This is a genomic window from Chryseobacterium sp., from assembly GCF_022712095.1.
GTDB lineage: Bacteria > Bacteroidota > Bacteroidia > Flavobacteriales > Weeksellaceae > Chryseobacterium.
In genome coordinates, this window is record NZ_JALAHD010000133.1 from 1 (window position 1) to 49,917 (window position 49,917).

Annotated in this window: 40 protein-coding genes; 28 read left to right on the top strand and 12 right to left on the bottom strand. The window is 35.9% G+C overall.

Annotated elements, in window-relative coordinates; translation table 11 throughout:
• Positions 1–29: 29 nt before the first annotated feature.
• The 5 genes from Q0A18_RS06690 to mfd all read right to left on the bottom strand — a co-directional run bounded on the left by Q0A18_RS06690 (position 30) and on the right by mfd (position 6,947).
• The gene (locus Q0A18_RS06690) at positions 30–911 is read right to left on the bottom strand and encodes a hypothetical protein (protein WP_292009372.1); all 882 of its coding nucleotides are present in this window, start codon (positions 909–911) and stop codon (positions 30–32) included.
• Positions 912–1,059: 148 nt separating this feature from the next.
• The gene (locus tag Q0A18_RS06695) at positions 1,060–1,806 is read right to left on the bottom strand and encodes a hypothetical protein (protein ID WP_292009373.1); all 747 of its coding nucleotides are present in this window, start codon (positions 1,804–1,806) and stop codon (positions 1,060–1,062) included.
• A 2-nt stretch (positions 1,807–1,808) separates the two neighbouring features.
• Complete coding sequence (locus Q0A18_RS06700; protein WP_292009374.1) at positions 1,809–2,624, bottom strand: hypothetical protein; 816 nt, start codon at positions 2,622–2,624, stop codon at positions 1,809–1,811.
• Between the two features lie 10 nt (positions 2,625–2,634).
• Positions 2,635–3,456, bottom strand: coding sequence for a hypothetical protein (locus Q0A18_RS06705; RefSeq protein WP_292009375.1), 822 nt, complete (start codon positions 3,454–3,456; stop codon positions 2,635–2,637).
• Positions 3,457–3,584: 128 nt separating this feature from the next.
• Positions 3,585–6,947 (bottom strand): transcription-repair coupling factor, encoded by a 3,363-nt coding sequence (mfd, locus tag Q0A18_RS06710; RefSeq protein WP_292009376.1) that lies wholly within the window; start codon positions 6,945–6,947, stop codon positions 3,585–3,587.
• A 250-nt stretch (positions 6,948–7,197) separates the two neighbouring features.
• On the opposite strand from mfd, the gene Q0A18_RS06715 reads away from it, so the two are divergent.
• From Q0A18_RS06715 to Q0A18_RS06800, 18 genes are all read left to right on the top strand, one after another.
• On the top strand, positions 7,198–7,593 hold the full coding sequence (locus tag Q0A18_RS06715; protein ID WP_292009377.1) for a hypothetical protein: 396 nt from the start codon (positions 7,198–7,200) through the stop codon (positions 7,591–7,593).
• 174 nt (positions 7,594–7,767) lie between these two features.
• A complete protein-coding gene (locus Q0A18_RS06720; RefSeq protein WP_292009378.1) occupies positions 7,768–8,034 on the top strand; it encodes a hypothetical protein in 267 nt (88 codons plus the stop codon).
• A gap of 128 nt (positions 8,035–8,162) precedes the next feature.
• Positions 8,163–9,662 carry a GH3 auxin-responsive promoter family protein gene (locus tag Q0A18_RS06725; protein ID WP_292009379.1) on the top strand — a complete coding sequence of 500 codons (1,500 nt, stop codon included), beginning with the start codon at positions 8,163–8,165 and terminating at the stop codon, positions 9,660–9,662.
• A 68-nt stretch (positions 9,663–9,730) separates the two neighbouring features.
• Positions 9,731–10,093: a hypothetical protein gene (locus Q0A18_RS06730; RefSeq protein ID WP_292009380.1), complete on the top strand. Its 363-nt coding sequence runs from the start codon at positions 9,731–9,733 to the stop codon at positions 10,091–10,093.
• Between the two features lie 92 nt (positions 10,094–10,185).
• Positions 10,186–11,421: an MFS transporter gene (locus Q0A18_RS06735; RefSeq protein WP_292009381.1), complete on the top strand. Its 1,236-nt coding sequence runs from the start codon at positions 10,186–10,188 to the stop codon at positions 11,419–11,421.
• A gap of 90 nt (positions 11,422–11,511) precedes the next feature.
• Positions 11,512–13,587 (top strand): T9SS type B sorting domain-containing protein, encoded by a 2,076-nt coding sequence (locus tag Q0A18_RS06740; protein ID WP_292009382.1) that lies wholly within the window; start codon positions 11,512–11,514, stop codon positions 13,585–13,587.
• Between the two features lie 99 nt (positions 13,588–13,686).
• Positions 13,687–15,747 carry a T9SS type B sorting domain-containing protein gene (locus tag Q0A18_RS06745; RefSeq protein ID WP_292009383.1) on the top strand — a complete coding sequence of 687 codons (2,061 nt, stop codon included), beginning with the start codon at positions 13,687–13,689 and terminating at the stop codon, positions 15,745–15,747.
• A 155-nt stretch (positions 15,748–15,902) separates the two neighbouring features.
• Complete coding sequence (dnaB, locus tag Q0A18_RS06750) at positions 15,903–17,495, top strand: replicative DNA helicase (protein ID WP_292009384.1); 1,593 nt, start codon at positions 15,903–15,905, stop codon at positions 17,493–17,495.
• A gap of 26 nt (positions 17,496–17,521) precedes the next feature.
• Positions 17,522–17,998 (top strand): ribonuclease HI, encoded by a 477-nt coding sequence (gene rnhA / locus Q0A18_RS06755; protein ID WP_292009385.1) that lies wholly within the window; start codon positions 17,522–17,524, stop codon positions 17,996–17,998.
• Between the two features lie 158 nt (positions 17,999–18,156).
• On the top strand, positions 18,157–20,409 hold the full coding sequence (locus tag Q0A18_RS06760; RefSeq protein ID WP_292009386.1) for a T9SS type B sorting domain-containing protein: 2,253 nt from the start codon (positions 18,157–18,159) through the stop codon (positions 20,407–20,409).
• An 80-nt stretch (positions 20,410–20,489) separates the two neighbouring features.
• On the top strand, positions 20,490–22,751 hold the full coding sequence (locus Q0A18_RS06765; protein ID WP_292009387.1) for a T9SS type B sorting domain-containing protein: 2,262 nt from the start codon (positions 20,490–20,492) through the stop codon (positions 22,749–22,751).
• A 102-nt stretch (positions 22,752–22,853) separates the two neighbouring features.
• A complete protein-coding gene (locus Q0A18_RS06770; protein ID WP_292009388.1) occupies positions 22,854–23,480 on the top strand; it encodes an NAD(P)H-dependent oxidoreductase in 627 nt (208 codons plus the stop codon).
• A 27-nt stretch (positions 23,481–23,507) separates the two neighbouring features.
• Positions 23,508–25,079, top strand: coding sequence for an L-aspartate oxidase (gene nadB, locus Q0A18_RS06775; RefSeq protein WP_292009389.1), 1,572 nt, complete (start codon positions 23,508–23,510; stop codon positions 25,077–25,079).
• 10 nt (positions 25,080–25,089) lie between these two features.
• On the top strand, positions 25,090–25,950 hold the full coding sequence (gene nadC / locus Q0A18_RS06780) for a carboxylating nicotinate-nucleotide diphosphorylase (protein WP_292009390.1): 861 nt from the start codon (positions 25,090–25,092) through the stop codon (positions 25,948–25,950).
• Positions 25,951–26,160: 210 nt separating this feature from the next.
• Entirely contained in the window at positions 26,161–28,746 is a 2,586-nt protein-coding gene (locus tag Q0A18_RS06785; RefSeq protein WP_292009391.1) for a TonB-dependent receptor plug domain-containing protein, read from the top strand.
• Positions 28,747–28,833: 87 nt separating this feature from the next.
• Entirely contained in the window at positions 28,834–29,265 is a 432-nt protein-coding gene (locus Q0A18_RS06790; protein ID WP_292009392.1) for a hypothetical protein, read from the top strand.
• 30 nt (positions 29,266–29,295) lie between these two features.
• Complete coding sequence (locus tag Q0A18_RS06795; protein ID WP_292009393.1) at positions 29,296–30,288, top strand: aspartate-semialdehyde dehydrogenase; 993 nt, start codon at positions 29,296–29,298, stop codon at positions 30,286–30,288.
• 53 nt (positions 30,289–30,341) lie between these two features.
• Positions 30,342–31,343, top strand: a complete 1,002-nt coding sequence (locus Q0A18_RS06800; RefSeq protein WP_292009394.1) for a cation diffusion facilitator family transporter — start codon at positions 30,342–30,344, stop codon at positions 31,341–31,343.
• On the opposite strand, the gene Q0A18_RS06805 is transcribed toward Q0A18_RS06800, so the two are convergent.
• Both Q0A18_RS06805 and xrtF read right to left on the bottom strand, forming a co-directional pair.
• The gene (locus tag Q0A18_RS06805; RefSeq protein ID WP_292009395.1) at positions 31,340–31,777 is read right to left on the bottom strand and encodes an exosortase F system-associated protein; all 438 of its coding nucleotides are present in this window, start codon (positions 31,775–31,777) and stop codon (positions 31,340–31,342) included. The two genes, Q0A18_RS06800 and Q0A18_RS06805, sit on opposite strands and share 4 nt — an antisense overlap.
• A complete protein-coding gene (gene xrtF, locus Q0A18_RS06810) occupies positions 31,764–32,294 on the bottom strand; it encodes an exosortase family protein XrtF (RefSeq protein WP_292009396.1) in 531 nt (176 codons plus the stop codon). The genes Q0A18_RS06805 and xrtF overlap by 14 nt, the downstream gene beginning before the upstream one ends.
• Before the next feature lie 49 nt (positions 32,295–32,343).
• On the opposite strand from xrtF, the gene Q0A18_RS06815 reads away from it, so the two are divergent.
• Genes Q0A18_RS06815 through Q0A18_RS06835 form a run of 5 tightly spaced genes read left to right on the top strand, consistent with a single transcriptional unit; the run spans position 32,344 to position 35,794 of the window.
• Positions 32,344–33,363: a phosphotransferase gene (locus Q0A18_RS06815; RefSeq protein WP_292009397.1), complete on the top strand. Its 1,020-nt coding sequence runs from the start codon at positions 32,344–32,346 to the stop codon at positions 33,361–33,363.
• Positions 33,364–33,382: 19 nt separating this feature from the next.
• On the top strand, positions 33,383–33,787 hold the full coding sequence (locus Q0A18_RS06820; RefSeq protein ID WP_292009398.1) for an RNase adapter RapZ: 405 nt from the start codon (positions 33,383–33,385) through the stop codon (positions 33,785–33,787).
• 3 nt (positions 33,788–33,790) lie between these two features.
• A complete protein-coding gene (locus Q0A18_RS06825; protein WP_292009399.1) occupies positions 33,791–34,504 on the top strand; it encodes a sugar phosphate nucleotidyltransferase in 714 nt (237 codons plus the stop codon).
• A gap of 21 nt (positions 34,505–34,525) precedes the next feature.
• Entirely contained in the window at positions 34,526–35,263 is a 738-nt protein-coding gene (locus Q0A18_RS06830) for a TIGR00730 family Rossman fold protein (RefSeq protein ID WP_292009411.1), read from the top strand.
• A 60-nt stretch (positions 35,264–35,323) separates the two neighbouring features.
• Positions 35,324–35,794, top strand: a complete 471-nt coding sequence (locus Q0A18_RS06835) for a DUF6702 family protein (RefSeq protein ID WP_292009400.1) — start codon at positions 35,324–35,326, stop codon at positions 35,792–35,794.
• A 111-nt stretch (positions 35,795–35,905) separates the two neighbouring features.
• On the opposite strand, the gene Q0A18_RS06840 is transcribed toward Q0A18_RS06835, so the two are convergent.
• Together Q0A18_RS06840 and Q0A18_RS06845 are read right to left on the bottom strand one after the other, a co-directional pair.
• Positions 35,906–37,525 carry a DUF5689 domain-containing protein gene (locus tag Q0A18_RS06840; protein ID WP_292009401.1) on the bottom strand — a complete coding sequence of 540 codons (1,620 nt, stop codon included), beginning with the start codon at positions 37,523–37,525 and terminating at the stop codon, positions 35,906–35,908.
• Positions 37,526–37,527: 2 nt separating this feature from the next.
• Positions 37,528–40,269 carry a carboxypeptidase regulatory-like domain-containing protein gene (locus Q0A18_RS06845; protein ID WP_292009402.1) on the bottom strand — a complete coding sequence of 914 codons (2,742 nt, stop codon included), beginning with the start codon at positions 40,267–40,269 and terminating at the stop codon, positions 37,528–37,530.
• Positions 40,270–40,481: 212 nt separating this feature from the next.
• On the opposite strand from Q0A18_RS06845, the gene Q0A18_RS06850 reads away from it, so the two are divergent.
• Together Q0A18_RS06850 and Q0A18_RS06855 are read left to right on the top strand one after the other, a co-directional pair.
• Positions 40,482–41,681 (top strand): endonuclease, encoded by a 1,200-nt coding sequence (locus tag Q0A18_RS06850; RefSeq protein WP_292009403.1) that lies wholly within the window; start codon positions 40,482–40,484, stop codon positions 41,679–41,681.
• 41 nt (positions 41,682–41,722) lie between these two features.
• A complete protein-coding gene (locus Q0A18_RS06855) occupies positions 41,723–42,148 on the top strand; it encodes a DUF6146 family protein (protein WP_292009404.1) in 426 nt (141 codons plus the stop codon).
• Positions 42,149–42,198: 50 nt separating this feature from the next.
• Here the strand turns inward: Q0A18_RS06855 and Q0A18_RS06860 are convergent, their stop codons facing one another.
• A complete protein-coding gene (locus tag Q0A18_RS06860) occupies positions 42,199–42,795 on the bottom strand; it encodes a superoxide dismutase (RefSeq protein ID WP_292009405.1) in 597 nt (198 codons plus the stop codon).
• A gap of 179 nt (positions 42,796–42,974) precedes the next feature.
• The gene (gene rho, locus Q0A18_RS06865; RefSeq protein WP_292009406.1) at positions 42,975–44,762 is read right to left on the bottom strand and encodes a transcription termination factor Rho; all 1,788 of its coding nucleotides are present in this window, start codon (positions 44,760–44,762) and stop codon (positions 42,975–42,977) included.
• A 143-nt stretch (positions 44,763–44,905) separates the two neighbouring features.
• On the opposite strand from rho, the gene Q0A18_RS06870 reads away from it, so the two are divergent.
• The 3 genes from Q0A18_RS06870 (at position 44,906) to Q0A18_RS06880 (ending at position 47,703) form a co-directional block, all read left to right on the top strand.
• The gene (locus Q0A18_RS06870; RefSeq protein WP_292009407.1) at positions 44,906–45,295 is read left to right on the top strand and encodes a DUF4293 family protein; all 390 of its coding nucleotides are present in this window, start codon (positions 44,906–44,908) and stop codon (positions 45,293–45,295) included.
• Between the two features lie 209 nt (positions 45,296–45,504).
• The gene (locus Q0A18_RS06875; protein ID WP_292009408.1) at positions 45,505–47,343 is read left to right on the top strand and encodes an ABC transporter ATP-binding protein; all 1,839 of its coding nucleotides are present in this window, start codon (positions 45,505–45,507) and stop codon (positions 47,341–47,343) included.
• A 12-nt stretch (positions 47,344–47,355) separates the two neighbouring features.
• The gene (locus tag Q0A18_RS06880; protein ID WP_292009409.1) at positions 47,356–47,703 is read left to right on the top strand and encodes a DUF1801 domain-containing protein; all 348 of its coding nucleotides are present in this window, start codon (positions 47,356–47,358) and stop codon (positions 47,701–47,703) included.
• A 56-nt stretch (positions 47,704–47,759) separates the two neighbouring features.
• On the opposite strand, the gene Q0A18_RS06885 is transcribed toward Q0A18_RS06880, so the two are convergent.
• Positions 47,760–49,535, bottom strand: coding sequence for a hypothetical protein (locus Q0A18_RS06885; protein ID WP_292009410.1), 1,776 nt, complete (start codon positions 49,533–49,535; stop codon positions 47,760–47,762).
• Positions 49,536–49,917: the final 382 nt, after the last annotated feature.

Here is a 49,917-nt window from a genome sequence, read left to right on the forward strand (position 1 = left end):
TAACAAAACTATCAACAAATTATATTTTTTTATAATGCTTTATAAACATATTTAATGGCCTGGGTCTGATCTGAAACCGGATAATTTTGAGAATCATACAGATAAGTCTTAGGAGCAGTAACAGAGGGGGCAGGAGAAGGGAAGACAAAATTAAAAGCTCCCACATTATTAGCTGATAAAGTATAAAAATTAGCAGGATGAATTAAACTCCACATTATAAAGAAAGTTTTGGGAAGAGTGGTATAAGGATTTATTTTAGAATCATAACTCTGATAATTATAGGTCGTTGAAGTTCCTGAAGACATATCCGGAATTCCATTGGAATCCATTGTTCCCATAGTCCAAACTACCTTAGATATATTGTCTCCCGAATAGGTAAGTGCATTTTCCACAAAACCTATATAATTAGAAGTTCCCGGCATTTTTCTTTTCTCAAGAATTTTCGAGATCTTTCCTGCGGAATCATAAGTATATACATAATCATTAGAGCCAACAGTTACGGTGCCTAATGAATTTATCGCTGTAGTTCCTGAAATCCTTCCATTAGAATCATAAGTAATATTAAAATCATAAGTAAGGCTTCCGCTAGCAGTGCTTACAAACTTTACCCTTGAAATTTTATTATTTACATAGGTAACATTTCCTGTAAAATAAGTATTGGGAGCACTTTCATCCTTAAAGCTTCCTTTCTCCAGAAAACCGGCATCTGTAACATATTCTTCCTGAATTATATTGTTTACTACAATCTTCTCAAGAATTCTTGGGCCTGTGATCGTAGTCCCACCATTATTTCCGGAGCCGCCATTATTACTTTTATTCTGATTAAGAGGATCTGCTGTTGTATTATCACATGAAAATAAGATTCCGAAACCAAGCCCTAAAAAGACTTTAAAGAAAATAGATTTGTTCATAGTTTATTAAGTTTTTATTGGCTCCAAATATAAATTATTTTACATCATATTCAATACATAGGAAAAAATATTTTAAAAAGACTTTGGTAAATGAAAAATCCGGAAGCTTTGGTTTCCGGATTCAGATTTATTTTCTGTTCAGAAAGATTTAATAAGGCTGCAACACTGAAATGGTCAAAACTGATTGTGACATATCAGCATTCAGATAAGTAGTATTTACTGCCCTACCGATTCCCAAGGTCCCCGAATTCATATTTCTCTTTGTACACGCCACTTTTACATTATAATTATTTTTAGGAGTAAGGTTCATTAATGTAGCATTCAGATTGAATATCCTATTAGTTCCCTCTCCTCCTGTCAATACCTCTGTTCGCACTGCCCGTAAAGAATTGTCTACAAAAATTCCACATGCAAAACTTACAGAAGAATTGTTATTATTCGTTTTCTGTGCTGTAGTTTGGAAAGTGAAGGCCACTTTATTATCAGCATTCGTTATTGAGAACGTACTTATCGTTCCCTGCAAAACAGTCCATGTAGAATTAAAAGCCGCACCTTCCGCATAAGGAGATGTTGCCCCGTTATCCCCACTGAAAACCGCCCCGGTTTTATCAGCAAGAGTATTTATTGAAAACAGCGACATACTCCCTTCTCCATCAGCTACCTTAATACTTTTCCAGTCATTCGTATTCATCTCACTGTTATTATGGAAAATCTCTTCTGCTTTTCCTGCGGATCCTTTGACCGTATTTGTCCCTCCTACCCGAAATTCTTTTCTAAGGTTAAGATCTCCATTAATATCTAATGTACTCGCCGGAGACGGAGTATTGATTCCTACTTGTGAATAAAGTATATTACCAATCCACAAAGCAATTATTACGAATATATTTTTTTTCATGACTAATCTATAATGGTATTAAAAACTTGTGGCACCTCATATACATCCACTTTGATAGAAGACTGGGTAATAAAGGAATTGATATTATTTCCCACATTTATTCCAATTCCAAGTAAGGAATCAGTTGCTGTATTATAAGATTTCATTCTTGCACAAGCTACACTTACAGCATGCTGCCCTTTCGAAAGGTTTTCTACTATTCCTACCTGGTTATGAGTAATAAAAGATGAAGCACCGCTGGTAGCCTTTAAATTCCTCTGTCTTAAACTTATAAGACGATCATCAATAAAAATTCCACAAGCATAGTCAATAGAAGTATCTGTAGAGCCTGCTGCATCAAAATTAGCCTGCACCACAGTTTCAAACTGAATATATGTTTTACTTTCCGTACTGTAAATATTAATAGGCTGGGATAATGAAGGTATTTTCTTGAATCTACTGAAGTTACTGAATGTATTCCCTTTGGTAAACAAGGCTGTTCTTGAGGTCGTTATTGACTCTTCTCTGTTATTAAATGTAATTCCTGTCTTATCAGAAAAAGAATTGTTATAAATTAAATAAAATTTATTGGGTTCATATTCCGGAATGCGAAGAGTTCTCCAAACCGGTGGATAACCTTCTCCCTGAGAAACCAATATCTGATCATTGGTTCCCTCTGAAAGCCCCCCATCTGAATAATTCAAAACCATCAGTTTCCCCCGAAGATTAAGATCTCCATTCACATCCAGCCAAGCTTTCGGCGAACCTGTTTTTATTCCTACTTGAGCAAAGAGAGATAACCCCATTCCCAAGGACAGGATAGAAATAACTTTTTTCATTATATGTTTATTAATTGGTTGTATATGTTACGTATTCGATAACATCAAGTTTTAAAATGGATTCTAAAGTAAATGAGTTAGATACTGTATTAGCATCGGAAATATTCCGGCCTATAACAAACTGATTGTTCAGATTGGATGTGTCTATTTTTCTGCAGGCTACCTCCACATTATGTGCTCCTGCAGGGACATCCTGTTCAGTATAATTAAGGGTAAAGATATAATCTTGAATACCTGCTCTATCAGAATTATTAGTGGAAGATATATTATCCGGACGTAAAGCAACCAGTTTTCCGTTTCTGAATATTCCACAGGTGAAACTGACATTCTGAGAAGCTGTGGATGTAGAAGCTTTCATTTCAATACCGGTCTGAAATTGGTAACTCAATCTGTTCCGCCCATTTTTAATAGTAAAATTATTATTAAGCCCACCAATTTTCACCCATTTTCCTTTACTGGTATCAGAAATATCGTCTCCCACATTATTTTTATAAACCTTATCTCCTGAAATACCATTAGAAAGGTTAGTAATTCCTGATTGATCTGAGGACAAATATGAATTGATCAATTTATATTGCCCTTCCTCCACAAAGGAAACATTAAGCGATTTCCAAACTGGAGGCAAACCTTCTCCCTGCGAGACCAGAACCTGACCGTTCAGTCCGGCATTTCCCACCTCGGAAGAAGTACCGCCTACTCTTAATTCTTTTCTTAAGGTGGTCTTCCCGTTTACATCGAGAATAGAATTAGGCACACCCAATCCAATACCCACCTGCGCGTAAGATTGCATACAACATAATCCCACTACGCAAAAACACATAATTTTTTTCATAATAAGCCATCAAAAGTATAAAAATTTACACATATAGACTTATTACATGAATAATATCATACATATTTTACTATTCATAGAATATATAAAAATCCTGAAAAAAGTAGAATTATCTTAATCCGTTTCGACTAGGATCCAATAATAGACTTTAATAGCGTATTTACCTCATCTACACTTTTAACTTTTTCCTTTCGCATCATAAGATTATTTCCATCTTTTCCCACTTTTTCTTTAAGTTGGGCTTCCAAAGGATTTTGTGTTAAATAAGTAATAATATGTCTGAAACGTTCGGTCTGATAAAATTTATCTTGAGGATTACTTGGAAAATACCCTAAAAAAACACCATTCTTCATTACAATTTTCTCGAATCCTATATCAGCAGCCAGCCATTTCAGAGCAACACTCTTTAAGAGATTGACAACCTCCCCTGGAAGCTCTCCAAAACGGTCAATTAATTCAAGCTCGAATGTATGGAGATCTTTTTCATTATTAATTTCAGCAATTTTCTGGTATAGTAACAGCCTTTCTTCTATATTTGAAATATAAGTATCCGGAAGCATCAGCTCTAAATCCGTATCTATATTAACGTCCTTCACCGATTTAAATAACTTTTGCCTGTCCTCTTCATTTTCAAACAGATTTTCAAAATCCTCATCATCTTTCAACTCTTCAAGAGCTTCCTGCATCAATTTCTGATAAGTTTCAAAACCCATTTCATTAATAAATCCACTTTGTTCTCCCCCTAATAAATCCCCGGCTCCGCGAATTTCCAAATCTTTCATCGCAATCTGAAAACCACTTCCCAAATCTGAAAACTGCTCAATAGCCTCCAGCCTCTTTCTCGCATCTGATGTCATTACATCATAAGGAGGCGTAATCAAATAACAGAATGCTTTCCTGTTACTTCTTCCCACCCTTCCTCTCATCTGGTGCAGGTCAGCCATTCCAAAACGGTGGGCATCATTAATAAATATAGTATTGGCATTAGGGACATCTACTCCACTCTCCACAATGGTAGTAGAAACCAAAACATCATATTTCCCTTCCATAAAATCAAGGACATTTTTTTCTAATTGTTTCCCATCCATCTGGCCATGTCCTGTAATCACTCTTGCATCCGGAACTAACCGCTGGATCAAGCCTGCAATATCTTTAAGATTTTCTATTCTGTTATTGATAAAGTAGACCTGCCCGTCTCTCTGTAATTCATATGAAACCGCATCCCTGAGAATTTCTTCACTAAACCCGATTATCTGAGTATCTACAGGCTGTCTGTTAGGCGGTGGAGTTTTAATAACAGATAAATCTCTGGCAGCCATTAATGAAAACTGTAACGTTCTAGGTATTGGAGTAGCCGTAAGAGTAAGAGTATCCACATTATTTTTCAAGGTTTTCAGTTTATCTTTTACCGAAACTCCAAACTTATGCTCCTCATCAATAATCAATAATCCCAGATCCTTAAATTTCACACTACTTCCCACAAGCTGATGAGTTCCGATAACGATATCAATCTTACCATTCTTTAAACCTTCCAGTGTTTCTGACTTCTGTTTTGCGGTACGGAATCTGTTCAGGTAAGAGACATTCACCGGAAAGTCCTTTAACCTGTCTTTAAAACTTCTGTAATGCTGAAAAGCCAAAATAGTAGTGGGCACAAGAACCGCTACCTGTTTCCCATCCGTTGCCGCCTTAAATGCAGCACGAATAGCAACTTCTGTTTTTCCAAATCCAACATCTCCGCAAACCAGCCTGTCCATTACCGTGTCCGCTTCCATATCCGTTTTCACATCTATAGTTGCCTTTTCCTGATCAGGAGTATCTTCATAAATAAAACTCGCCTCCAGCTCATTTTGCAAATAAGAATCCGGAGAATAGGGGAATCCTTTGGCTGTTTTTCTTTGAGCATAAAGCTTGATTAAATCAAATGCAATCTGTTTTACTTTAGCCTTAGTCTTCTGTTTAAGGGACTTCCAGGCAGGAGAGCCTAATTTACTCAGTACAATTTCTTTCCCTTCAGGTCCGTTATATTTAGATATCTTATGCAATGAGTGTATGCTCACATACAGTAAATCCCCATTTTTATAAGTGAGTTTAAAACATTCCTGAACTTTACCGTCATTATTGACTTTAACCAGTCCCATAAACTTTCCGATTCCATGATCGATATGAGCAATATAATCACCTATTTTAAGAGACATCAGATCTTTAAGTGTTAACTGTTCAGACTTGGCAAAAGTATTCTTGGCTTTATAACGCTGGTACCTGTCAAAAATCTGATGATCCGTATATACTAATAATTTATGTTCATAATCTACAAAACCTTCATGCAGTTCTGATTTGAAGCTCTTAAAAGGAACTTCTTTTTCCAGTTCTTCAAAAATAGATTCTAAACGTTCTTTTTGCTTTTCGGTAGAAAAAGAAATCCAGGTATCAAAACCTTCTGCCTGTTTTTCTTCCAGATCCTGGGTTAGCAGTTCAAACTTTTTATGGAATGACGGCTGAGCTGTTTGCTCCAGTTTAATTTCAACACTTTTCAGATTTTCTATAGCCGCTGTCGTAAAATCTATTGTTTTAAATTTTTTAAAATCAAATAAAAATTCCTGATCGGAAATAAAGAGTTCTGCAGGCTCCCTATGTGCAATATCTTTATTGAGACCCTCATACTTATCCAAAGACTTTTCATAAAAGGACTTCAGCTTCTGGAGGGCAACCACTCCATTTTTGGAAACTATAAAACTGTTCTCATCCAATACCTGAAGTAAGGAGACTTTACTGCCGGAAACCGAAAAATTCATATTGGAAACTAACTGAAAAGCACCTACCTTTTCTACAGAAAGCTGTGTTTCTATATCAAAGGTTTTTATTCCTTCCACCTCATTACCAAAAAAAGTAATTCGGTAAGGCTTTTCATAAGAATAAGAAAAAACGTCAACAATTCCTCCTCTCACCGAAAACTCTCCCGGCTCAGAAACGAAATCCGTCTGCTGGAAATGATAATGGTTGAGCAATTCATCAATAAAATCAAAATCCAGCTGGTCACCAACTTTTATCTGATGGGAAATTGCCTTAAAATCTTCTTTTTTGAGAACCTTCTCAGACAATGCACCGGCATACGCTACGATTACTTTCGGAGACGCATCGGAATTGATTTTATTCAGGACATCAGTTCTTAGAACCAAATTAGCATTCTGCGTTTTCTCCACCTGATAAGGTTCAAGATGAGTAGCCGGAAAATAAAGCACTTTATCTTTTCCCAAAAGGTCCTCTACTTCCGTATTGGCATAGAGTGCCTCTTCTTTATCATCTATTATATAGAGTATATTTTTTTTATGGGTCAGGAAAAGTTCAGCTACAAAAATAGAGACAGAAGATCCTGCACTCCCTTTTACAGAAATATGCTGCTCTGCATCCAGCTGAGTAAAAATACTTCTTCCGAATTCTCTTTGAAGCAGGTCAGGAAGAAATTTCTCATTAATTGTTTTCAGTTCCATAGTGTGTAGGTCTAAAACGACAAAAGCGATTTCAGAGGTTTTCCGAAATCGTTATAGGAGTGCAAAGTTAAAAATATTTTTCTGCAGTTAAGAATTTAAACAATATTATAAATTACAATATAATTTAAAAACAGTTAATTATATTTAAATTTATATGATTAAAATTGATAATATGTTAAAAATAATTAAATAAAAGATCACCGGCATAATGTTTGGGCACCTTTCTACAACCACAAACAAAAATAGCATTATGAAAAAAGCAATTAGAATTGTAGGGGTCTTCTTTTTGATTTTCCTTACAGCAGTCTCTTTCGCTTCATGTAGCGATGATGATGATCCGACCAATAACGATTTCTTTGCCGGAACCTATAAGGGAAGCGTTTCTTACAACGACGGAGGTTCCACTAATATCAGCACAGATAACGGAAGTGTATTTGTCACTAAAATAGCAAGTGGCACCAAATACAATTTCGCATTTTCAAACAGCATTCCTGACCTTAACGGAATCGAGTTTAATCAGGAAGGTGACCACACTTTAGTAATGATAGGTTCCAATGCCACCTCTTATATCAGAATAGATAATGATGAATTAAAAATCCTTTATCTCAAAGACGGCAAAACCTGGACAGCCAACTGTACACGGTAAACAATACACCCAAATAATTCATTCATATGTTGAGCCTGTTTTCATGGTGAAAGCAGGCTTTATCTATTTAATATTTTTTTAAGCAGTACTAAACTTAAGTTAAGTTTAACGCCTTAATATTTTTTAGCTTGGTTTTTGTACTGCTAATAATAACAAAACATGGATCATTCACATATGAAAAAACTATTAATGGCAATGTCTCTATTTTTAGGATTAGGACTTGCAACAGCTCAGCAGACAGCTCCTGCAACTAAAGCAGAAGTACAGAAAACTAAAACCGTAAAAGCTAAGAAAGCCAAAGCAACAAAAGATGCTACCGCATCTACAAATAAAACAGAGGCCAAATTAAAAAAAGACGGAACACCTGATAAAAGGTACAAAGAAAACAGAAAATTAAAAAAGGACGGGACACCGGACAAACGATATAAAGAGAACAAGTAAACATAAACACATATAGTTGTTATTTTCATAATCAAATTTCAGAAAACCGATGAGCTTACTCATCGGTTTTTATTATATGTATTGAAATAAAACATTAAGATTTCTCTACTTATTTATAAATTTGGGCCATGTTAAATTTCCTCAAGAAAAATATCGCATTAATTTGGGCAAAAAAACATGTTCAAAAAGCACAGAATTTCAAACAAAACACTCCCGAGAATCAGGAAAACCTCCTCATTTCACTCGTGAATACGGCGAAAAAGACACTTTTCGGAAGAGAACATGACTTTGAAAACATTCATTCTGTTAAGGATTTTCAGAAAAAAGTTCCCATTGTAGATTATGAAGGGTTAAAGCCTTATATCGAAAGAGTAAAAAAAGGGCAGGCTAATATTCTTTGGACAGGAATCCCTCAATACTTCGCCAAAACATCAGGCACCACTTCCGGCTCTAAATATATTCCAATATCTAAAGAAGGAATGCCCTATCAGATTGCCGGAGCTCAAAGTGCATTATTTCATTATATAGCAAAAAAGAACAATGCAGATTTTGTACAGGGAAAAATGATCTTTCTGCAGGGAAGTCCTGAATTAAAAGAAATATACGGTATCCAAACCGGCCGGCTTTCCGGAATCGTAGCTCATCATATTCCTGATTACCTTCAAAAGAACCGCCTCCCAAGCTGGAAGACTAATATGATAGAGGACTGGGAAACCAAAGTGGATAAAATAGTAGAAGAAACAGAAAAGGAAAATATGACACTGATCTCGGGAATACCCCCGTGGCTCATTATGTACTTTGAAAAACTTACAAAAAGAAACGGAAAAAAAATCAAAGAAATATTCCCTAATCTTCAATTGATTGTCACCGGTGGAGTTAATTACGATCCTTACCGTGACAAAATGGAGGAACTATTAGGTGGCAATGTAGACATCATTCAAACATTTCCAGCCTCTGAAGGTTTTTTTGCTTTTCAGGATGACTACACCCAAGAGGGGCTTTTATTATTGACCCATCATGGTATTTTCTATGAGTTTATCCCTCTGGAAGAATATGGAAGCCCAGATGCAAGAAGGTTAACCTTAAAAGACATTGAACTCAATAAAGACTACGCCCTTATTCTGACTACCAACTCCGGACTATGGGCTTATTCAATAGGTGATGTAGTAAGATTTATCAATAAGAATCCTTATAAAATATTAGTAAGCGGAAGAACAAAGCATTTTACATCGGCATTTGGAGAACATGTTATAGCATTCGAGGTAGAAGAGTCCATCAAGGCCACTCTTAAAAATCACCCAGCCCAAATTGCAGAATTTCACCTTGCACCGCAGGTGAACCCGGAAGAAGGGCTTCCTTACCATGAATGGTTCATTGAATTTGAAAAGCAGCCAGAAGACATGGAAGCTTTCAGAACCGATTTGGATAACCAACTGAGAAAGCGCAATACTTATTATGACGATCTGATTTCAGGTAATATTCTTCAAAAACTTCACATTACTCCCTTAAGAAAAAATGCCTTTCACGAATATGCAAAATCAGAAGGTAAATTAGGCGGGCAAAATAAAATCCCAAGATTAGCCAACGATAGGAAAATCGCAGATTCATTAAAAATCCACAAACTTTAATTACATTTTTTTGATTTCAAAAACGTATATTCGAAAAAAATTATAAATTTGAAAAACAAATAATAATAATGAAAGCAGCTGTACTTTTAAAATCATCCTTACTTACTTCTTTATTTTTAGTTTCATCTTGCGCTACCACTAAGTATATCGGAGACGTTGAAAAAAACAATTACTCCAACCTCGAAGCAGGGAGAACTTATGTTTTCACAATGAAAGACGGTTCTAAGAAACAGAAAATGTTATTCCGTAATATTCAGGGTGACAACATCATAGGAACGGTAAGTAAAAAAGACAGTACAGAAATATCTATTCCCAAAGCTAACGTAGCTGCTGCAAAAGACAGGGCTAAAGCTAACGTTACTGCAGGTGCTTTTGTAATCGGCGCTGCAGGTGTTGCAGCTTTGGTAGTTAGCGCTACAAGAGCTGATTAAGATAGATTTTATCTTTCAAGATATATTTGATATATCTTTTAAAATAATATTTTTAAGGAGCTCTGAATAAATATTTAGAGCTATTTTTGTGCATGATTTCTTTCACTCCGTTAAAGACATTATCCAATGTTGAATTCAGGAATCTTCTTACCGGAAGATTTTTTATTGTTATAGCCTTTCGAATGTTAGCAACCCTTTTAGGATGGTGGGTTTATCAGCTAACAAAAGATCCTTTCTCCATTGGACTTATCGGGCTCTCAGAAGTAATACCTGCCGTAAGCTGTGCCTTGTATGCCGGCCATGTCATTGATATGAATGAGAAAAAGAAACTTTTACTGATCTGCAATTATGCATATGTTTTTCTGATAAGCTTATTACTTATTCCGGCATTCCTGAATGTTCAAATGCATTTCACAGGACACCAGGTTACCTATTTTATATATGGAGTTATTTTTTTTACAGGAATCGCAAGAGCCTTTATCGGACCTATTGTTCCTTCAATGATTCCTAAAATTGTAAAAAAAGAAAATTTGCCGAATGCCATTACTTTGAATCAGGCCACTTTCCTTATATCATCTGTTTGCGGGCATGCTCTGGGAGGATTTCTCATTGCACTTTTTGGAGTAGAATGGACACTTGTCGTAATTATTTCATTGATTTTTACAGCTTCTTTATTTTTCTGGCAACTCAATAAACAATACTCCGAATACAAAAAGGAAAAAGTAAAAGTCATGGAAAGTATGCGGGAAGGCATTTCCTATATTTATCGTACCAAAGAAATCCTAGGAGCTTTGTGCCTGGATATGTTTGCTGTACTTTTCGGAGGCGCTGTAGCTATGATTCCTGTATTTGCTGCTGATATCCTTAAAGTAGGCTCTGAAGGCTTTGGTCTGCTGAACGCGGCTTCAGACATAGGATCCATGTGTATCATCACTTTATTATCCATTATTCCACTACGAAAAAATCAGGGAAAAATACTTCTTGCAGTGGTTACAGGGTTCGGATTATGCATTATAGGTTTTGGACTTTCCAATATATATTGGCTTTCATTCATGTTCCTGATGCTAAGTGGAATGCTTGATGGAATTTCCGTTGTGATAAGAGGCACCATTGTGCAGTTGAAAACTCCGGATCATATACGTGGAAGAGTCCTAAGCGTCAATTCCATATTCATTATGTCAAGTAATGAAATGGGACAATTTGAAAGTGGATTGATGGCCAAATTACTTGGAGTGGTACGATCTGTAATATTCGGAGGAAGTATGACCGTACTTGTTGCGTTACTTGTAGGAATCACTAATCCAAAATTAAGAAAAATGCAATATTAAATACAATTTATGGGAAAACTTCAAATATAATTCAAAATAATTAGTGTTAGGTTAATTATTTTTTATATTTGCTAAATAAAATTCCCCTAAATGAAGAAAACTCTATCCATTTTATTTGTGATTATATCACAGATACTTTTCTCACAGTCAGACTGCCCCACAGCACTCGCTGTTTGTGGAAATTCAGATTTATCATACACTCCAAGTGGTCCGGGAAATATACTGGAGGATCTGGGCGGATGCCTAACGGGTGATGAGCATTATTCGGTATGGTATACGTTTACAGCTTCAACAACCGGTACACTTACTTTTTTAATCACTCCGAATGCTCAGGCGGATTACGACTGGGCGGTATATGGCCCTGATAAACAATGCAGCAATCTTGGAACACCCATAAGATGCTCTTACGCCTCAACCGCTAACGGAATTCTTACAGGTCTTAACATGACCGCTACAGATACAACAGAAGGGGCAGGAGGAGACGGTTTTTGTAAATACCTTGATGTAATTGCCGGGGAAACTTATTATTTAGTAGTGGACAATTTCTCTGCCAATGCCAATGGATTTGTCCTTACATGGGGAGGAACAGCCACCTTATCATCCCCATTTACTTCAGCGATACAGCCTAATCCTTTTATACCTCCGGGAAGCCCAAGCGCTACCCCAAATGCTCCTAACGAAGTAGTTATCTGTACGGATCCCGCTATTTTTGAATTCAGTACACTGACAACAGGAATCGTGAACGGAAACCCCAATTTTGTAGTATCTTATCACACCAACGCTAACGATGCTCTTACAGGAAATAATCCCATAACTACAGCCATTACTGTTAATACTACTGATATTTATTATTACAGCATCAGCTATTCGGATCCCAACAACCCTAACAGCCCTATAAGCAAATGTAAGCAAACAGGCACCTTTAAATTCATACAGGGGAATATTACAGCAAATGATGTTACTTTAACAGCCTGTAATAACAACAATATAGGGACAGCAACATTTGATTTAACAAGCGCGAATGTTTTCAATGATCCTACAGCTATCATGCAGTATTACCCCAGCATGTTTGATCTTAATGCAGGTACAAATGAAATCACAATACCTACCAACTATGTAGCCTCCTCCGGTTCAGTATTTGTAAAAGTAACCACACTGCAGGGATGTTCAGATATTGCTGAAATCACTCTATCGCTAGCTCCGGTAGTGGTGGTCAATGAAGCTACTTTAAGATCTTGTTTTATAGAATCAAATCCTGCTACCGCTTTATTTAATCTTACCGTAGCCGGAGTAACCACAGAAGTGGGAATCACTAAAAAATACTATCCTTCTTTAACTGATGCTATTAATGAAACCAATGAAATCGCAAATCCTACTACTTATATAGCCCCAAATGGCGTAGTATACGTAAGAGTAGCTAATGCTAATGGGTGTTATTCGGTGGCACAGGTTAATCTTACCGTTCTTCCACCAGTTGAATCCACTGTACTTGAAGACAAAATCATATGTATGGAAGACACTACAACTTTAGACGCTGGACCTGGGTTTGACGGATACGAATGGAGTACGGGAGAAACTACCCAATCTATTTCTAATGCAGGAGTAGGCACCTATTGGGTAAAACTAAAAACAGGAGAATGTATAACAACTCAATCAGTTAATATCTACGCATCCGAACAACCTGTAATTACAGATGTAGATATTGCAACTAACACTATTACAGTGAATGTAATAGGCGGAACTCCATCTTACCAATATTCAATGGATAATATCGTTTGGCAGGATTCAAATATATTTACGAATGTTCCGAGAGGAGATGCTACGATATATGTAAAAGATGCTTACGATTGTAATCCTGTCGAGTTGCCTATTCTTGTTCCGAACCTGATTAATGTGATCACACCAAACGGGGACGGAGTGAATGATGTAATAGACTATTCCGTATTTGCTAATAAACAAAACCTTGTACTTAATATCTATGACAGATATGGAACCAAAATCCATCAGGCCGACAAAACCAACGGCTATAAATGGGACGGAACCACTAACGGAGGGAAACGTGTAACTACCGGAACTTATTGGTATTCCGTAACATGGAATGAAAAGAACAAAAGAAATACTTCTTTCAAATTCTCAGGATGGGTAATGGTAAAAAATAGAGAATAAACTCATTATCATATAAAAGACTGCATATAGTGCAGTCTTTTATTATCGTTATCATTATAATTTATTATTTTCGTTACTTGTTTACAAAATCATTTTCAAATGAAAAAACTACTACTCGTTTTTATAGTATTTTTATCTCAATTATATTTTTCGCAGTCCGACTGTATTACAGCAATACCAGTGTGTGGAAATTCAGGTCTATCTTACACACCTTCCGGAAGTGGAAATGTACAGGAAGACCTAATGGGCTGTCTATATACTGATGAACATTATTCTGTATGGTATTCATTTACTATTGCTACATCAGGAACTTTAACTTTTGAAATCAATCCTAACGCTTTTGTTGATGATTATGATTTTGGAGTATACGGGCCTAACCAAACCTGTGGAGCCCTCAGTCCTCCTATCAGATGCAATTATTCACCCGCAGACGGCCCTACAGGACTTGATCTATCACTAACAGGTACAGCAACCAATGGAGCCTTTAGTGCTTACATGGATGTCATAGCCGGAGAAACCTATTATCTGGTAGTTGATAATTATTCTCATACTACTAATGGATTTTCATTAACATGGGGAGGAACAGCTACTTTAGCTTCAGCATTCAATGATCCGAACTTAGCCCCTAACCCGTTCATCCCACCAGGTGTTGCAAGTACAACTCCGGGAGCTCCTAATGAAATACTGAAATGCCAGCTTCCTTCCTCATTTGATTTCACAACTTTATCTACCGATATTATCAACGGCAACCCCAACTTCACAGTTACTTACCACAACACTGCCAATGATGCATTGTTAGGTACCAATCCATTAACAACAGCAGTAGTAGACGGCACCACCATTTATTATTACAGAATCCATTACCAGGACCCTACAGATCCTAATAACCCGATTAACAACTGTGCCCAAACCGGGGAATTCAAATTCCGACAGGGGAATATAGTTGCTAAAGACGCCGTCATCTATGCATGTAATAATGACAATGCCGGTATCGGAAGCTTTAATCTGACATTAGCTGATACGTTTGCTGACCCTACAGCGACTAAAAAATATTACCCTACATTAAATGACCTTACCGCAGGCACCAACGAAATCATCAATACAACCAATTATACCTCTGCGGAAGGTCTGGTATACGTAAAAGTAACTTCATCAGAAGGGTGTTCAGATGATTCAGTAATTACATTACGTTTTTATCCTGTAGTGGTTGTTAATGAGGACACCATTGAATCATGCTATATTGACACCAACATTACCACAGCCGCATTTGACCTAACCTCAGCTAATATCACTTCACAAACAGGAGTTACTAAAAAGTTTTATACTACATTTAATAATGCCGTAAATGGTACCAATGAAATTGCTAACCCTACAGCTTATATCTCTACCGATGGTGTAGTATATGCTAAAGTATTCAATGCCAATGGATGTTATGCAATTACAAAAATTACTCTTGAGGTATTACCACCCGTAAAATCTACCATTCTTAAAGACCAGACAATATGTATGGAAAACAGAACCACATTGGACGCAGGCCCGGGATTTGACGGATACGAATGGAGCACAGGCGCTACCACTCAATCTATTTCAGGAGTAGGTGTAGGTTCTTATTGGGTAAAATTACAAACCGGATTCTGCTATACCCTACAGCAGGTAAACGTGTACGCTTCTCAGCAACCTGTTATCTCCACCATTGATATATCAAACAATACAATTACCGTTAATATAACAGGCGGAACAGCTCCATATCAATACTCTTTAGATGGAATCAACTGGCAGGACTCCAATGTATTCACAGGACTCCCGAGAGGAGAAAACAAAATTTATGTAAAAGATTCATATGATTGTATTCCTGTTGAAATACAGGTAACCGTACCTAATCTCATCAATGCAATTACTCCTAATGGAGATAATATCAACGATGTAATAGATTATTCAGCTTTAGCATATAAGAAGAATCTGATATTCATCGTATATGACAGGTATGGAAACAAACTTTATGAAGCAGATAAAATGAGAAACTACTCATGGGATGGAACCGCCTTCGGTAAGAAAATTCCAACAGGAACTTACTGGTACACCATTTCATGGAATGAAAATGACAAAAACAGTACCCCTACGAGATATAACGGATGGGTATTAGTAAAAAACAGAGAATAGTTTCAATTTCAATACTATAAAAAAATCACCTCTATCAGGGTGATTTTTTTTATCAACATGTACAATACCTTTTATCACTGACTTTTCTGTGCAATCAACAATAATTGTTAATTACTATTTTTCTATTATTTTTCAAATAAACTATCTTTGCAGTTATGGCGCAGAAAGAAACATTATCATCTCTTACTCACGGAAACTTTGCTAAAGAGTTGTCTATTGCGGATGGAAAAATGCCTCCTAACGCAATAGATTTTGAACGACTGGTTATCGGTACTTTTTTAATTGATAAAAAAGGACTTGATTACTCTATTGACCTTCTATCCCCTGAAGTGTTTTATGATCCCAGACATCAGGTAATTTTCACTGCTATCTTAAAATTATATGAGGGTAACCATCCGGTGGATCTGATGACCATTATTCAGGAGCTCAAAAAAGAAGAAAAACTTCATCTGGCAGGTGGGGATCATTACATTATTGACCTTACTATGGGAGTAAGTTCATCTGCTCATATCGAATATCACGTTCGTGTTATTCTTGAGAAATATATCCTTCGAAGCCTCATTAATGTTTCCGCTAACGTGATTGAAACCTCTTATAAAGAATCTACAGATGTTTTTGAGCTTTTAGATAAAGCCGAACAATCTTTCTTCGAGATTACTAACGGAACGATTAAAAAGGGATTCGACACCGCTAATTCTCTTGTAAAACAAGCGATCGACACTATTAAATCATTAAAAGACAAAGAAGGACTTTCCGGAGTTCCTTCAGGTTTCCGGGATTTAGATAAAGAAACCGGCGGATGGCAAAACTCTGACCTTATTATTATTGCTGCACGTCCCGCGATGGGAAAAACAGCATTCCTTCTGTCCATGGCAAGGAACATAGCAGTAGGACATAAAATCCCCATGGCTTTATTCTCTCTGGAAATGGCATCCGTACAGCTGATTACAAGGATGATCGCTTCTGAAACCGGAATTTCCTCAGAAAAACTAAGGAAAGGAACAATGTCCGACGAAGAATGGCAACGATTATTTTCCAATGTATCAGAGCTTGAAAATGCTCCCCTGTATATTGATGAAACCCCTTCCCTTTCTGTATTTGACTTCCGTGCAAAATGCCGAAGATTAGTAATGCAGCACGGTGTAAGAATCATCATGGTGGATTATCTTCAGCTAATGACTGCCAACAGTGGAGGAAAAGGAGGAGGAAACCGTGAACAGGAAATCGCAACAATTTCCCGGTCTTTAAAGGCCATTGCAAAAGAATTAAATGTTCCTGTAATCGCTCTTTCCCAGCTTTCAAGAAGTGTGGAAACACGTCCGGGAAAAAGACCTCAGCTTTCGGATTTAAGGGAATCGGGAGCCATTGAGCAGGACGCCGATATTGTATCTTTTATCTTCAGACCTGAATATTATAAAATTACAGTTTGGGATAATGATGAACCCGGACAGGAAACAACCACAGAAAATCAGGCCGAGCTTATCATCGCAAAACACAGAAATGGTGCCACTGCCGATGTACGAATGTCATTTATGAAAAATATCGCTAAGTTTGGAGACCTTGATGTATTCGGGAGTGGTGGATACGGATATCAGCCACCTAATTTGGGACAACAGAACGAACCCAGTGGTTTTGATAAAATAAAGACTACTATTCAGCCTGGAGCAGCATTTGATTTACCGGATAATTCTCAGATTTCAGGATCCTCTATGAATGATTTTGATGATGATGAAGACTTTCCGTTCTAACCATCTATTGAGATAAATTAATTATTTTGAAAATCGAAATATTTACTGACGGAGCCTGCAGCGGAAATCCCGGAAAAGGAGGGTACGGTATTCTCATGCGTGTACCTGAAAAAAACTATCAAAAAACATTTTCCAAAGGTTTCAGGAAAACTACCAATAACCGGATGGAGCTCCTGGCTGTTATTACCGCATTGGAAAAATTGAAATCTTCAGAAAATGATATTCACATTTATACAGACAGTAAATATGTTGCTGATGCCATCAACCAAAACTGGATTTCAGGCTGGATAAAAAGAGGATGGAAAAACGTTAAAAATCCTGACCTCTGGCAAAACTTCATCACCTTATACAATAAATACAATCCGAAACTTCATTGGATTAAGGGACATGCAGGACATTTCGAAAATGAACTTTGTGACAGACTTGCCGTAGCAGCAGCCAATTCCGACGCACTTGAAACAGATGAGTATTTCGAAAATATGGAAAGAAATTCCCTTTTTTAACTTAATTTTAATTATACTAAATAGACCGCAAATAATAATTATTTACTCAAATTATACACTATTTCATTAACAAATAATCAGCTTATATTATAAAATTAACATTAAATATTCATTTATTAGATCTGTTTTAATATCTTTACAACTACAATCCTTAATAAATGAATAAAAAATTACTTTCGTACTTTACAATTCTCTTGATTTGTATCTCGGGAAAACTTTTTTCTCAAACTTATCAACTTACAGGAAATCCTGTGAATACTACAGGATGGGATATAGTACCTTCTGCCATCATTAATGGAGACTTTATACAGCTCACTGCTGATCAAACTTCTAAGGTGGGAGGCATAAAACTGAATGCTCCTATTAACCTAAAATATTGTGATAAATGGAGAGTAGAGTTTGATTTTAGAATTGATGGAAACGGAACTTCCAATTATGGGAGAGGAGACGGCTTTGCTTTCTGGTATCTAGCTAATCCACCTGTTTCTTATGTACAGGGAGGAGGTCTTGGAATTCCTTCCAACTCTACAGGTTTAATGGTTGGATTTGATATTTTCAATAATTCCACTGAGGGTCAGATGAGTAAAATTCACGTATTATATGGGACCAATAATTCCACGGGTTCAAATATTGAATTCAACAACACACCTGGCAGTACATTTCACTCTCCTGACCTAAATGCTACACAACCTTTTGTTGGCAGCGTTTACAAACAGGTAGAAGTAACTGGAGAAGTTGATCCTGCTAATATAAATAACTGGATTATTAAAATCAGTATTGATGGCAACCAAATTGTAAATCAATCTTTTGCACCATCAGGAGGTGCTATGGGAATGACTCAGGGATATTTCGGTTTTTCTGCATCTACAGGTGCAGCAAGCGCCCGCCATTCTATTAAAAACGTAAAAATATACACAGATAAAGTACCTATCTCTCAAAATTCAGTTTCTCAGTCTCTTTGCCCTAACCCTACAACAGGGAATGCAACTATTGATCTTACAAATTTCAATTCTCAGTTTGTAGCTAATCCCAACAATTATACCTTCACATATTCTGTAGGGGGGACAGTCATTACCAATCCCACCGCTTATCAATACAATGCCAATACAACGGTTTCGATCCGTATAAAAGACAATTCAGGAGTACTTTGTGATAATGCTGACGCAGTAATAATTCTTTCTCTTTCACCTTTTACAGCCAATGAGGCAACGCTTACGGAATGTAACAATAATAAAGCTGGAACTGCCACATTTAACCTTAACAATGCCAACGTAACCCCTATAATTGGTGTTACAAAGAAATATTATAAAACAATCGCAGATCTTAATGCAGGAACTAATGAAATCACAAATCCAACTACATACACATCAGCTCCAGGAGAAGTATATGTAAAAGTTACGACTTCGGAAGGCTGTACAGGATCGGCAAAAATTAACCTAACTTTCTTTCCGGAAATTATAGTAAATGAAACAACTATAGAGTCTTGTTTTATAGAAACTGCCACCAACACAGCATCTTTTGATCTCACTTCTGCCAACGTAACAAGCTCTACAAATATTACAAAAAAATACTATACCACAATTTCCAACGCGATAAACGAAACTAATGAAATAATGAATCCCGGAGCATACATTTCTACTTCCGGAGAGGTTTATGCAAAAGTAACAGATACGAATGGCTGCTACACAATTGTCAAAATCGCTTTAAAAGTACTACCTCCCGTATTATCCACCGTCTTAAAAGACAAAATAATTTGTATTGGTGACAGAACCAATTTAGATGCAGGTCCCGGATTTGACGGATATGAATGGAGCACAGGAGCTACAACACAAGCTATCGAAGGTGTTCCGGTAGGAACCTATTGGGTAAGATTAAAAACAGGAGACTGTATTACCACTCAGATTGTAAACGTCAGAGCTTCTGTTCAGCCTGTTATTTCCACTATTGATATCACAAATAACACCATTACGATAAATGTAGCCGGAGGCACTCCTCCTTATCAGTATTCTTTAGACGGGATTAACTGGCAGGATTCAAATGTATTTACGGATCTGGCGAGAGGAGAAGTCAAAATATTTGTAAAAGACAGCTACAATTGTCCACCTGTTGAAGTTCAGGTTACAGTCCCTAATCTTATTAACGCCATTACACCTAATGGAGACAATATCAATGATGTAATCGATTATTCTGCCCTGGCTTACAAAAAGAACCTTGTTTTTGTTATATATAACAGATATGGAAATAAACTTTTTGAAGCAGACAAATTCAGAAACTACTCATGGAATGGAACTGCCTTTGGCAAAAAAGTCCCCACCGGAACCTACTGGTATACTATTACCTGGAATGAGAATGATAAAAACAATACCCTTACCAAATACAATGGCTGGGTACTGGTAAAAAACAGAGAATAACCCTTAAGATCATCCCATAATGGGATGATCTTTATTTTAAACAAACGATTATTTAAAATCAACTAATATCATTTACTTATATGAAAAAAAATCTACTTCAATTTTTTATAAGCATTCTGGTCTGTTTTTCAGGATCTTTTTATTCTCAAACCTATCAGCTCGCAGGAAACCCTGTGAATACTACCGGTTGGGATCTTGTTTCTAATGCTAATGTAAATACAGACTTCATACAACTTACAGCAGATCAAACCGGTTTATTTGGAGCTATTAAATTAGCGACTCCCATCAACCTGAGATATTGTGATAAATGGAAGGTAGAATTCGATTTTAGAATTGACGGAAACGGAACTTCAAATTATGGAAGAGGAGATGGATTCACATTCTGGTATCTGGCAAATCCTCCCACAGGCTATGTAGCAGGAGCTGGATTAGGAATCCCCTCAAACGCTTCCGGGCTAATGGTCGGTTTTGATATATTCAACAATAGTACAGAAGGGCAAATGAGTAAAATCCATCTACTCTACGGAACCAATAACACCGCCGGTTCTAATATTGAATTTAACAATACTGTAGGTAGTACCTTTCACTCCGCTGATTTAAATTCTACCCAACCGTTCGTCGGCTCCACTTACAAACATGTCGAAGTAAACGGAGAGGTTGATATGACAAACACCAACAACTGGATTATACAAATAAGACTTGACGGAAATCTCATCGTCAATCAATCATTCGCTCCTTCAGGTGGAGCAATTGGTATGACGCAGGGATATTTTGGTTTTTCTGCTGCGACGGGAGCTGCAAGCGCAAGACATTCAATCAAAAATGCTAAAGTATACATTGATAAAGTCCCTATTCTTCAAAACAATGTCACCCCTTATGTATGTATGAACCCTGCAACAGGAAACGGTTCTGTTGATTTAACATCATACAATTCTCAATTTGTTAATAATCCAGCAAATTATATTTTCACCTATTATATTTTAGGGAGCTCAACTCCAATTGCGAATCCGACTAATTTCCAGTATACAGGAAACACACTTATTACAGTTGTAATTAAAGATCCATCATCCACACTCTGTGATAATGGTGATGGGGTTATCGAACTTGACCCGTCCCCTTTCACCGTTAATGACGTTACACTAACCGGATGTAATAATAACAATGCCGGGGTCGCTATTTTCGATCTAACTACTGCCAATGTAACTACAGTCCCTAATGTAACAATGCAGTTTTATCCTACAATGAATGACCTCAATGCAGGAACCAATGAAATAACAAATCCTACTAGTTATGCATCCCCTGCGGGAAATGTATTCGTAAAAGTAACCACCCCACAAGGCTGTGTAGATTCTTCAGAAATAACTTTAGACATTTATCCCGTAGTAGAAGTCAGTGACGCTTTATTAAGGTCTTGCCCCATTGAAACAAACCCTTCTACCGCTTCTTTCAATCTTACCGTTGCAGGCGTTACCACTCAAGTAGGGATTACTAAAACTTATTATCCCTCTTTAACTGATGCGATCAATAGTACGAATGAAATTACCAATCCAACAACTTATATTGCACCTAACGGTGTTGCCTACATAAAAGTTACCAATGGAAACGGGTGCTACTCTGTTGCAAAAGTAACACTTGTTGTAATCCCTCCAGTTTATTCGGAAACATTACAGAACAAAACCATTTGTATAGAAGACAAAACAACATTAGATGCAGGTCCGGGATTTGATGCCTATGAATGGAGCACTGGAGAAACCACACAATCTATTTCTAATGTTGGAGTAGGTGTTTATTGGGTAAAGTTAAAAACAGGAGACTGTATATCGACACAAACCGTGCAGATATTCCCTTCAGAGCAACCTGTTATTAATTATGTTGATATCTCCAGTAATACCATCACTGTAAATGTTATAGGCGGAACACCCCCTCATCAGTATTCCATAGATAATATTAATTGGCTGGATTCTAATATATTTAAAAATTTGCCAAGAGGGGAAATACATATTTTCGTTAAGGATGCCTATAATTGTGAGCCTATAGAGATCACCATTACCAATCCAAACCTAATCAATGTGATCACACCTAATGGAGATGGTATTAATGACGTTATAGATTATTCCGCATTAGCCGGAAAACAAAATCTGGAGTTCAGTATTTTTGACCGATATGGAGCAAAAATTCATCATGGAGATAAGACCAATAAATATCGTTGGGACGGAACTACAAACGGAGGAAGAAAAGTTCCGACCGGTAATTACTGGTATTCTATAAACTGGAATGAGAACAACAAACAAAATACAGCACTGAAATATTCCGGATGGATCATGGTAAAAAACAGAGAATAAGCAATAATCAAAGATTTTATCATAAGAACCATTCTTTAGCAGGAATGGTTCTTTTTTTATTCAAAACATAATTTATTCATATTCAATTCTTAAATTTGTTCTATGAATTATTTGGAAGCTTTAAGCAAAAGATATTCTGTGAAAAAGTTCAATTCGGAGATTATTCCTCAGGAAACTCTGCAGAATATTCTCCAATCCGGAAAACTCGCTGCCAGTTCTCAGGGGTTACAGCCCTATAAAATACTGGTGGTAGAAAGTGAGGAAATGAAAAAGAAGCTTACCCCTTCTTTTTATAATCCTTCTCAAATTTCCACGTGTTCACACCTGATTGTTATTGTTTCCAAAAAATCCATTAATGAAAACTATATCAATGGATATTTCAGACATATTTCCAAAGTAAGATGTGTAAACATTGAAAGTCTGGACCCTTTTAAAAGCAGTATCCATCGTCATATGAATGAAAAAAACAGTGACGAAATTTTCCATTGGGCAGAAAAACAATCTTATATTGTCCTAGCTAACCTGATGTACGCTGCTGCTATAGAAAATATAGACACTTGTCCTATGGAAGGGTTCCGCCAAGATTTAATCGAGGAAATATTAGATATTGATTCAGAGACTGAAAAAGTGACCGTAACTCTGGCCTTAGGATACAGATCCGAGGAAGATTCTTTCCAGCACATGAAAAAAGTACGAAAACCGGACGATAAATTGTTCAAATTTATTTAATTTAGACACTTGTCTTAAAGCAAGAATATGATAAAAGCTGATGTTTTAGTGATTGGTTCCGGTATTTCAGGACTTTCTTACGCTATTAAAGTTTCCGAACAATTTCCTGATGCCAAAATAATTATAGTTACCAAATCCGATGAAGATGAAAGTAACACTAAATATGCCCAAGGAGGGTTAGCCGTTGTTACTGACTTTCAAAAAGATAATTTCGAAAAACATATTGAAGACACCATGCGTGCCGGTGACGGGGAAAACAAACGTGATGTAGTAGAAATGGTCGTAAAAGAAGCTCCTGCAAGATTTAATGAGATTGTCGAATGGGGAGCTAATTTTGACATGAAAAACGGAAAATTTGCTCTAGGGCGAGAAGGCGGTCATACGGAAAACAGAATTGTACATCATAAAGATATCACAGGCTTTGAAATAGAAAGAGCATTACTGGAAACAGCCAAAAACAGCTCTAATATTGAAATCCTGGATCACCATTATGTTATCGACATTATTACACAGCATCATGTACCAGGTAAAGAACTAAATGAAGAAAACATTTCTTGCTACGGGGCTTATATATTAGATGAAAAATCTAAAAAAATTAAAAAAATCACCTCAAAAATAACATTGGTTGCCACCGGAGGAGCAGGGCATGTATATAAAAATACAACTAATCCTACAATCGCTACCGGAGACGGAATTGCATTTGTAGCCCGTGCTAAGGGAAAAGTATCCAATATGCAATATTACCAGTTCCACCCTACTGCTTTATACAGCAAAATAGATGGAATGCTATTCCTGATTTCCGAAGCAGTGCGTGGAGACGGAGCTAAACTGAGAACCAAAAGAGGTGAAAAGTTCATGCAAAAATATGACGATCGGGAAGAACTAGCTTCCAGAGATATTGTCGCAAGAGCTATTGATAATGAGATGAAAATTTCAGGAGATGAATTTGTAGGACTTGATTGCCATGAAATGGACCATGAAAGATTTCTGGAACATTTCCCTAATATTTATAAAAAATGTAAAGATGAAGGCATAGATCCCTTCACGCAACTTATTCCCGTTGTTCCTGCCTGCCATTATTTAATGGGAGGAATAGAAATTGATAAAGACGGTCAGTCATCCATTAAAAATCTCTTTGCTGTTGGAGAGTGTACCAATTCCGGACTTCACGGTGCCAACAGACTAGCTTCCAACTCTTTATTGGAAGGACTCGTATTTGGTCATAATGCCGCTATAAAAACCGTTGCATTGCTTAAAGAAAACAATTTCAACTTTAATGACCTTAAGGCTGTTCCCGAATGGGATGAAGAAGGAATGAAAATCATGGATGAAATGGTTATTATCAGCTATCTGAGAAAACAACTCCAGGAAATGATGAGTGACCTTGTAGGAATTGTAAGGAGTAACAAACGTCTTAAAATGGCTTTACAAAAGCATCAGGAAATAGCTGCTGCAGTAAATGAAATTTACCATTACTCTATTTTATCACCCCAACTTTCTGAATTAAGAAACCTAACTACCGTCGCCTATCTTATCATTACTCAATCTATGGAAATGACAGAAAACAAAGGCGCTTTCTATAATAAGGATCTTGCATAAATAATACACAATGAAAAGACCAAGCTACGTAACGGATAAAGCACTTAAAACATTTATAAAATCTGCTCTGGAAGAAGATATCCAGGATGGAGATCATTCTACATTATCTACCATTCCGAAAGATTTACAGCAAAGTGCAAAACTATTAGTAAAACAGGATTGTATCCTTGCCGGTGTAGAGTTGGCAGATTTTATTTTTAAAACCTTTGATAAAAATCTGAAAATAGAGAAATTCATTAAAGACGGTGATGCTGCAAAAGTAGGCGATGTAGCTTTCATTGTAACCGGGAGTGCCAGATCTATATTATCTACGGAAAGACTTCTCCTTAACTGCATGCAGAGAATGAGTGGAATTGCTACTCTTACTCATGAATGGGATGCTAGGCTAGTCGGAACAAAAACCAAACTCCTGGATACCAGAAAAACAACCCCAAATTTCAGAATCTGTGAAAAATGGGCAGTCGCTATTGGAGGAGGGACCAATCACAGGTATGGGCTTTATGACATGATCATGCTTAAAGACAATCATATTGATTATAACGGAAGCATTACAAATGCAGTAAAAATGGCTAAGGATTATATTAAGAAAAATAAGAAGAAACTTAAAATAGAGGTAGAAACCAGAAATCTTGATGAAGTACAGGAAGCCATTAAAGCCAAAGTAGACAGAATTATGCTGGATAATATGGATATAAACACGATGAAACAGGCTGTAGATCTTATCAATGGAGCATGCGAAACTGAAGCATCCGGCGGAATTACAAGAGATATGTTAAAAGAAATTGCAACCACAGGTGTTACTTATATTTCTGCAGGAGCTCTTACACATTCTGCTGAGAATATTGATTTAAGCCTCAAAGCAGTGAAATAACATTTATATTTTTAATAAAAAAAGAACATTATTATTAAAAATTAAATATCATGATTTTTTTCATACCAAAACATCAAAATCAACAATACACCTGATTATCAGTGATTTAAACATTATTAAGATTGAGTAAAAATTAACATATAGTTAATAATAGTTAAATTTTATTTACCGACTTTTGCAGAAATTTAAATCTAACTATTATTTACGATTATGAAATTAATCAACAAATCAATACTGACTGTAGCTATTACATTATCTACGGCTAGTGTTTATTACGCTCAACAGACTCAGGACACTGTTAAGTCAACAAGGTCCAAAGACATTGAAGAGGTAATTTTACAGGGTGTGACTGATATCGCTAAAGATAGAAAAACACCAGTTGCTGTTTCTACTATTAAAGCAGCGCAAATTATAGAGAGATTAGGGAATCAGGAACTTCCTGAAATTCTAAACACAACTCCTTCTGTATATGCTACTAAATCAGGAGGTGGTTTTGGAGACGGAGGAATTACCATGAGAGGTTTTGAATCCAGAAACATTGCAGTAATGGTAAACGGTATGCCTGTAAATGATATGGAAGGCGGTACGGTTTATTTTTCTAACTGGACAGGTTTATCAGATGTTACGAGTACTTTACAGGTACAAAGAGGTTTAGGTTCTTCTAAACTGGCTATTGCTTCTGTAGGGGGAACAATTAACTTCCTTACCCGTTCAGCTGATATGAAAAAAGGAGGAGTTATAAGATTAGGGGTTGGTAATGATGATTACTTAAAAACCTCTTTCGCCTATAACACCGGTAAATCACAAGACGGATGGTCTTCATCCATCTTAATGAGCAGACAGGCAGGAGGTACCTATATCGAAAATACTAATTATGAATCTTATGCATACTATTTTGCATTGGGATGGGAACCAAACAAAAAGCATAATTTCCAGTTCACTTTAACATCTGCTCCTCAATGGCACGACCAGAGAACTTATTCTCCGACTATTGCCAATTATATTAAATATAACCCGGATCAAGACGGAACTCCATACAGACAATATAATTCTGATTACGGTTATTATACCAATGCTGAAGGAAGAAAAGTGGCATTAGCTAACAGATCTAACTACTATGCTAAGCCGGTAATGATGCTGAACTGGGATTGGAATATGAATGAAAAGTCTAAATTGAGTACCGTTTTATACATGTCTAATGGTAGAGGGGGTGGTACAGGAGACCTTGGAAGAGTTGGAGGTAAAGGCTTAACAGGTTATTATGACAGCATGGGACACTTCAATTATGATGCTGTTTTTGCAGCTAACCAAGCCGTTGACGTGAATGCCGCAGCTGCAGGAAGCACTCTAATTCGTAGAGCAAGTATTAACTCTCACAACTGGTATGGCATTTTAGCTAACTTCCAACACAAAATCAATGATAACTGGAGCTTCTCCGTAGGGACTGATGACAGATATTATTATGGATATCACTATCAGGTTGTATCCGATTTATATGGTGCAGCAGGATATAAAGATAGTAACAACAAAAACATTGCTCCAAACGTTGTAAGCAAAGTTTTTGATTACAAACAACTGTCATGGAATCCATTCGGTGGAAAAACTACAGATCTAGCTAATCAGATTGGGTACAGCAACGATGGAGAAGTTCTATGGTACAGTGGATTCGGACAACTTGAATATTCTAATGAAAAACTATCAGCATTTGTACAGGGATCAATTTCTAACCAGGCTTACCAAAGAATTGACAACTTTGTAATTGATGGAGTAACAGTTCAGCAAGGGCAGGTGGTTAACAGAAAAACAGGGTTTAAGAATCTTTTCGGATACAATGTTAAGGGAGGAGCTAACTATAACATCGATGAGCATAACAATGTTTTTGCCAATATCGGTTACTATAGCAAGCAGCCTTTCATGAATGCGGTATATCCAAGTAATCAACAGGTTCTTAATCCTACCTTGACTAACGAAAAAATCTTCTCAGCTGAAGTTGGATATGGATTCAGATCTTCTAAATTGAATGCAAATGTGAACCTTTACAGAACCGAATGGAAAGACAGATGGCTAAGAAGAACAATGCAGTTTGATATTACTGACGCAACAGGAGCGACTAGCACTATTAACGGATATGCTGAAATCAACGGTATCACTCAGGTTCACATGGGTGTAGAAGTTGATGCTACTTATAAGCCTGTACAGTTCTTAGAATTTCAAGGAATGTTCTCTTGGGGAGATTATAAATATAAAGGAAATGCCAGCGGAACTACATTTGATGACAACAATAACCCAATAAATGTTGTCGGTAACACCAATACTACCACCCTTTATTTAGATGGAGTAAAAGTTGGAGGATCCAGCAGTAACAGTATTCCTCAAATGACCGCATCCTTGGGAGCTACTGTAAAACCAGTTAAAGACCTTAGTATTTATGGTACCTGGAGATATGTAGGAAAATTATATTCATCTATTGATGTTCAGTCTTTCTCTTCACCTACATCTAAAGGAGCATTACAATTACCTGACTTCAATTTATTTGATATAGGTGTTTCTTATAAAATAAGATTAAACAATACTTCTCAATTCTTTACAATTGGAGCAAATGTTTACAACTTATTTAATACTACTTATATTTCTGACGGAGCAACAAGTGTACATGCAAAAACGCAAGATGCTTTTAACAGTCAGCAAGAGTATGAAGCATATCAGGCTACCTTATATAAAGGTATAGACCCTTCAAACCGAGTATATTTTGGATTTGGAACAACATGGTCTGCCAACCTATCATTCAACTTCTAATCATTTAGAATTTTATAATATAAATCCCGGTTTTATCGCCGGGATTTTTTATTATATTTGTGTCTGAGAAAAAAGAAAAAATAGATTATGGATTTTTACAATATTTTGCTTAATGCACACAAAGGATTTGGATATTTGGAGCTGCTTTTGGTTGCCTTATTCGTTATTGCTTTACTGGCTACTATGTTTGGATACAGTGGCAAAGTGAATAATTTTTTAAAGAAAACTACTCTTTTCACAATGATCTTTTTTCATATCCAGTTTTTGGTTGGGATCGTTATGTTGATTATTAATTTTACAAAAGGTATGAATATGGGGGCCGTTATGAAAAATGCGGATTTAAGATTCCAGTTTGTAGAGCATCCGTTTTCTATGTTGATTGCCGCAGTACTATTAACCATTATCAATAAAAAAGTAAAATCTAACGATACCATTTCTATGGGGGTTGTTATTATGGGGCTTATAGCCGTTGGTTTATTTGCATTCGCGTTTCCATGGACAAGGGTCTTTGGGGCATAATATATTAATTAAATTATTTTAAACACTCAAATGAAAGTAGCTGTAGTAGGATCAACCGGAATGGTTGGACAAGTTATGCTTAAAGTTTTGGAAGAAAGAAACTTCCCTGTAACAGAATTAATTCCGGTTGCATCCGAGAAATCTATTGGTAAGAAGGTGAAGTATAAACAGAAGGAGTACACTATTGTAAGCATGAATGACGCTATTGCAGCCAAACCTGATATTGCTATCTTCTCAGCGGGGGGATCTACCTCTCTGGAGTTTGCACCTAAATTTGCAGAAGTAGGAACCACTGTCATTGATAATTCTTCAGCCTGGAGAATGGATCCTGATAAAAAATTAGTAGTTCCGGAAATCAATGCAGACGTCTTAACTCCTGAAGATAAGATCATTGCCAACCCAAACTGTTCTACTATTCAATTAGTAATGGTTTTAGGACCTCTTAATAAGAAGTATGATCTGAAAAGAGTGGTTGTTTCCACTTATCAGTCGGTGACAGGAACAGGAAAAGCTGCTGTAGATCAATTAAATGCTGAAATTGAAGATAAAAAGGATGTAGCAAAAGTATATCCTTACGAAATCTTCAAAAATGCTCTGCCACATTGTGATGTTTTTGCAGAAGACGATTATACAAAAGAAGAAATCAAATTAATGAAAGAGCCTAAAAAGATTTTGGGTGACGATACATTTAACCTTACAGCAACAGCTGTGAGAGTACCGGTACAGGGTGGACATTCCGAGAGTGTAAACATAGAATTCGAAAATGAGTTTGATTTGGATGAAGTAAGAAAAATCCTTTCCGAAACTCCAGGAGTTGTCGTTATGGATGATGTGAAAAACAATCAATATCCGATGCCTTTATATTCTGAAGGTAAGGATGAAGTTTTCGTGGGAAGGATCAGAAGGGATCTCTCCCAGCCCAAAACACTCAATCTCTGGATTGTAGCAGACAACCTGCGAAAAGGAGCTGCCACCAACGCAGTACAGATCGCAGAATACTTGGCACAAAAAAACTTAGTATAAACTAACAAAAATAAAAAAGAGTCTCAAATTGAGATTCTTTTTTTTATCAAACTATGAAAGATCATTCAAATAACAACAACATCAACAAAATAGGTTTTCAAAAAATTATAGCTGTTTTTGGAGTTATTTTGTTTATAGGAAAAATCATAGCATGGAAGCTTACGAATTCCGATGCTGTATTCTCGGATGCTATGGAAAGCATCGTTAATGTAATTAGTGCATTTATGGGGCTTTATTCACTGTATCTTGCGGCTAAACCCAAAGATGAAGACCATCCTTACGGACATGGAAAGGTAGAATTTGTAACTTCAGGGATAGAAGGAGCACTGATTGCTATTGCGGGGATTATGATCATTTATGAGGGGATTAACAGCTTAATTGTAGGCAAAGTATTGAGCAAATTAGACCTAGGAATCTGGATTATTACAGCTACAGCCATTATAAACTATTTATTGGGGTACATTTCCATTAAAAAAGGTAAAGCCGAAAATTCATTAGTCTTAATATCTTCCGGTAAACATTTACAATCTGATACTATTACTACTATCGGTGTAGTTTTAAGTTTAATCATTGTTTATTTCACCAAAATCTACTGGATAGATTCCGTAGTAGCCCTGATCTTCGGAGGGTATATTATTTTTGTAGGATATAAAATCGTCCGCAAATCTCTCAGCGGGATTATGGACGAGCAGGACCCTGAGATTCTTAATAAAATCATTGAAGTTCTTGAAGCCAACAGGAAAACAGAATGGATTGACATTCATAATATGAAAATCCAGCAATTCGGTTCTTCCCTTCATATCGATGCTCATATTACACTTCCATGGTACTATAGTTTGCGGGATGCTCATAAAGAAATGGAAAATGTCATTCTTCTATTGGTAGAAAATATCGACCGTAATATTGAATTTAATTTTCATATGGATGACTGTAAGCCATTTTCCTGTCCTGTCTGTCAAATCATGGACTGCCCTGTAAGAGAAAGGGAATTTGTAAAGAGAGTGACATGGACCGCTGAAAATGTCACCAATCTAAAGAAACATACTGCAAATTAGCTTTTGTTCACAAGAACCTGTTTTCTATAGTAAAACATAGGGACAATAAGCAAAAGGATTAATGGCTGTATCACAAATCTTCTCATATAAAAAGAGAAAAGATACCCTACTTCAAACTTATCATGAATACAATAGAGATAAATAGGAAAAGTAATTGCAAAAACAATAATAATCAATAAGCCTCCCTGGATGGTCCACTGCTTATTTCTAAACAGGCAGTGAATAATAAGACATGAAAAAAACAGATTCAAAATAAATCTGAAAAGATGTCCTATGATAAGCGGCCCCCAACTGAAGGCGGGAAAAGGAATATCCTTATTAGCCACATGAAAATAATCAAGGAAGGGATCATAAAAAATTTTGTCCTCCATTATACGAACAGCCACCAGGCCAACAATCCCCATTATAACCAGAAACCAATTAAGAATCTTCATTTTTTAAAGCAAAAAATTTAATCCATACCAGCCAAAGAATGACTACCGTTCCATAGATGACGGCAGGAAAAATAAAGTCATGAAACATTTTACTGTATTCTCTGTAATCGGCAACCACAATATTGAGCCCCACGATTCGTAAAACATTCATTACATAGAGTAAGACAATCCCTACAAAGGCAAAAATAAATGTTTTTGCTCCTTTATAAAAAGCCAAAATAAAAGCCAGAAACAGGATCATCACTGAAATCGCATTACATCCCTCCACCATTCTTGACACATAGTCGGTTTTCACATAAAACCAAACTTGCTCTTTAGCCGGATCATTATAAAGCTGAGTGGGATACCCCAAAGCATTTTGAATATGCTTTACCTGCTCAGCGATCATTTTGGAGAAAGGGTCTAACCCAACTTCCCTGAAGCTGTTCAAATAAAACTGGTAAGCAAAAAGCAAAATGAGATAAACAATAATAAATCTCAATAAAATGCCTAAAACGGGTTTAAAATCCTTTAGCATAATGCAAAGATAGAAATTAGCGGGCAATTTACTATATTTGTTTTCTACTATGAATTCCGAAAAAGCAAAAATATTTTTTGAAAATTATATAGGCGGACCTTCCTCCGAGTTCGTCACGTTAGCTCAAAGTGGATCTTCGAGGGTTAATTTTTCAGCAAAAAACGAAAATCAAAGATATATAATAACCTATAATGAGAATATCCAGGAAAACAAAAGTTTTTTTTATTTCTCTGAAATATTTTCCCACCTTAAGTTAAACACCCCCCATATTCTTTTAATATCCCCTGACCAGAGGATTTATATTCAGGAATTTTTAGGAGACTATACCCTTTCTGAAATAATTTCCAAGGAAGGACTTTCACAGCGCGTCATAAAACTGGTAAAGCAAACACTGGAAAAACTTTTCCAATTACAGACTAAAACAAAAGGAAAGATCGATTATAATAGGACTTTTGAGTATAAAATCTATGATGATCTTCCGATAACACATGATCTTTATTACTTCAAAAATTTTGTTGCTGACGTTTTAGAAATAGAATATCATAAATCTGCTCTATTAAAAGAGTTCAAAAAATTGGTTTCTTTAATTGAAGCAATCGAACCTAAAGGATTAATGATCAGAGATTTTCAATCAAGAAATATTTTAGTTAACAAAGATAATGAAGTAGCCTTCATTGATTATCAGGCTGCTATGAAAGGTCCTCTGATATATGATGTCATCTCCTTTCTTTTTCAGGCTAAAGCTAATTTTCCGAAGACTTTTACCCAAGAAATGCTGGATTTCTATATTCATCAGTTTGAGGAGCCGGAAACCAGAGTACAGCTTAAAGATGCAGTAGAACCTATCCAATTAATGAGATTTCTACAGGTTTTAGGTGCTTACGGCTTCAGGGGATTGATCCAGAGAAAGTCTCATTTTATTTCAAGCATAGAAAAAGGAATAGAAAATATCACAGATTTTGCTAAAAACTGGAAAGCCATTCAGGATTTTCCTGAATTGGAAAAAGTCATATTACAACTGGAAACACAAAAAATAAAACAAAAAATTAATGATATCATTCATCATTAATATTAAAAAATTAATTCGTATGCTACATATTGATATACATAGCTTTTCTTACAAAAAAGGAGGTATTCCTAAAGATGAAACAGGAAATGGAGGTGGTTTTACATTTGACTGCCGTGGAATACTTAATCCGGGAAGAATAGAGGAATATAAATCCCAGACCGGAAAAGACATTGGGGTTCAGGAGTTTTTAGAAACCAAAACTGAAATGCCCAAATTTATAGAGCTGGTAAAAAACATTATTTCCATTAATATAGATAATTATCTTGAACGAGGATTCGAAAACCTTCAGATAAGTTTCGGATGTACAGGCGGACAGCATAGGTCTGTATATTCAGCAGAAAAAATTGCTGAGTTCATTTTACAGCAATATCCAATAGGAATAGAAATTAAACTGACACACGACGAACAACCTCAACTCAATTAATTGATGAAGGCTCTTATTTTTGCTGCAGGAAAGGGCACCCGCCTTAAACCTTTTACTGACCACCATCCTAAAGCCCTAGCCTTAGTGAATGGCATTTCACTTTTAGAAAGAAATATTCTTTACCTTAAAAGTTTTGGAATTAATGATTTTGTAATAAACATCCATCATTTTGGAGAACAAATTTTAGAATTTCTTAAAAAAAACAACAATTTCAATTGTAATATTGAGATTTCCGATGAGACGAATGAACTATTGGAAACCGGAGGTGGTTTAATTTTTGCTAGAAGATTCCTTGACCATGGAGAAGATTTTTTAATCATGAATGCTGATATTCTAACAACATTAAATATTAATGATCTTGTTAAATATCATAAAAAGATTAAAGATTTTGCTACTTTAGCGGTTTCAGACAGAGAAAGTTCAAGAAAGTTACTTTTTAATGAAGAAATGGTTTTAAGAGGTTGGCTGAATGTACAGACAGGAGAACAGAGGCTTGCAGAATTTAACAGAGGTTTTAAATCACTAGCTTTCAGCGGGGTACACTGTATCAATCCAACTATCTTTGAAAAGATTAAAAGAACTGGTAAATTTTCAGTTATGGAAGAGTATCTGGACTTAATGCAAACCGAACATATACATGGCTTTTTGCATGACAGTATTTTAGTAGATGTAGGGAAACCAGAGTCTGTTAAAATAGCTGAAAAATATTTTAAATAATTTACGATGAAAATTGATGGAATGAAGGATGAAAGTTTAATTAATCCTGACTTAGATATTAACGAGACAAAATTACATAACAGCTTCAGACAGAAAACCTGGGACGAAACCATTACTAAAGACAGCTGGATGGTGTTCAAGATAATGGCAGAATTTGTAGATGGCTATGAGAAATTAGCTAAGATAGGACCATGTGTTTCTATTTTCGGTTCTGCAAGATTAAAGCCTGAAAGTAAATATTATAAAATGGCGGTTGATATTGCAGAGAAAATTACCAAAATAGGATTTGGAATTATTACAGGCGGTGGTCCCGGAATTATGGAAGCCGGAAATAAAGGAGCGTTTAATGCAGAGGGAAAATCAATAGGACTCAATATCGACCTTCCTTTTGAACAGCATTTCAACCCTTATATCAACAAATCTTATTCTATGAACTTCGATTACTTTTTTGTAAGAAAAGTAATGTTTGTAAAATATTCACAAGGTTTTATTGTAATGCCGGGTGGATTTGGAACACTGGATGAACTTACAGAAGCGATGACCTTAATTCAGACCAATAAGATCGGAAGATTCCCTATTGTCCTGGTAGGTTCTGAATTTTGGGGAGGTTTATTAGACTGGTTTAAGACTTCTTTATTAAAAGAAGGAATGATCGCAGAAGATGATTTAAATCTTTATAGAGTAGTAGATACTGCTGATGAGGCTGTAGCACACATCAAAGCTTTTTATGATAAATATTCTGTAAATGTGAACTTTTAGTTGGCATATTATTTGTGACCTATAAAATGAAGAAACATGATTGTAAATCTATTAACTAAGATGAAAAAACTTTTATATATATCAGGAATTTTAACATTTTTTGTGTTAACAAGTTTTATGTATGTAAACTTTTTCTCTTCAATGACAAAGGTGGATTATATTGATGGAAGTAAGACTTTGAAGTTTACCACAAAGATGAATACAAGCCATATTTCCGATGCTATAAAAATTAATCCTAATACAGCAGGATTTGAAGCAGAGGTAAAAAAATATGTAAATAATAATTTTGATGTGTATGTCAATGGCTCTCCAAAAACGATCACCTTTACAGGAAGTCAGGTAAGTGGAGAAACAGTATGGGTATATTTCGAAACTAATGGTGTTTCGGAAATCAATACCCTGAAAATAAAAAACACCATTCTTCTAAGCTCTTTTCCTAAACAGATTAATCTTGTTAATATAGCTTATAAAGGAAATCAGAAAACAATGAATTTCCAAAGAGGAAAAGAAGTAAATGAAGTATCTTTTTAAAATTTTGACCCTTAATAATAAAGCCACTCTTAGTGGTTTTTTTGATTCCATATAGTTTATTCATTTTTCATCCAATAAACCACTGGAACTTCTTTTAAAATAGCCCAGTGCTTATTCACAACGTATACCGTTCAGATTAGCTCCCCATCTGCCAGTTATCCATATTTGATAAGAACCATTATAGACCCCCAGGATACCATAAATATCTCCTCTGCCCCCATCTACATTATTTCCTGCAAAAGATGCATAATTACTAGTCCTGAGCAAAATATAATTTCCGCTACAGTCCATTAAAGTACGGTTCGTAGTGGAATTATTGGAAACATAAGGTTGGCCTAAGTCAGATTCAATAAACTGTAAATTCCTTATTTTAATCCATCTTCCTACATCCGACATAGTAAGTTGATCAATTTTTATCTCTGTAGGAACGACTGCTCTGGACGGCTGGTTGGTATCAAAAAAACTTTTATACATATCAGCTTCCTCAATTCTTCCAAACTGCAAACTACCTCCCAAAGTATATAATGCGCCCAGTTGGATTTCACCACTTACACTTCTAATATATAAACCTTTCAATTTTATATAAATATCCTTTCCTACCCGGAAACGGTTATCCTGAAACAGATTAAGTTTATTTATATTGACTTTTATACCCCCGGATACATCTTCTGCATAGATGTATTTATATAAATTTCCGGTTTCATCATTGGCAGTAACCTGCACTTTACAGTAAAAATCACCTGTAATCTGGCTCCAGTTTTCTCCTGAATACATCTGCTTTACCTCAGCAATAGTTTTTAGAACTAATCCAGCCTCGCTGAATCGGCAAGGATCTGCAGCAATACCATCTAATCTGGGAAAATCATTCATTTCCAGGTCTGCCACTCTGTTGATATACATCTGATAAGTAGAATTGTATTTGCTGTATACTCCGATAATTTTTCCATTTCCGGCTGGTAATATCCGGTTGGCAAAAGAAGCATATCCACTATTCCTTACAACCCTTGCCGTATTCGTGCTAGCATCTCTTATCTTTCTGTCTGCAGATAGTCCATTGGGAGCAAAATTGGTACATAAAACCTTGTTTTCAAATTCCGCATGTTCCACCTGAATCAGACATCCAAGATACTGATCATTTGCCGAGATCATTTGCGCAAGTGTCATTATTTTAGGAATAATTTTTCCCCGAACCTCACACGACCTGAAAACGTGATTAGGAATTTCTTTCTCCAAAATCCTCGAGACAGAATTTGCTGATGTTTCTTTTCCCAGCTTCATTCCTAGCTGAACTACTCCCCCATAAGAACCTACTGCCAGCCCATTTAGTTTAATATAAATTTTATAACCTTGGGGAAAGCGTGTATATAAACTGACTCCATCCACACTAATAGCAAAACCTTGAGTAGGATTTTCCACGGCATCCTGAATATATATGGTTTTGTAAATATTGCCTGTCTCATCAGTGGAAGAAACATACCCCTGAATATACAAATCATCACTGGTATCATCAGGAGTTACATCCACAGGAAAAACATATGCCTCTTTACTAGGGTTATTTAATGTATACTTTTCTTTGATCTCCTTAAGAGTAATATTGGCTTGAAAATCTGAAACGCAATGATATCCGTCAAGATCCGGTTCATTATATTTATCATCCTGTACACATCCTATTATACAGAAAAATGCAGACAATAATAGAATATGGATATATATAAATTTATTCTTTTTCATGTTTAAAATCTTAAGTATATATTAGAAAAGAAAGTGGTCCCTCTGTCATACCAGAGCTTAGGTCCAAATGCCGGATAAGTTTTTCGAAAATCATCCAGCATATTAAGGAAGTTAACATTCCGTCCCTGCTCAAATCCACCGGTTACATATTCTCTGTTGTTAAGAATGTTATTAACCGAAACACTGATCCCCATTCTGTATTTTCCCAGGAGAAACGATTTCCCGACATTTGCATTCAGCATAAACTGATCATCAAATTTCTTTTGAGCTGTAAGCTGATGGATAAGTTCGGGTGTTGCTTCTTCGTAAGGGTGCCCCGTAGACTGATCAATGTACATATAAGGTGTTTTATTGAGAGCAGAAATATCCAGATACTGATCCATCAGATAATTGGCTGAAGCACCAATCCACCAGTATCGGGGTGAATTGTATTTTAATCCTAAAGAAAATGCTTTTTGAGGAGTCCCAGCCACTTTATAATTTTTTATGTGAGCAGTTCCCCAAATATCAGTTCCCCGGAATCCGTTGAGATCATCAAAAGTGGAGACTTCAGGGTTATTGGTATATTTATATTCTCCTACACTTGCTGCCCCAAGAATATTCAGACTTGATGTAATTCTCAAATCTACTCCAAGCTCCACTCCTGCATATTGTTTATTGACTCCACTCATCGCTTCATTTACCAAAGTACTTAGTGTATTTCCCAAAGAAGTATCTGCAACATCTACATAATATCTGGCAATCTCAGTAGCATCATGAATTGTTGTATAATAACCTGACAGTCTTAATTTCAAAATCTGCCCTCTCATTATATAGTTTAGGTCATTAGAACTGATCATTTGATTATTAATGCCGAGAGTAGTAAAATCTGCTACCCTTGGATTAATATAAATCTCATTTAGTGTAGGAACAAGACTAAAAAAAGCTCCATTATAGACAATAAAGTTTTTTCCATTAATTTTATAGGTTATCTGTCCTTTTATTCCTGCGTTCCAGGCATTATAAACCCTACTCTTTCCCTTAGAATTATCCTGAAATCCAATAATACCACTACGGTAATCCCCATTTCTGTGGGAACCTGAATGAGAAGAAAATATAGAGGTTGTTATATTCCATTGTCTCAAATCCAGTTCCGATGAAATATTAAGAGTATACTGATCTCTTCTCAATTGGTAGGAATATTGAGTTCGGTCTCCTTTTCTTACTTCAATATTTGAGTCATCAATATTGTAGGGAATATCATTATTAAAGGCATTAAGATTATACGCAAAACCTGCTCCTAATAAATCTTTAACTCTTCTGAAATTATCGGATAAATGATATTGATAATTAAAGTTGATATTCACTTTCCAGTTATCATGAAGCATCGTATCAAAGTGAGAGTTGAAATTAAAAGTCCTGTTTTTGTTAACGTCTTCAACTACGGTATAAACAGCTCCTCTTTTGGATCCATCCATATACGTCTGATTAAGATAGTTAGCATTATACAAAGAAGACCAGTCTATCTGAGATTGCAGTCTGAATTCATCTTCTGTCAAGACTCCATAGCTTGGCATTTTCCTGTAATAGGTAGGATTTGGGTCTGATGCGTGAAACCAGTCCAACCGGCTTCTTCCATCACTTCCCCACTGATAGGATAATGTATTCACCAAACTGGAACTTCTCCCTATTTTCAGATAATCTGTAAGTTGGAAAATCGGTTCAAAAGCTTTTCTAATTCTGGAATTTCTCTTTTCACCATTATACCAACCCCAATAGGAATTGTAATTTTTCCCCATAATATCATAAACTTCTTGAGTATTTGGCGAATTGGATGCTCTGTACGTGGATGTACCAAATCCTGTCAGATTGACTGAATGTCTGTTGCTGAATTTCTTTTCAATTGATCCAAAGTAAGCATAAGAGTCCTGATATACTCCATCAATGATTCCTCTGTCTCCCCATCTTCTGCTTCCGGAAAAAGTAAAAGCCCATCCTTTTTTTGAAAGCCCGGAAGAATAAGTAGCCAAGAAACGGTGCAGATAACTCCTGTTTGTAAATGAGTAAGTCAGAGAAGATTGTTTTCTATAATAAGAAGCTCTGGTATTATAATATACAACTCCGCCCAGATTTCCAAAAGTATATTCAGAAGGAGTGATATTCTCTACATTTTCATAAGCATATCTGGTGACATCATTAAGTCCCGCCCAATTACTAAAATCAGGTCTTCCATTATCATTTTCAGTCATAGAAACTCCGTTGAAAAGTACTTCAGTAAATCTGTTATCCATACCTCTAGGCCTGAACCAGTATGCACCCAGCTCAAATGCTGATAAATTTTGGAATGTATCTCTTCCTGAACTTAAAAGCCCCACGGTTGGCTGCATATTGGAACCTTCTTCTATATCATTTACAGTATCGTCAATCGTTACTACACCTGCTTCCGATCCGGGATTATAATTAAGAATTACAGCCCCCAAATCTTTTCTTTTTTCATCCGCTATAATATCGAAGACTAGATTTTTAGCTTCATAATCAGGCTTTGCCAGTTTGATCAGATAATGTCCCGGCAGCAAATCTACAAATTGAAAATATCCAATCAGATCTGTAGTGATATCTTCATCAGATTGAGTTAGATGAACTTCTGTTTTCCCTAAGGGTTTGCCTTTTGAATCTTTTACGTAGCCATACACTGTAGTCTGTGCAAAATAGTATGAGGCAGGCAATAAAGTACACAAAGAGATTAAGGATAATTTTTTAACCATAATAATTTTTTGACACATTTGTTGTTTTCTTACGGCTAAATTTAGAATTATATTCACTTAGTAGTGATAATTATACAAGATTTTGTTATTAATTTTTATTAACACAAAACACAATTCAGAATAATATCCAACACAACAAACACCACATTAAAGTATTTTAATAACAACTTTAAGATATAATGATTAATTTCAATCAATCTAAATCACAAATAATGAAAAAAAAACTCACTACTCTCCTGATATTTAGCTTCGGGATTTATTTTTCACAACAAAGACAAGTTAAGCGGGCTGCGATTGCTTTTCTGAATGTAGAAAATCTTTGGGATACCATCCCTTCTGCTGATTATATTGATGGAACCCTACCCATATCCCATCCAAAATTTCACAGGAGTGTTCCAATTGATTCCCTTCCTTATCTTGAGACCACCGAAAATTATAAAGGTGAATGGAGCGATGAACTTCTTCTTAATAAAAAGGTGGTTCGAAAACAATCTATGAAAGATGATTTTACCCCCAATGGACCCAAAAGATGGAATACCCAGTTCTATCAGAAAAAGTTATCCAATGAGGCTAAAGTAATATCTGAATTAGGACAACAGTACACCAATGATACTCCTGTTATTTGCGGACTTATAGAAATAGAAAACCGAAAGGTCATCGAAGACCTCATCAGACAGCCTGCCCTCATAAAAAATAATTATGGAATTGTCCATTATAATTCTTATGATTCCCGGGGAATGGATGTAGGTATAATTTACCAGAAAAACAGATTTTCTGTCCTTGATTCTTACAAAAAGGAAATCAAAATATATGGAGAAAACGGAAGAAGAGAATATACAAGGGATATCCTTGTTGTCATTGGGATATTGGATGAAGAAAAAATTGCTGTTTTTATGAACCACTGGCCTTCCAGAAAGGGTGGTGAAACTGCTTCTCAAGCCAAAAGAAACGTTGCCGCCAGTATACTAAAAAGCGAAATGGATAAAATTATTTCAGAGAATCCCGGTATTAAAACGATTTCTATGGGAGATTATAATGATGATCCTGTAAGCCCCAGTTTAAAAAAACATCTTGGAGCTGTAGGAGATCCTCTTCAGCTTTCTTCTCAATATCCTTATTATAATTTAATGACCAAGTTATATAAATCCGGAGTCGCTTCTTTAGCCTATAAAGATGCTCCCAATCTTTTTGATCAGATTATTGTATCAGGAAATTTATATTCCATGGAAAAATTCACCCCAATGTATTCCATTTATAAAATAGAAATTTATGCTCCTCCATATTTAATCAATAAAGAAGGACCATATAAGGGATATCCTTTCCGTTCCTGGGATGGTGACAGATTTACTGGTGGATATAGTGACCACTTTCCCGCTGTATTGGTAATTCAGAAAGAATATAAGAAAAAATAAAAAAGGCATCCTTCTTGAAGCATATCATAAAACTGAAGATTATGAGAAATTTAATTGTATTCTTATTGCTTATATGTATTCCTTGGAGCTGTTCATCTCAAACAATTCCAACGAAGGATAAAGATCACGCCGAAATGAAGCCCTCTAAAAATGAAGATGGTGAGTGGGATATTACGGTTTTGGATCCTCAATATGATTATTTCATCAATGCAATTGCAAAACCTATGAGTCAATATTCGGAATCTTATCTCAAAAACAGGAATGCTATTTTAGTTAGTGAATGGAACTCTTATTATTTCTCAGGGAAATACAGAAATATTATAGAATCCTCCATTTCATATGATACCCGGGAAAATTATGGATTAAAATTTGAATATAAGCTTTATCAGGTATTTGCCTATGTAAGCTGGAAATACGGACTTACAATGAACGGACTTTCTGCGAGTGATACTTATAGAGGCCGATAAATAAAGAAGCTGGGAAAATTCCCAGCTTCTTTATTTATGTATTGAAATTATTATTTGTTAAATAATTCTTCTACTTTATCCCAGTTTACTACTGAGAAAAATGCTGATACATAATCAGGTCTTCTGTTCTGATAGTTTAAGTAATAAGCATGCTCCCAAACATCAAGTCCTAAAACAGGTGTTCCTTTTACATCTGCTACAGGCATTAATGGATTATCCTGATTCGGAGTTGAAGAAACAACTACTGAACCGTCAGCATTTTTCACCAACCATGCCCACCCGGAACCAAATCTTGTTTTAGCGGCTTCAGAGAAATCAGTTTTAAATTTTTCAAACCCTCCGTAATTTTCAATAGCAGTCTTTACATTTCCTACAGGTTCTTTACTTCCTCCGGGAGTCAAAATTTCCCAAAATAAAGTATGGTTGAAATGTCCTCCTCCATTATTTCTTACAGCCGGTTTATCTGTTCCTGTTTTGCAAACTTCTTCAATTGATTTTCCTTCTAAATCAGTTCCTTCAATCGCTTTATTTAAATTATCTACATAAGCCTGGTGATGTTTTGTATGGTGGATTTCCATTGTTTTAGCATCAATAGTTGGCTCTAATGCATCATAAGCATATCCTAGTTTTGGCAATTCAAATGACATAATTTCTTAAGTTTTTAATGTTAATACTCAAATTTAGCCAATAATTACCCTATAATCAAAAATTGAGGATTACTTTAATAAATCTTTAACATTGATATATGAGATTTAAAAAACCCTCATAGAAACACAAAAAGCATAGATATGAATCTATGCTTTCCATTTAACAACGTTAAATTAATTTATTTATTCATTGACATCAAAAATTCTTCATTATTTAAAGTTCTCTTGATATTTTTATCTACAAATTCCATAGCCTCTACAGGGTTCATTTCAGAAAGATATTTTCTTAAAATCCACATTCTTTGGGAAGTAACCTCATCCAGCAGGAGATCATCTCTACGGGTACTGGAAGAAACCAGATCAATAGCAGGATAAATTCTCCTATTCGCGATCTTTCTGTCTAACTGAAGTTCCATGTTCCCGGTTCCTTTGAACTCTTCAAAGATTACCTCATCCATTTTGGAACCTGTGTCAATAAGTGCCGTAGCAATAATCGTTAAAGAACCTCCTCCTTCAATTTTTCTTGCCGCTCCAAAGAATCTTTTAGGCTTATGTAGTGCATTGGCATCTACCCCTCCGGAAAGTACTTTTCCAGAAGCCGGAGTTACTGTATTGTATGCTCTTGCCAATCTTGTAATAGAATCTAATAAAATAACTACATCATGGCCACATTCTACCATTCTCTGAGCTTTTGCCAAAACAAGATTGGCTACTTTAACGTGTTTTTCAGCAGCTTCATCGAAGGTAGATGCAATAACTTCTGCATTTACACTTCTTTCCATATCCGTAACCTCTTCAGGGCGCTCATCAATCAGTAATACCATCATGTATACTTCAGGATGATTAGCCGCAATAGAATTGGCTATATCTTTCAGTAACATAGTTTTACCTGTTTTAGGCTGTGCTACAATCATTGCTCTCTGTCCTTTTCCTATGGGAGCAAAAAGATCTACAATTCTTGTGGAAATAGTAGAATTATTTCCTGCCAGATTAAATTTCTCTTCTGGAAATAATGGAGTTAAATATTCGAATGCTACTCTATCTTTAATAAAAGCAAGATCTCGCCCGTTTACTTCTGTCGGTTTTAAAAGTGAAAAATACTTTTCTCCTTCTTTTGGAAGCCTTACAATTCCTTTAACGGTATCCCCTGTTTTCAATCCGAAATTTCTGATCTGTGCGGTAGATACATACACATCATCTGGAGAGGATATATAACTGAAGTCCGAAGAACGTAAAAAACCGTAATTATCAGGTAAAATCTCTAAAACCCCTTCAATACTTACCATTCCATCGAAGTTGAATTCTTTTTTAGAATCCTGCTCTTCATGCTTTTCAGCATTTCTATTCTGATTATGGTTGTGATTTTGATTCTGATTTTTGTGATGATTTCCACTGTTCTGTGGATGGTTTTGATTAGGGTTTGAGCTTTTTTGGTTTCTAGCCTGAGCCTGAGGAACATTTGGCTTTTCTTCTGATGGAACAGTTTCTTTTGGCTCTGTATTTTTAGGAGTTTCTGTTATTTCCTGAACAGCTACATCTGAATTATTAACAGGAGTGGAAACCCTTTTTCTTTTTTTCTTTGCAGGAGCAGCGGCTGTTGCGTCTTCTGTTTCTGTCTTCTCTTCCTGCTGAACTGCTGTAGCATCTGTTTTCACCTCTTCAATAACAGCCTCTTTTTCTTCTTTCTCAGGTGCTTTGGCTACTGGTTTTGGCTTTGTTACTCTTTTAGCTGCCGGTTTTTTTGCAACAGGTTTTGATTTTTCTGCAGGTTGTTTATCTTCGGTATTCATGGTTTCTGTGGCGTTGAAATAATCTTTTGCAACTTTAGGGTTAGAAGCCTGGAAATCGAGAATTGCAAAGATTTTGTCATTTTCAGTGCTGTTTCTAGCTACTTTAACGCCTAAATCTTTTAGGATTTTAGTCAATTCCGTGACGGATTTTGACCTTAACGTTTCAATGTTAAACATATAATGTAAAAAATGTAATTAATTGTGAGTAAGAAAAGTAAGTCCGGTGACTTTGTTTTTCAAGTACATTGTATAATGCAAATCTACACTTATTTTTGAATTGTGCAAAATTTATGCTATTTTTGTCGAGAATTTATTATTCAATGTTACAAAGAATACAGACTATATGGATTTTTTTAGCAGTTCTGGCTGCTGTTTTTATTTATATTACGGGACAAGATGTTGCTGTTTTTGGGGCTATTCCTGTCACTAATATCGCCAGTATCATACTTGTAATAATAGGTTCCCTTTCAATATTCAGTTTTAAAAACAGAAAAAGACAAATTTTGCTGAACAGAATCAGCATCATTATAAACGTTTTGTTGATTGGTGTATTGGTGTATTGGCTACTTAACCTATCCGGAGGAATTCAGTTTCCTGAGAAGGGTATTGAGCCGGTTTTTCCATTTATTGCCGTAATTTGTTTGCTTATTGCTAACATTTACATCGGTAAAGATGAAAGGCTCGTAAAATCTGTGGACAGACTCCGATAACCTTACAACGATTTTTTGAGTGAGAACAGTTCCTTTCAGGAGCTGTTTTTTGTTTTTACAAATACGCTGATAAATTATATAAGCCGCCCGGATCAATCTCTGATTTGTAACAAAAAGGATATAATAATAACCTATCAAATAAAGTAAAATCAGATTCGGAACGTCTTATCATATAATTTTACGTAATTTTGCTCTCCAATTTTCATTGAATGAAACCATTACAAAGAATATTACATTTCGCTAAACCTCATCAAAAATATCTTTTTGGAAGTATCATTTTTAATATACTATATTCATTACTCAGTATATTTTCCGTGATTACTATGCTTCCTATTTTAAGGATTCTATTTAAACTTGATAAAGAAGTCGACACTTCAAAACCACCCGTACATGATGGTGGATTAGGTAATTATTTCGATTACCTGAAGGATTTAGCCTATTACAAAATACAGATCAATATCAATGAACATGGAAGTGTTCAGGTATTGGCAACCCTCTGTATTATCACTGCGTTTGCATTCCTGCTGAGAAATTTATTCAGATATCTGGGCGCTTATCTTTTGGTTAATTACCGAGTGGGAATTACCAGAGATTTAAGAACTGCCATGTATGATAAGTTCTTAATTCTTCCGGTATCTTTTTTCACAGAACAGAGGAAAGGTGATATGATGTCCAGGATTTCCAATGATATCGGAGCGGTAGAGGGTGGAATTATGGGAGCTCTTGTAGATCTTATTAATGCTCCTTTTATGATCATAGGGACCCTGATTACCTTATTTATGCTGGATGCCAATTTAACGCTGTTTTCTCTTATTATTTTCCCCATTATGGGACTTATCATATCCTGGGTAGGAAAAAGTCTTAAAAGACAGGCCAGCTATGCCCAACAGGAATTAGGAAATATGTTCTCTCTGGTAGATGAAACATTAAAATCATCCAAGATCATTAAAATATTCAATGCTGACACCATATTAAAGAACCGGTTTAATACGACAACCAACCAATGGCAAAAGCATGCCATAGGAATGAGCAGAAGAAGGGAAATGGCCTCTCCTATGAGCGAATTTTTAGGTTCTGTAACTATCCTTATTATCACCTGGTTTGCCGGTCTTAATATTATCAACGGAAACAATGATGATCCGGTTACATTCTTAGCCTTCATCGGTTTATTCTTTCAGATATTGGATCCTGCTAAAAAACTTTCCAACTCCATTTCTTCTATTCAGGGGGGAATGGCAAGTTTAGACAGAGTCTCCGAAGTATTGGATTATGATCTTAAAGTAGAGGAAGTTGCAGAGCCCGTATCCATTCAGACCCTTAATGACAGAATTGAATTTAAGAATATCGGATTTTATTATGACAAAGATAATGTGATCCTGAAAAACTTTTCCATTACGATTCCTAAAGGAAAAACAGTTGCACTCGTAGGACAGAGTGGCAGCGGAAAAACTACAATAGCCAACCTTTTAACAAGATTCTATGATGTATCTGAGGGAGAAATTCTTATCGACGGAGTAGATATCAAACATTTAAATTTAAAGGAATACCGACAGCTTTTAGGCATGGTTACTCAGGAATCTGTATTATTTAATGATACGGTTTATAATAATATCCTGATGGGAAAACCGGAAGCTACCAAAGAAGAAGTAATTGCTGCTGCTAAAGTAGCTAACGCCGATTCCTTTATTTCTCAACTACCTGAAGGATATAACACAAATATAGGTGATGACGGCAATAAGCTGTCTGGAGGTCAAAAACAAAGAGTTTCTATTGCAAGAGCGGTATTAAAAAATCCTCCTATAATGATTCTTGATGAAGCAACCTCCGCCCTGGATACTGAATCCGAAAGATTCGTACAGGATGCCCTGGAAAAGATGATGGAAAACAGAACCTCTTTAGTCATTGCTCACCGCCTTTCCACCATTCAGAAAGCAGACTGGATTGTAGTAATGGAAAAAGGAGATATCATGGAACAGGGAACACATCACGAGCTTATTGCTAAAAAAGGAATGTATCACAAACTGGTTGAATTACAGAATTTTGATTAAAAATTTTCTCCTATGAATCCCATAGAGGAATACTTCTACAGAATTGAGGAGCCTGAAAGAAGCAGTCTTTTATATATAAGAAAAAAGATACAGGACTCGGACCCGGTCAACATTACTGAAACCTTAAGTTTCGGGATGCCTTTTTTCAAATATAAGAAGAAAATGCTTTGCTATTTTCATTACAGCAAAAAGTACAGGAAATATTATTTAAGTTTTTATCACGGTGACAGGCTGGATCATCCGGAACTCATACAAGATGGCAGAAAGAAATTTAAAATACTTTTGATCGACATGGAAGAAGATATTCCCATATCTCTTATTCTAGATATCATTGAGGATGTTAAAAAGCATATAAAATAATAATACCGCTACAAGAAAACTGTAACGGTATTATTTTAGTAATCATCTTAGTTAAATTATGGAGTATTGATTCCATTAAATTCCGCTTGTTTAATTGCCCATGCAAATATATTGGCAAAAATGATGGAGTTCTGAACAGACATACTTCCTGCTGTGTTTCCGTTTCCTGCCGTTCCATAAGCTTTTGGAACCGGAAGATTATTAGTGTCTGTAGAAAACGGATAGGAAACATTGTTTACTATAGTCCCATTGGCATTAGGATTACTTAGGAATCCCCCATCTCCTGCGTAGAAGAGATTCAATGAATTATGCTTAAACATCACCGTCCCTGAATAAGTAGTTGTAGAGTTGATCGCACTCGCAGGGCTATAGGTCGTCACATTAGAAATTCCGTCCAAGGCAACCGTAGCACTAGTATCTTCACCCCAATTCTTACCACGTACATCTCCAAAAGGACCATTCAGAATTTCATCATTATAATTGGCAAGACTATAAACAGCACCTCCTGTATTTCTACCTACCGCAGTGATTCCAGGATTAGCAAATATTTTCTTCATTAAGTTTCCTATAGACGTAGGATCTTCCACTAGTGCAATTACAACACCTCCTGCATTCAGATAATTAACAATTGCAGTAATTTCATTAGCCCCAGGAGCGTAAGGATATCCCATAATAACAATATCTGGTTTGGCATTCAGAGCCGCTACAATAGGAGCCTCACCAGCAGGATTAGTATGAGTAAAACCTTCAGATTTTACAATACTGTTTGCTAATGTTCCGAAATTAGCCTGAGTATCCAATACATTTCTGGAAGCATCTTCATAAGCACTATATCCATGATCTCCTGTTCCTCCTAAATGCACAATAGATTTCACCGGAATAACCACAATCACATCAATAGTACATGTGGTAGAAACTCCCCCCTGGCTATCGGATGTTAAAATAAGTCTTTTAACTGTTGTGGACGAAGGTGTACCAGTCCCTGACAATGTAATATTTTGATTTCCTGTTGACGTAAATACCCCTGATCCACTAAAAGAAATTCCATCCACAGTATTAGTTGTTATGGTATAACTCCCCAGTGCAGTTACATTTACAGGTAAGGTAATGGTATTCGAAGAGTGAAGAGGAACACCTACACTATAAACTCCGTTTACAGTAGCACTTCCACAGCTCATAGTATAGGTACCGGAAGGGCTCAATACATCTACCGTAACCGAAGGTGTACAATTAACTTCTGTTCCATTTGCCACCAATTGAATATTATCCGTCTGAATATCCACAGGAGTACCTTGTCCCGGTATTTGAACAGCCTGAATACCTGTATTCAAAAATACTCCTGTCCCATAGAAATTATACCCGTTAGTTGTTGTCCCACTAATTGTATAATTCCCTACTTTAGTAACATTTACCAAAATATTAAGATAATTGGAATTAGCCAATTCTTTTCCTTGTATATAGGTACCTCTAGCCTCTGAGTCAGAGCAATCTACAACAAATACCGCTTTTCCCAGTTGTCCGCAGACACTTTTCCATTCATCATCTGTGAAACTCCAATAATTAATACAATCCTCTGTAGTATTATAAATTGTTAATCCATCATCCGTAGCGCTATTAATGACTATCGCATCACGCTGAGCTTCTGTGAGACGAGGAATAAGGATTCCTTTATTGTTGCCTGAAGATACTACATCCAATACTGTATTCGCATTGGGTGTATTTGTATTGATCCCTACAGCTCCATTTGTAGTTTGTGCATACGTTTTTCCAAAACTCCAGATAAGGAGTAAGAATAGGAAAACTCCAATTTTAGTAGATTTCGTTTTTACCATTTCTAAACTATTATATATTATTTCTCTTAATTTATTTCTATCAGATGATTTTTAATAATTTGATATATCAAATTGATGTTTTATTAAGAATACTTTAATACATTCAAGTTGAGGTACTGAGCGAAACCCATTATAACTGAAGATGAGACTAGTATATCTCAAGGATAATCCGGATGGAAATAGGAAGTTCCAACACGGGTTTATCGCATAAAGAGTAATAAAGTTAAAAATCAATTCATCAATTTTTTGCGTTCTAAAATCTAAAATTTCGTAATCAGAAAGCCATAATAGGGAAATAGCAGACCAACTACAGTAGTTCTTGATATTGCTGATAATACATCTTTCAAGTTTAAAATGTTAACTTATAAGATGAACAAAAACA

What these genes read in the sequence shown, in the direction of transcription:
- Q0A18_RS06855 (WP_292009404.1), top strand. Translation starts at nt 41,723, where the DNA reads ATGAGAAATTTAATTGTATTCTTATTGCTTATATGTATTCCTTGGAGC.
- Q0A18_RS06795 (WP_292009393.1), top strand. Translation starts at nt 29,296, where the DNA reads ATGAAAGTAGCTGTAGTAGGATCAACCGGAATGGTTGGACAAGTTATG.
- Q0A18_RS06715 (WP_292009377.1), top strand. Translation starts at nt 7,198, where the DNA reads ATGAAAAAAGCAATTAGAATTGTAGGGGTCTTCTTTTTGATTTTCCTT.
- Q0A18_RS06860 (WP_292009405.1), bottom strand. Translation starts at nt 42,795, where the DNA reads ATGTCATTTGAATTGCCAAAACTAGGATATGCTTATGATGCATTAGAG.
- Q0A18_RS06740 (WP_292009382.1), top strand. Translation starts at nt 11,512, where the DNA reads ATGAAGAAAACTCTATCCATTTTATTTGTGATTATATCACAGATACTT.
- Q0A18_RS06820 (WP_292009398.1), top strand. Translation starts at nt 33,383, where the DNA reads ATGCTACATATTGATATACATAGCTTTTCTTACAAAAAAGGAGGTATT.
- Q0A18_RS06835 (WP_292009400.1), top strand. Translation starts at nt 35,324, where the DNA reads ATGAAAAAACTTTTATATATATCAGGAATTTTAACATTTTTTGTGTTA.
- Q0A18_RS06845 (WP_292009402.1), bottom strand. Translation starts at nt 40,269, where the DNA reads ATGGTTAAAAAATTATCCTTAATCTCTTTGTGTACTTTATTGCCTGCC.
- Q0A18_RS06805 (WP_292009395.1), bottom strand. Translation starts at nt 31,777, where the DNA reads ATGAAGATTCTTAATTGGTTTCTGGTTATAATGGGGATTGTTGGCCTG.
- Q0A18_RS06735 (WP_292009381.1), top strand. Translation starts at nt 10,186, where the DNA reads ATGATTTCTTTCACTCCGTTAAAGACATTATCCAATGTTGAATTCAGG.
- Q0A18_RS06785 (WP_292009391.1), top strand. Translation starts at nt 26,161, where the DNA reads ATGAAATTAATCAACAAATCAATACTGACTGTAGCTATTACATTATCT.
- Q0A18_RS06730 (WP_292009380.1), top strand. Translation starts at nt 9,731, where the DNA reads ATGAAAGCAGCTGTACTTTTAAAATCATCCTTACTTACTTCTTTATTT.
- nadC (WP_292009390.1), top strand. Translation starts at nt 25,090, where the DNA reads ATGAAAAGACCAAGCTACGTAACGGATAAAGCACTTAAAACATTTATA.
- Q0A18_RS06725 (WP_292009379.1), top strand. Translation starts at nt 8,163, where the DNA reads ATGTTAAATTTCCTCAAGAAAAATATCGCATTAATTTGGGCAAAAAAA.
- rho (WP_292009406.1), bottom strand. Translation starts at nt 44,762, where the DNA reads ATGTTTAACATTGAAACGTTAAGGTCAAAATCCGTCACGGAATTGACT.
- Q0A18_RS06850 (WP_292009403.1), top strand. Translation starts at nt 40,482, where the DNA reads ATGAAAAAAAAACTCACTACTCTCCTGATATTTAGCTTCGGGATTTAT.
- mfd (WP_292009376.1), bottom strand. Translation starts at nt 6,947, where the DNA reads ATGGAACTGAAAACAATTAATGAGAAATTTCTTCCTGACCTGCTTCAA.
- Q0A18_RS06790 (WP_292009392.1), top strand. Translation starts at nt 28,834, where the DNA reads ATGGATTTTTACAATATTTTGCTTAATGCACACAAAGGATTTGGATAT.
- Q0A18_RS06765 (WP_292009387.1), top strand. Translation starts at nt 20,490, where the DNA reads ATGAAAAAAAATCTACTTCAATTTTTTATAAGCATTCTGGTCTGTTTT.
- nadB (WP_292009389.1), top strand. Translation starts at nt 23,508, where the DNA reads ATGATAAAAGCTGATGTTTTAGTGATTGGTTCCGGTATTTCAGGACTT.
- Q0A18_RS06840 (WP_292009401.1), bottom strand. Translation starts at nt 37,525, where the DNA reads ATGAAAAAGAATAAATTTATATATATCCATATTCTATTATTGTCTGCA.
- Q0A18_RS06690 (WP_292009372.1), bottom strand. Translation starts at nt 911, where the DNA reads ATGAACAAATCTATTTTCTTTAAAGTCTTTTTAGGGCTTGGTTTCGGA.
- Q0A18_RS06870 (WP_292009407.1), top strand. Translation starts at nt 44,906, where the DNA reads ATGTTACAAAGAATACAGACTATATGGATTTTTTTAGCAGTTCTGGCT.
- Q0A18_RS06815 (WP_292009397.1), top strand. Translation starts at nt 32,344, where the DNA reads ATGAATTCCGAAAAAGCAAAAATATTTTTTGAAAATTATATAGGCGGA.
- dnaB (WP_292009384.1), top strand. Translation starts at nt 15,903, where the DNA reads ATGGCGCAGAAAGAAACATTATCATCTCTTACTCACGGAAACTTTGCT.
- Q0A18_RS06705 (WP_292009375.1), bottom strand. Translation starts at nt 3,456, where the DNA reads ATGAAAAAAATTATGTGTTTTTGCGTAGTGGGATTATGTTGTATGCAA.
- Q0A18_RS06745 (WP_292009383.1), top strand. Translation starts at nt 13,687, where the DNA reads ATGAAAAAACTACTACTCGTTTTTATAGTATTTTTATCTCAATTATAT.
- Q0A18_RS06760 (WP_292009386.1), top strand. Translation starts at nt 18,157, where the DNA reads ATGAATAAAAAATTACTTTCGTACTTTACAATTCTCTTGATTTGTATC.
- Q0A18_RS06875 (WP_292009408.1), top strand. Translation starts at nt 45,505, where the DNA reads ATGAAACCATTACAAAGAATATTACATTTCGCTAAACCTCATCAAAAA.
- Q0A18_RS06720 (WP_292009378.1), top strand. Translation starts at nt 7,768, where the DNA reads ATGAAAAAACTATTAATGGCAATGTCTCTATTTTTAGGATTAGGACTT.
- Q0A18_RS06825 (WP_292009399.1), top strand. Translation starts at nt 33,791, where the DNA reads ATGAAGGCTCTTATTTTTGCTGCAGGAAAGGGCACCCGCCTTAAACCT.
- Q0A18_RS06800 (WP_292009394.1), top strand. Translation starts at nt 30,342, where the DNA reads ATGAAAGATCATTCAAATAACAACAACATCAACAAAATAGGTTTTCAA.
- Q0A18_RS06695 (WP_292009373.1), bottom strand. Translation starts at nt 1,806, where the DNA reads ATGAAAAAAAATATATTCGTAATAATTGCTTTGTGGATTGGTAATATA.
- Q0A18_RS06880 (WP_292009409.1), top strand. Translation starts at nt 47,356, where the DNA reads ATGAATCCCATAGAGGAATACTTCTACAGAATTGAGGAGCCTGAAAGA.
- Q0A18_RS06700 (WP_292009374.1), bottom strand. Translation starts at nt 2,624, where the DNA reads ATGAAAAAAGTTATTTCTATCCTGTCCTTGGGAATGGGGTTATCTCTC.
- Q0A18_RS06830 (WP_292009411.1), top strand. Translation starts at nt 34,526, where the DNA reads ATGAAGGATGAAAGTTTAATTAATCCTGACTTAGATATTAACGAGACA.
- xrtF (WP_292009396.1), bottom strand. Translation starts at nt 32,294, where the DNA reads ATGCTAAAGGATTTTAAACCCGTTTTAGGCATTTTATTGAGATTTATT.
- Q0A18_RS06770 (WP_292009388.1), top strand. Translation starts at nt 22,854, where the DNA reads ATGAATTATTTGGAAGCTTTAAGCAAAAGATATTCTGTGAAAAAGTTC.
- Q0A18_RS06885 (WP_292009410.1), bottom strand. Translation starts at nt 49,535, where the DNA reads ATGGTAAAAACGAAATCTACTAAAATTGGAGTTTTCCTATTCTTACTC.